This is a genomic window from Rhodoblastus sp. 17X3 (assembly GCF_030056575.1).
GTDB lineage: Bacteria > Pseudomonadota > Alphaproteobacteria > Rhizobiales > Beijerinckiaceae > Rhodoblastus.
Window position 1 is genome coordinate 110,909 of sequence record NZ_JASHHX010000009.1, and the last position, 42,275, is coordinate 153,183.

General features: G+C 65.2%; 38 protein-coding genes and 1 tRNA gene (1 of these 39 cut by a window edge). 21 read left to right on the forward strand and 18 right to left on the reverse strand.

All coding sequences use genetic code 11. From position 1 onward, the window contains the following. Positions 1-367: the beginning of a universal stress protein gene (locus QM467_RS10655; RefSeq protein WP_283366297.1), read on the reverse strand. The gene continues 455 nt to the left of window position 1, outside the view; only the first 367 of its 822 coding nucleotides appear in the window; the start codon lies at positions 365-367; its stop codon lies beyond the left edge, outside the window. A gap of 36 nt (positions 368-403) precedes the next feature. Further along, on the reverse strand, positions 404-1,048 hold the full coding sequence (locus QM467_RS10660; protein ID WP_283366298.1) for an MBL fold metallo-hydrolase: 645 nt from the start codon (positions 1,046-1,048) through the stop codon (positions 404-406). 277 nt (positions 1,049-1,325) lie between these two features. Here QM467_RS10660 and QM467_RS10665 point away from each other — a divergent pair, with 277 nt between their 5' ends. Next, the gene (locus tag QM467_RS10665; RefSeq protein WP_283366299.1) at positions 1,326-2,600 is read left to right on the forward strand and encodes a polyhydroxyalkanoate depolymerase; all 1,275 of its coding nucleotides are present in this window, start codon (positions 1,326-1,328) and stop codon (positions 2,598-2,600) included. 18 nt (positions 2,601-2,618) lie between these two features. On the opposite strand, the gene QM467_RS10670 is transcribed toward QM467_RS10665, so the two are convergent. Then, on the reverse strand, positions 2,619-6,167 hold the full coding sequence (locus QM467_RS10670; protein ID WP_283366300.1) for a hybrid sensor histidine kinase/response regulator: 3,549 nt from the start codon (positions 6,165-6,167) through the stop codon (positions 2,619-2,621). A 128-nt stretch (positions 6,168-6,295) separates the two neighbouring features. Between QM467_RS10670 and mscL the strand changes: the two genes are divergently transcribed. Beyond that, positions 6,296-6,742 carry a large conductance mechanosensitive channel protein MscL gene (gene mscL / locus QM467_RS10675; protein ID WP_283366301.1) on the forward strand — a complete coding sequence of 149 codons (447 nt, stop codon included), beginning with the start codon at positions 6,296-6,298 and terminating at the stop codon, positions 6,740-6,742. Between the two features lie 6 nt (positions 6,743-6,748). Here the strand turns inward: mscL and QM467_RS10680 are convergent, their stop codons facing one another. Beyond that, positions 6,749-7,816, reverse strand: a complete 1,068-nt coding sequence (locus tag QM467_RS10680) for an alpha/beta fold hydrolase (protein ID WP_283366302.1) — start codon at positions 7,814-7,816, stop codon at positions 6,749-6,751. 279 nt (positions 7,817-8,095) lie between these two features. Between QM467_RS10680 and QM467_RS10685 the strand changes: the two genes are divergently transcribed. From QM467_RS10685 to tam, 5 genes are all read left to right on the forward strand, one after another. Continuing rightward, positions 8,096-9,319, forward strand: a complete 1,224-nt coding sequence (locus QM467_RS10685) for an ABC transporter substrate-binding protein (RefSeq protein ID WP_446737762.1) — start codon at positions 8,096-8,098, stop codon at positions 9,317-9,319. Continuing rightward, positions 9,304-10,287, forward strand: coding sequence for a PQQ-dependent catabolism-associated beta-propeller protein (locus QM467_RS10690; RefSeq protein WP_283366304.1), 984 nt, complete (start codon positions 9,304-9,306; stop codon positions 10,285-10,287). The genes QM467_RS10685 and QM467_RS10690 overlap by 16 nt, the downstream gene beginning before the upstream one ends. Next, positions 10,284-11,054 (forward strand): ABC transporter ATP-binding protein, encoded by a 771-nt coding sequence (locus QM467_RS10695; RefSeq protein ID WP_283366305.1) that lies wholly within the window; start codon positions 10,284-10,286, stop codon positions 11,052-11,054. Before QM467_RS10690 ends, QM467_RS10695 begins: the two co-directional genes overlap by 4 nt. Further along, entirely contained in the window at positions 11,051-11,896 is an 846-nt protein-coding gene (locus QM467_RS10700) for an ABC transporter permease (RefSeq protein WP_283366306.1), read from the forward strand. The genes QM467_RS10695 and QM467_RS10700 overlap by 4 nt, the downstream gene beginning before the upstream one ends. 79 nt (positions 11,897-11,975) lie before the next feature. After that, on the forward strand, positions 11,976-12,746 hold the full coding sequence (gene tam / locus QM467_RS10705) for a trans-aconitate 2-methyltransferase (RefSeq protein ID WP_342395121.1): 771 nt from the start codon (positions 11,976-11,978) through the stop codon (positions 12,744-12,746). Positions 12,747-12,760: 14 nt separating this feature from the next. Here tam and QM467_RS10710 read toward each other — a convergent pair whose 3' ends face one another. Further along, a complete protein-coding gene (locus QM467_RS10710; protein WP_283366308.1) occupies positions 12,761-13,765 on the reverse strand; it encodes a catalase family peroxidase in 1,005 nt (334 codons plus the stop codon). Positions 13,766-13,908: 143 nt separating this feature from the next. Between QM467_RS10710 and QM467_RS10715 the strand changes: the two genes are divergently transcribed. The 5 genes from QM467_RS10715 (at position 13,909) to QM467_RS10735 (ending at position 17,698) form a co-directional block, all read left to right on the forward strand. Continuing rightward, positions 13,909-14,859 (forward strand): lytic transglycosylase domain-containing protein, encoded by a 951-nt coding sequence (locus QM467_RS10715; RefSeq protein ID WP_283366309.1) that lies wholly within the window; start codon positions 13,909-13,911, stop codon positions 14,857-14,859. 18 nt (positions 14,860-14,877) lie between these two features. Beyond that, positions 14,878-15,387 (forward strand): DUF2948 family protein, encoded by a 510-nt coding sequence (locus tag QM467_RS10720; RefSeq protein WP_283366310.1) that lies wholly within the window; start codon positions 14,878-14,880, stop codon positions 15,385-15,387. A gap of 73 nt (positions 15,388-15,460) precedes the next feature. Continuing rightward, on the forward strand, positions 15,461-16,756 hold the full coding sequence (gene hisD / locus QM467_RS10725) for a histidinol dehydrogenase (protein ID WP_283366311.1): 1,296 nt from the start codon (positions 15,461-15,463) through the stop codon (positions 16,754-16,756). A gap of 4 nt (positions 16,757-16,760) precedes the next feature. Then, positions 16,761-17,249: a UPF0262 family protein gene (locus tag QM467_RS10730; RefSeq protein WP_283366340.1), complete on the forward strand. Its 489-nt coding sequence runs from the start codon at positions 16,761-16,763 to the stop codon at positions 17,247-17,249. Further along, positions 17,249-17,698 (forward strand): arsenate-mycothiol transferase ArsC, encoded by a 450-nt coding sequence (locus QM467_RS10735; RefSeq protein WP_283366312.1) that lies wholly within the window; start codon positions 17,249-17,251, stop codon positions 17,696-17,698. The genes QM467_RS10730 and QM467_RS10735 overlap by 1 nt, the downstream gene beginning before the upstream one ends. 21 nt (positions 17,699-17,719) lie before the next feature. On the opposite strand, the gene mtnA is transcribed toward QM467_RS10735, so the two are convergent. Both mtnA and QM467_RS10745 read right to left on the reverse strand, forming a co-directional pair. After that, positions 17,720-18,796 (reverse strand): S-methyl-5-thioribose-1-phosphate isomerase, encoded by a 1,077-nt coding sequence (gene mtnA, locus QM467_RS10740; RefSeq protein WP_283366313.1) that lies wholly within the window; start codon positions 18,794-18,796, stop codon positions 17,720-17,722. Continuing rightward, a complete protein-coding gene (locus QM467_RS10745) occupies positions 18,790-19,617 on the reverse strand; it encodes a class II glutamine amidotransferase (protein WP_283366314.1) in 828 nt (275 codons plus the stop codon). The genes mtnA and QM467_RS10745 overlap by 7 nt, the downstream gene beginning before the upstream one ends. A gap of 174 nt (positions 19,618-19,791) precedes the next feature. Here QM467_RS10745 and QM467_RS10750 point away from each other — a divergent pair, with 174 nt between their 5' ends. Continuing rightward, positions 19,792-20,070 (forward strand): hypothetical protein, encoded by a 279-nt coding sequence (locus QM467_RS10750; RefSeq protein WP_283366315.1) that lies wholly within the window; start codon positions 19,792-19,794, stop codon positions 20,068-20,070. Positions 20,071-20,440: 370 nt separating this feature from the next. On the opposite strand, the gene QM467_RS10755 is transcribed toward QM467_RS10750, so the two are convergent. The 3 genes from QM467_RS10755 to QM467_RS10765 form a co-directional block, all read right to left on the reverse strand. Then, a tRNA-His gene (locus QM467_RS10755) sits at positions 20,441-20,517 on the reverse strand. 127 nt (positions 20,518-20,644) lie between these two features. Then, complete coding sequence (locus tag QM467_RS10760; protein WP_283366316.1) at positions 20,645-21,091, reverse strand: phasin family protein; 447 nt, start codon at positions 21,089-21,091, stop codon at positions 20,645-20,647. Then, positions 21,091-21,462, reverse strand: a complete 372-nt coding sequence (locus tag QM467_RS10765; RefSeq protein WP_283366317.1) for a phasin — start codon at positions 21,460-21,462, stop codon at positions 21,091-21,093. The genes QM467_RS10760 and QM467_RS10765 overlap by 1 nt, the downstream gene beginning before the upstream one ends. Positions 21,463-21,769: 307 nt before the next feature. Here QM467_RS10765 and QM467_RS10770 point away from each other — a divergent pair, with 307 nt between their 5' ends. Continuing rightward, on the forward strand, positions 21,770-24,664 hold the full coding sequence (locus QM467_RS10770; RefSeq protein WP_283366318.1) for an ATP-binding protein: 2,895 nt from the start codon (positions 21,770-21,772) through the stop codon (positions 24,662-24,664). Between the two features lie 9 nt (positions 24,665-24,673). Continuing rightward, entirely contained in the window at positions 24,674-24,952 is a 279-nt protein-coding gene (locus tag QM467_RS10775; protein ID WP_283366319.1) for a hypothetical protein, read from the forward strand. Positions 24,953-24,957: 5 nt separating this feature from the next. On the opposite strand, the gene QM467_RS10780 is transcribed toward QM467_RS10775, so the two are convergent. Beyond that, the gene (locus tag QM467_RS10780) at positions 24,958-25,818 is read right to left on the reverse strand and encodes an outer membrane protein (protein WP_283366320.1); all 861 of its coding nucleotides are present in this window, start codon (positions 25,816-25,818) and stop codon (positions 24,958-24,960) included. A gap of 226 nt (positions 25,819-26,044) precedes the next feature. After that, entirely contained in the window at positions 26,045-26,938 is an 894-nt protein-coding gene (locus QM467_RS10785) for an outer membrane protein (protein WP_283366321.1), read from the reverse strand. Between the two features lie 441 nt (positions 26,939-27,379). Here QM467_RS10785 and QM467_RS10790 point away from each other — a divergent pair, with 441 nt between their 5' ends. Both QM467_RS10790 and QM467_RS10795 read left to right on the forward strand, forming a co-directional pair. Next, positions 27,380-28,675, forward strand: coding sequence for an adenylosuccinate synthase (locus QM467_RS10790; RefSeq protein ID WP_283366322.1), 1,296 nt, complete (start codon positions 27,380-27,382; stop codon positions 28,673-28,675). Between the two features lie 132 nt (positions 28,676-28,807). Then, positions 28,808-30,076, forward strand: coding sequence for a procyclic acidic repetitive family protein (locus tag QM467_RS10795; RefSeq protein ID WP_283366323.1), 1,269 nt, complete (start codon positions 28,808-28,810; stop codon positions 30,074-30,076). Positions 30,077-30,160: 84 nt separating this feature from the next. Here the strand turns inward: QM467_RS10795 and rpoH are convergent, their stop codons facing one another. Next, a complete protein-coding gene (gene rpoH / locus QM467_RS10800) occupies positions 30,161-31,093 on the reverse strand; it encodes an RNA polymerase sigma factor RpoH (protein ID WP_283366324.1) in 933 nt (310 codons plus the stop codon). A 250-nt stretch (positions 31,094-31,343) separates the two neighbouring features. On the opposite strand from rpoH, the gene QM467_RS10805 reads away from it, so the two are divergent. After that, complete coding sequence (locus QM467_RS10805; protein WP_283366325.1) at positions 31,344-32,543, forward strand: amino acid aminotransferase; 1,200 nt, start codon at positions 31,344-31,346, stop codon at positions 32,541-32,543. Between the two features lie 89 nt (positions 32,544-32,632). Here QM467_RS10805 and QM467_RS10810 read toward each other — a convergent pair whose 3' ends face one another. Continuing rightward, complete coding sequence (locus tag QM467_RS10810) at positions 32,633-33,415, reverse strand: class I SAM-dependent methyltransferase (protein WP_283366326.1); 783 nt, start codon at positions 33,413-33,415, stop codon at positions 32,633-32,635. Between the two features lie 174 nt (positions 33,416-33,589). Here QM467_RS10810 and QM467_RS10815 point away from each other — a divergent pair, with 174 nt between their 5' ends. Continuing rightward, on the forward strand, positions 33,590-34,828 hold the full coding sequence (locus tag QM467_RS10815; RefSeq protein ID WP_283366327.1) for a glycosyltransferase family 4 protein: 1,239 nt from the start codon (positions 33,590-33,592) through the stop codon (positions 34,826-34,828). Positions 34,829-34,870: 42 nt separating this feature from the next. Here QM467_RS10815 and QM467_RS10820 read toward each other — a convergent pair whose 3' ends face one another. From QM467_RS10820 to QM467_RS10835, 4 genes are all read right to left on the reverse strand, one after another. Then, positions 34,871-35,416 carry a phosphatase PAP2 family protein gene (locus tag QM467_RS10820; RefSeq protein WP_283366328.1) on the reverse strand — a complete coding sequence of 182 codons (546 nt, stop codon included), beginning with the start codon at positions 35,414-35,416 and terminating at the stop codon, positions 34,871-34,873. A 395-nt stretch (positions 35,417-35,811) separates the two neighbouring features. Further along, positions 35,812-37,431: a hypothetical protein gene (locus QM467_RS10825; RefSeq protein WP_283366329.1), complete on the reverse strand. Its 1,620-nt coding sequence runs from the start codon at positions 37,429-37,431 to the stop codon at positions 35,812-35,814. A 96-nt stretch (positions 37,432-37,527) separates the two neighbouring features. Further along, the gene (locus QM467_RS10830; protein ID WP_283366330.1) at positions 37,528-37,893 is read right to left on the reverse strand and encodes a hypothetical protein; all 366 of its coding nucleotides are present in this window, start codon (positions 37,891-37,893) and stop codon (positions 37,528-37,530) included. 219 nt (positions 37,894-38,112) lie between these two features. Beyond that, positions 38,113-39,744 carry a mucoidy inhibitor MuiA family protein gene (locus QM467_RS10835; protein ID WP_283366331.1) on the reverse strand — a complete coding sequence of 544 codons (1,632 nt, stop codon included), beginning with the start codon at positions 39,742-39,744 and terminating at the stop codon, positions 38,113-38,115. Positions 39,745-39,949: 205 nt separating this feature from the next. Between QM467_RS10835 and QM467_RS10840 the strand changes: the two genes are divergently transcribed. Next, positions 39,950-40,888 carry a DMT family transporter gene (locus QM467_RS10840; protein ID WP_283366332.1) on the forward strand — a complete coding sequence of 313 codons (939 nt, stop codon included), beginning with the start codon at positions 39,950-39,952 and terminating at the stop codon, positions 40,886-40,888. Next, on the forward strand, positions 40,875-42,050 hold the full coding sequence (locus QM467_RS10845; protein ID WP_283366333.1) for a lytic murein transglycosylase: 1,176 nt from the start codon (positions 40,875-40,877) through the stop codon (positions 42,048-42,050). Before QM467_RS10840 ends, QM467_RS10845 begins: the two co-directional genes overlap by 14 nt. Positions 42,051-42,275 lie beyond the last annotated feature (225 nt).

A 42,275-nucleotide genomic window follows, 5' to 3' on the forward strand; every position in this document is an offset into this window, starting at 1 on the left:
CGGCGAAGTCTGGCGGGGTCAGGGGATCGTCCGAGCGGCGCTGGCCGAGCACGATCAGGTCGAAATGGCGCGAGAAGTCTGTCGCCAGCTTGACGACCTCGCCCTCGTCGCCCCGGTTGAGGTCCTGCCATTCGGCATCGAGGCCCGCGGTTGCGGCGGTGAAGGCGGCGCGGCTGGCCCTGGCGGCCTCGGCATAGTCATGCGGCGGCCATTCGGCGACCAGGCCGATCTGGTGCGCGGGCGCAACCTGGGCGAACAGGCCGGTCAGTTTCGCGCCTTGCGCGCGGGCGATGTCTGCGGCGAGCCTGAGCCGCGCGGCGGAGCGCTCGCCGCCGTCGAGGTGAACGAGAAGATTGCAAAGAGGCATGGGAGATTTCTTTCCGCCCGGCGCGCAGCCGCGATATCAGGCCAGTTGTTGAAGAAATGGATTGTTCAGCCTTTCGGCCCCGATGGTGCTCAGCGGGCCGTGGCCGCTGATGAAGGTCATGGCGTCGTCGAGGGTCAGCAATTTCGTCTTGATCGACTTCATGAGGGTGGCGTGGTCGCCGCCGGGCAGATCGGTGCGGCCGATCGAGCCTTCGAACAATACGTCGCCGACGAGGCAGAACTGCATGGGTTCATTGATGAAGACGACGCTGCCCGGCGTATGGCCCGGGCAAAAACGCACGTCGAGGCTCGCTTCGCCGAAGGCCACCGTGTCGCCTTCCTCGAGCCAGCGATCCGGCGCCACATTGCGGCAGGCGAAGCCGAAGCGCGCGGAAGCGGCCTCCAGGCTGTCGAGCAGGAACTTGTCGGCGACATGCGGCCCCTCGATCGGGACGCCCAGGATTTCCCGCAACTCTGCCGCGCCGCCGGCGTGATCTGCGTGGCCGTGGGTGAGGAAAATCTTCTCGACCTGCGCGCCGGTCTGTTCGATGGCGCGCCGGATCAGCGGGACGTCGCCGCCCGGATCGACCACCGCAGCTTTCTTGGTCGCCTCGCAGATCAGGATCGTGCAGTTCTGTTGGAACGGCGTAACCGGAACGATGGCGACCTTCACTTGCGACATAAATATCTCCCTCGGCCGCCATAATAGCGGCAGCCGCGCGCGGGGGCCAGAGCATTGCTTCACGTCGGGCGGCGCGAACCTAGATCGGCGCCAGCGCAAATTGTTTTCGATCCGCAAACAATAGGTTTTTCGTCCTCATCCTAAAGCATTAAGAGAGGTGAATTTGCTACAGAGCCGGCTTTCTTCTACACTTCACGGTTCGCATTCCGGGTAACCGGCGATGCTGTTCATCCGGCCGCCGAATGGAGCCGGCGTCCGAGGGGAGAGGGATGGCAAGATGAACCGGCATGCGTATCATTTCTTTGAGATGGCTCAATTAGCCATGGCTCCGGCGCGCGCGCTTTCGGATTTTACCCGGATCGCGTTCAAACATCCGGTCAATCCGTTCTCCTACACGGCCATCGGGCGCAATCTCGCGGCCTCGGCGGAATTGTTCGAGCGCATGACGCGTCGCTACGGCAAGCCCGCCTTCGGCATCGACAAGACGGTCGTCGGCGGTCAGGAGGTCGCGGTCGAGCAGGAAATTGTCTGGATGCGGCCCTTCTGCCAGATGGTGCATTTCAAGCGCCATCTGCCGCTGAACGCCCCGCACCAGTCGCGCCTGCTGATCGTTGCGCCGATGTCGGGCCATTATGCGACGCTGCTTCGCGGCACGGTCGAAACCTTCCTGCAGACCCACGACGTCTACATCACCGATTGGGTCGATGCGCGCATGGTGCCGCTCAGCCTCGGGCGCTTCGATCTCGACGATTATATCGACTACGTCATCGAAATGTCCGAGTTCCTCAGCAAGTCCGGTCATTCGCCGGTCCATCTGCTCGCGGTCTGCCAGCCCTCCGTTCCCGTGCTGGCGGCGATGGCGCGGATGGAGGCCGAGAATAATCCGCATGTCCCCGCCTCGATGACCCTCAAGGGCGGCCCGATCGATACGCGCCGCAGCCCGACGGGTGTGAACAAGCTTGCAGAGAAGCGCGGGCCGCAATGGTTCCGCAGCAATTGCATCCATGTCGCGCCCTTCCCCTATCCGGGCGTCGGCCGCGACGTCTATCCGGGCTTCCTGCAATTGTCCGGATTCATGGCGATGAATTTCGACCGCCACGTCAACGCGCATTATGAAATGTTCAATCATCTCGTTCAGGGCGACGGCGATTCTGCGGAAAAGCACCGCGAATTCTATGACGAATATCTCGCGGTGATGGACCTGACCGCGGAATTCTACCTCCAGACCATCGACACGGTTTTCGTGCATCATTCCCTGCCCAAGGGGGAGATGATGCACCGTGAACACCCGGTCGAGCCCGCCGCCATCCGTCGCGTCGGCCTCATGACTGTCGAAGGCGAAAAGGACGATATTTCGGGCGTCGGCCAGACCGAGGCGGCGCAGGATCTCTGCGTCAACATTCCCGATGACATGCGCGTGCATTACGTGCAGAAGGACGTCGGCCATTACGGCGTGTTCAACGGCTCGCGCTTTCGCAAGGAAATCGCGCCGCGCGTCTGCGCCTTCCACGCCCGGGTCGAAGCGGTTCTGGAAGCGAAGAAGTCATCCTGATCGGGCCTGCGGCGGCGCTCAGTCCTGCGCGGCGGGCGCCGCCGCAGCGCGCCATTGCGCGAGCAGGGCGCGCAAGATCGCCGGCTTGAGCGGCTTGTTGAGAACCATCAGGTCCTTCGCGGTCGCGCGCTCCCGCATATCGTCAGAGCGGTCGGCGGTGATCAGCGCCGCCGGAACGCCCGGTCCGAACTTCCAGCGCAACGCGACGATGGCGTCCACGCCGTCGCCCTCGTCGAGGTGGAAATCCGCGAGAATGGCGTCGGGCGCGCGTTTCTGGCGCGCGAGCTCCGCCAGCGCTTCGCGGTGGTTTCCCGCGACGATCGGCGCACAGCCCCAGGCCGAAAGCAGCGAGCGCATTCCGTCGGCGATCAGCTTGTCATTGTCGATCGCCACCACGGTCATGTTGATGAGCGGCGACTGGCGCGTGGCGGTCGCGGGCTGCGCATCGCGGCTGGCGACTCGCGGCGGCGGCGCCGCAATCGTGGCCGTGACAGCGAAGACCGACCCCTTTTCCGGCGCGGAACGCAACGTGATCTGGTGGCCGAGCACGCGGGCCATGCGCTCGACGATCGACAGGCCGAGGCCGAGGCCCGGCTCGGAGCCGGCCGTCTCCAGCCGCTCGAATTCCCGGAACACGCGTTTCTGCTTTTCGGCGGCGATGCCCATGCCGGTGTCCCATACCTCCAGCCGGACCTTGCCGCGCAAATGCCGCGCGCCGACCAGAACGCGGCCCTCGCGGGTATATTTGATGGCGTTCGAAATCAGGTTCTGCAGCAGGCGGCGCAGGAGGCGGGGATCGGAGCGCACGGCGAGCGAGCAGCGCGCGAAGGTCAGCTTGAGGCCCTTCTTCTCCGCCAGCGGCGCGAATTCGATCCTGAGCTGGCGGAAGAGATCGTCCACGCGGAAATTGCTCAACTCCACTTTCATCGCGCCGGCGTCGAGGCGCGACATTTCAAGCAAAGCGGAGAAAATATCCTCGACCGCTTCAAGCGCGGAATCCACATTTCGCGCGAGCGCCCCGGTTTCTCCGGCCGGGGCGCCGGCCGCCGCGCGCTGCATCATGGTGGCGGAATAGAGCCGCGCGGCGTTGAGCGGCTGCAGGATGTCGTGGCCGGCGGCTGCGAGAAAGCGGGTCTTGGAAATATTGGCCTCTTCAGCCTCCGCCTTGGCGCGCGCCAGTTCGCCATTAAGCCGCGTGAGCTGCTCAGTGCGTTCGCGCACGCGCCGCTCCAGCGATTCGTTGGCGGCCTCCAGCGCCTGTTCGGCGGCGAACTGATCGGTGACGTCGGTATAGGTGACGACGAGGCCGCCGTCGGGCATGCGGGCCGAGCGCGTCTCGATGACTCTGCCTGAGGTCGCCAGCGGCACGCGGAACGGTTCGGTATTGGTGAGGCGCTCAAGCCGCCCGGCGACGAGTTCGTCGATTGGGCCGTCGCCATAGAGGCCGCGCTCGGCGTTGAAGCGCAGGATGTCGTCGATCGCGACGCCGGTGCGCGTGAAATTCCCCGGCAGATCGAACATGTCGCGGAATTCGCGATTCCAGCAGGTCATGCGGAGATCGGGATCGAAGACGGAGATGCCCTGGCGCGCGAAATCCAGCGCATGTTGCAGAATGTCGCGGTTGTAGAGCAGGGCCGCGGAGGCGTCATCCACCAGCCGCAGCGCCGCCGCGCTCGAAACATTGCGACGCCGCAGCAGCAGGGAAAGCACGAGCCGCGACGACGCCGCGCCGATGGCCGAGGCCAGCAGATGCTCTGACAGGCGAAGCAGGTGGATATCGGCTTCCGCCCGCGGGTCATAGGCTTGGCCGCGGCCGATGCAGAAATTCTCGAACGCCTCGCGCGTGCGCTGCGCGCCGAGATAGCGCGCGACGGTGGCCTCGACTTCGGCGGCGGTGACGCTGGTGCGCCAGAGCCGGAAAGCCTGCGCCATGGGCGCGGCGTTCTTGCTGACGAAAATATCCGCCTGCAGGCGCTCGATCGGCGTCGGCCGGCGCACGAGCGAGAAAGCGACATAGGCGAGGCTGTTGCCCAGCAGGCTCCAGAACACGCCGCGCACCAGCGATGACATCTGCAGGTTGAAAATATCCGGCGAGGGCAGGTCGGGCCGGGGCGGGAACTGCGCGGCGGCGATGATCCGCTGCATCACCCCGGCGTCGAGCGAGGGCGCGAGCAGCATGAAGGCCCAGATGGTCACGCCGGTGATCAGGCCGGCGATGGCGCCGAGCGCCGTGCCGCGCCGCCAGACCAGGGCGCCGACGAAGGCGGGGCCGAATTGCGCGACGCAGGCGAAGGAGAGAATGCCGATCGAGGCGAGCAGCGTCTCGCCGGTCAGACGGTAATAGCCGAAGGCGAGCAGGAGGACGACGAGAATGGCGGCGCGCCGCACGCGCAGGATGCGGCGGCCCGCTTCGCCTTCCGCGACCAGTCGCGCCCGGCCGTTGCGCCAGCGTCCGAACCGCAGCAGCAGCGGCAGGACGAGATTGTTCGACACCATGATCGAAAGCGCGACCGATTCGACGACGACCATGGCGGTCGCCGCGGAAAGGCCGCCGAGCATGGCGATAAGCGTGATCGGGCCGTTCTCCGCGTCGATCGGCAGCGCCATGACGCTGACGTCGCGGTCCAGCACGTCGGGAAACAGGATCAGGCCGGCGATGGCGAGGGGGACGACGAAGAAGTTGATCGCCAGCAGATAGAGCGGAAAGACCACCGCGGCGGAGGGGATGTCGCTCTCGTCGCGGTTTTCCACGACGGCGACATGGAATTGCCGGGGCAACAGCATCATCGCGCCGCTGGAAAGCAGCGTCAGGGTGACCCAGACCGAGAGATCGGGCGGCGCGGCGAGCACGGCGCGGATGTGGGGGCTGGCCGCCGCGCGCTGGAACAGATCGCCCAGACCATCGAACATCCACCAGACGACGAAAGCGCCGACGACGAGAAAGGCGAGCAGCTTGGCGACCGATTCCGCGGCGATGGTGACCATCAGGCCGTTCTGATGTTCGCCGGCGTCCACGCGCCGCGTGCCGAACGCCATGGCGAAAAGCGCGAGCAGGAGCGCCACGCCAAAGGCGAACCTGTCCGGCCACGCCGATGGCGGGGGCGGATCGAAGGGCGCGGCATGGCCGAGGCCGATGACGAGCGTCGCCGAAATGGCCTTGAGCTGCAAGGCGATATAGGGGATGAGCCCGACGACCGCGATGATCGCCGCGACGGCGGCGACGGCCTCCGACTTGCCATAGCGCGCGGCGAGGAAATCGGCGATGGAGGTGATGTTCTGCGCGCGGGAGATCCGCGCCACGCGCGCGACCACCGGCCAGCCAAAGCCGAACACCAGCATGGGGCCAATATAGATTGGCAGGAAATCGAGACCGTTGGACGAGGCGAGCCCGACCGAGCCGAAAAAGGTCCATGAAGTCGTATAGACGCACAGGCCGAGCGCATAGACGATGCGGCGCTGCGTCCTGCCCGAGAAGCGCCGCGCGTGACGGTCGGCATAGACCGCCAGCGCCAGCAGGCCGAGAAAATAGAGCAACGTCAGGGAAATATTGATCCAGCTCGGCGGCATGAGGCTCCTATCGCCGTTCCGTTTTGGCGACTTTCATCGTTTTTTCCCCGCATTGACCATAAGCGCGGGCTCGGCTTACCCTTGCCGAAGCGCCGATCTGGCGCGCCGGACAGGGGGATTGTATCGGCATGTTTGAAGAATTCAAAAAATTCGCCATGCGCGGCAATGCGCTCGACCTTGCCGTCGGCGTCGTCATCGGCGCGGCGTTCGGCAAGATCGTCAGTTCGCTGGTGGACGACCTGATCATGCCGATCATCGGCGCGATCACTCCCGGCAATCTCGATTTCTCCAATTATTATATCGCGCTCAGCACCAATATCGCCAATCATCCGGCCTATGCCGACGCCAAGAAGGTCGGCGCGGCCTTCGGCTATGGCGCGTTCCTGACCGCGCTGCTGAATTTTCTGATCGTCGCCTTCGCCTTGTTCATCCTTATTCGCGCCGTCAACAAGATTGCAGCGACCAAGGCGGAAGCGCCCGCCGAGCCGGCCCCGCCGCCGCGCGAGGAAGTCCTGCTCGAAGAAATTCGCGACTTGCTCGCCAAGGATATGATCGCCAAGGACGCAAAGCGCTGAGGCGGCTCAGGGAGCGCCGAGCCAGGCGACGACATCCGGCCAGAGCCCTTCGAGCGCGCGGCGCCCGATAAAAAGATGGAGATGGCCGCCTGGGACGACGGCCTCGCGAATCGCCCGCGACGGCGTTCCGACCAGACGGGCGCAGGCGAGAGTCTGCTCCGGCGCGGCCACTTCGTCGTCTCGCGCGGCGATCAGGTAGAGCGGGCGGCGAAAGTCGTGAAGGTCGATCCTCTTGCCGAGGGCGACGAATTCGCCCCGCGCGAGCTGGTTCGCCTTGTAGAGCTTTTCGACCACTTCGAGATAATAGGCGCCCGGCAGGTCGAGCGGGCTCTCGCTCCAGTCCCGAAACAGGTCCGCCTGGGAGGCGAATCGCTCGGAATCGAGCGGGAGATCGCTCTGCAGCAGGTCGTGAATCTGCTCCGGGCTGTCGGCCATCAGGCCCCAGAATTGCTGGGCGTGCGATCCGCGCGCAAGGCCTTCGCCGAGCCGCAGCAGTTCCTGGAAGGTTTGGACCGGGGTCGAGCGGGCCAGGGCGGAAAGGGGCGAATCGACGATATGGGTGTCGACCGGCGCGGCCGCGACGACCAGCTTGCCCGCCTTGGCGGGAAAGCGCGCCGCGTAGATCAGGCTCAGCCAGCCGCCCTGGCACAAGCCCACAAAATCGCAGCGGGTCCCGATCTCGTCGACCATGACATTGAGGTCGGAGAGATAATCGTCGATGTGGCGGAAGACCTGTGTCTTTCCCGCCGATAGCCACTCGACGAGATAGACCGGACCGCCGCCGGCGAGCAGGCTCGCGACGAGGCTGTGGCTTTCGCAGAGATCGGCGATGCGCGCGTCATGCAGGGCGAAGGGCGCGCAGACGAGAACAGGGCGCGGCCCATGCCGCTTCTGTGGAGGACCGAACCGGCGCAGGCGCGCAGTGTCCAGTTGCAGGACGATCTCGTTCGGCGTCGCCCAGACCGCCTCGGGCTGCGGCTTTGGCTCCGGTTGCGGATCGAAAGCGCCCAGCATGCCGCGTGCGAAAATGGCGCCCGCCTCCGCCGCGAAAACGCCCGGCCAGAGCAGGTTCATCCATTCCGTCCCAAGATCGGTTTTGCGCGGCATAGCCGCAATGTGACATGAAAAAGAGCGAATGTGACACTCTTATATTCTTGCGGCGGGAATCGCGATCCGCTTTGCAATTGACATAAGGCGCCGGGAAGCCGGTGTTGCGGCCGAGGCGCGCGAGCGGCTAAATTCGCCGCGCGGAACAAAAGACTGCATAATGGCCGCGCGGGACAGGGAGACGCCTTGGACATGAAATATTGCCGGCCCCGGCCCCGGGGAGCCTCGCTGCTGCGATCCGGCGCCCTGGGGGGCGTCCTGCTTTCGCTGGCGCTGTCGTCCGCCGCATGGGCCGGCGCGGAGACGGCTGTCCCGCCAGCTGCGCCGCAAGCCGAACCCGCCGAACCCGCCATGCAGAAGATCGTCATCGGCTATTTGCGCCGGGCGGAAAAAGGCTCGGCGGTCTCGCGGCTGGAACTGCCACCGGAAAACGACGGCGAGGCCGGCGCGCTGGCGGGAATCGACGACGACAACGCCTCAGGCGAATTCCTCGGCCAGAACTTCAGTCTCGTGACGCGCCGGCTGAAGCCGGGCGAGGACGCGGCGCAAGCCCTGGCGGAACTGGCCGGGCAGGGCGTGAAATTCGTGATCGCCGACCTTCCGGCCGGCGCGCTCGTCAACGCCGCCGATCTTCCCGCGGCGGCGAATCTTCTGATCTTCAATGTCGGCGCGCCGGACGACATTCTGCGCGAGGAGTTCTGCCGCGCCAATGTCATCCATGTCGCGCCGACGCGCTCGATGCTCGCCGATGGGCTGGCGCAATATCTGATCTGGAAGCAATGGCGCAAATGGTTCTTCGTCGTCGGTTCGCATCCCGAGGACAAGCTCTGGGCTGACGCCCTGAAACGCGCGGGCGCGCGCTTTGGCGCCAAATTCGTCGAGGAGCGGGTGTTCGAGGATCGCGGCGGCGCGCGCCGCTCCGACAGCGGCGTCGCACTGGTGCAGAAGCAGATCCCGACCTTTACCCAGGGCGTCGCCGCCTATGACGTGCTGATCGCCGCCGACGAAAACGCGGTCTTTGCGGATTACCTGCCGTTTCGCACCTGGGACCCGCGCCCGGTGGCCGGTTCGGCGGGCCTTGTCTCGGCGTCCTGGGACGCCTCGAACGAACAATGGGGCGCGACGCAATTGCAGCAGCGGTTCGAACGCAAATTCGGCCGCGCGATGACCCCGCTCGACATGAATTCATGGACGGCGGCGCGGATGGTCGGCGAGGCGGCGGCCCATGATGCGGCGGGCGACGCCGCCGCGATGAAGGCCTATTTCCTGTCGAAGGATTTCGCGCTCGCCGCCTTCAAGGGCCAGAAGCTCACCCTGCGCGACTGGAACCTGCAATTGCGCCAGCCCATCCTGCTGTCGGACGGGCGCAATGTCGTTGCGACCTCGCCGCAGGAAGGCTTCATGCACCAGTTCTCGGAGCTGGACACATTGGGCTACGATCGACCGGAGTCGAAATGCCGCTTCAAATGAAATCCCTCGCGCTGGCTCTGGTCATCTCGGGCGCTGTGGCGCCCGCTTGCGCCTTTGACGCCTTCGTCACCAATGAAAAGGGCAACAGCGTCTCGGTCATCGACACCGAAACGCTGACGATGAAAAAGACCATTCCGGTCAGCCAGAGGCCGCGTGGAATCGTCGCCAGCCCCGATAATAAAAGGATCTATGTCGCGCTCGGCGATTCCGACGCCATCGCGGTGATCGACCCGCAGACATTCGCCGTGGTCGAGGATTTTCCGGCGGGGCGCGATCCGGAGCGGATCGACATTTCGCCCGATGGCAAGACCCTCTATGTCACCAATGAGGACAGCAATTTTCTGACCTTTTTCGACGCCGCGACCAAGGAGCGCCTCGGCGGCGTGCGCGTCGGCGTGGAGCCGGAGGGGCTGGCGGTGAGCCCCGACGGCAAGCTCATCGTCGCCACCACCGAGACGACGAACATGGCGCATTTCGTCGACGCCGCGAAGCGAAAGACCCTCGCCAATGTGCTGGTGGACGCGCGGCCGCGCATGGCCGCGTTCACACCCGACGGCGCTGAGGTCTGGGTTTCGGCGGAGATCGGCGGCGATGTGGTCGTCGTCGATTCCGCCACCTTCAAGATCAAGGATCGCGTGAAATTCGAGGTGCCGGGCCTGCGCTCGGAAAATGTCCAGCCCGTGGGAATCAATATTTCGCGCGACGGCAAGCTCGCCTTCGTCTCGCTCGGGCCGGCCAACCGCATCGCCGTGGTGGACGTGAAGACGCGGCAGGTGGTGAAATATCTGCTCGTCGGGCAGCGTGTCTGGCACGCCGCCTTCACGCCCGACGAGAAATATCTGCTGACGACCAATGGCGTCTCCAATGACGTGTCGGTGATCGACGTCGCGGCCCAAAAGGTGGTTAAATCCATCCAGGTCGGCGAATCGCCCTGGGATCTGGTCATTCCCGGCGCGCCCGAACCATGAGCGCAGCAAAGATGAGCGAACAGGTCCCCGCGCTGGAATTGCGCCATGTCAGCCATCATTACGGCGCGCGGCAGGCGCTGGACGACGTCAGTTTCACTGTCGCGCCCGGCTCCTTCTGCGTGTTGCTCGGCCTCAATGGCGCGGGCAAGAGCACGTTGTTCTCGCTCATCACCCGGCTGTTCGCCTTGCAAAAGGGCGAAATCCGTCTGCTCGGCCTCGACCTGATGCGCCATCCCGGCGCGGCTCTGGCGGAACTCGGCGTGGTGTTCCAGTCGCGCACGCTCGACCTTGATCTGTCGGTGGCGCAGAATTTCTACTATCACGCCGCGCTTCACGGCATCGGCCGGAAGGAGGCGGATCAGCGCACGGCTGAGCTTCTGAAGGCGGTGGGCCTCGCCGATCGCGCCAAGGACAAGGTGCGCAACCTGTCCGGTGGACAGATGCGCCGCGTCGAAATCGCCCGCGCCTTGCTGCATCGCCCGCGCCTGCTGGTGCTGGACGAGCCGACGGTGGGCCTCGACATCGGCGCCCGCGCCGATATTCTCCTGCTGGTGCGCGGGCTGATCGCGCGCGAAGGCATGAGCGTATTGTGGGCGACGCATCTGACCGACGAAATCGAGCCGGGGGATTCCGTGGTCGTGCTGCACAAGGGCCAATTGCGCGCCGAGGGCAAGGTCACGGACCTGCTGCTGAAAACCGGCGCCGGCGACATGAGGTCGGCCTTCGTCGCCCTGATCGCCGAGAATGAAACACGGGGAGCCGCATGAGCATCGAAGCCGCCGCGCCCCGCCGCCTCACGCCCGCCGCTTTTTTCATTTGCCTCAAGGGCATTTGCTGGCGCGAGGGCCTTCGCTTCCTGCACCAGCGCGAGCGCTTCATCTCCGCTCTGGTGCGCCCGCTGGTCTGGCTGTTCATTTTCGCCGCCGGCTTCCGGCAGGTGCTGGGCGTCTCGATCATTCCGCCCTATGACACCTATGTCCTCTATGACGTCTATATCACGCCCGGCCTGATGGCGATGATCCAGCTTTTCAACGGCATGCAGTCGTCGCTGTCGATGGTCTATGACCGCGAGATGGGCAATATGCGGGTACTGCTGCTCAGCCCCTTCCCGCGCTCCTTCCTGCTGTTCGGCAAGCTCATCGCCGGCACGCTGGTCTCGGTGCTGCAGGTCTACGCCTATCTCGTCATCGCCTGGTTCTGGGACATTCAGCCGCCGCCGCTGGGCTATCTCACCGTGCTGCCGGCGCTGATCCTGGTCGGGCTGATGCTCGGCGCGCTCGGCATGCTGCTGTCTTCACTCATCAAGCAGCTGGAGAATTTCTCGGGCATCATGAATTTCGTCATCTTCCCGATGTTCTTCGCCTCTTCCGCGCTTTATCCGCTGTGGCGGGTGCAGGAGGGCAGCCCGGCGCTTTATTATGTCTGCCAGATCAACCCTTTCACCCATGCGGTCGAGCTGATCCGTTTCGCGCTCTATGGCCAGATGAACTGGCTCGCCTTCGCGGTCACCGCGGGATGCGCCCTCGTCTTCATGTCCGCCGCCATCCTCGCCTATGACCCGTCACGCGGATTGATGGCGCTGCGCGGGGCGCCAGGCGCGGGAGCGTGAAAACAGCTGGCGCTTGAGAGGGGATTTTAATCTACTAAATTAGTAGACAAATATCGGGCGACGGCGTTAATTTCCCATGATGACCGATTGGGATTGCGAACTTTACCTGAAATTCGAACGCGAGCGGGCGCAGGCGGCGCGCGACCTGATCGCGCGCATTCCCCCCTTGGCGCCGCGCAAAATTGTCGATCTCGGCTGCGGCCCGGGCAATAGCGCCTCCATGCTGACGCTGCATTTTCGCGGCGCGGATATTCTGGGAGTCGATACCTCCGGCAACATGCTGGCGGCGGCGCGGGAGCGCCTGCCCGTCGCGCGCTTCATTCAGCAGGATCTGAAGGATTGGGAGGCCGAGGAACAGGTCGATCTCATTTTCTCCAACGCCGCGCTGCATTTTGCGCCGGATCATCACAAGCTGCTGGCCCGGCTGATGTCCTTTCTGAATCCGGGCGGCGTGCTCGCCGTGCAGATGCCCAACGTGCTGCAGGACGCCGCCCATGCCCTGATGCGCATGGTGGCGGTGGACGGGCCTTGGGCGGATCGTCTGGCGCGGGTGGCGAAAACGCGGGCGATCATCGGCTCGCTCGACGATTATTACAGCTGGACCGCGCCGCACTGCCAGACGGTCGACCTCTGGCAGACGACCTATGTTCATCCCCTCGACGGCCATGACGCCGTCGTGGACTGGTTCGTCGGCTCGGCCTTGCGGCCCTTCCTCAATGAACTCCAGGAAGACGAAATTCCCGCCTTTCTCGCGCAATATCGCCGCGAGCTGGAAATGGCCTATACACCCCAATCGGACGGGCGCGTGCTGCTGCTCTATCCGCGCCTGTTCTTCGTCGCCCGGAAATAGCTTTCGCGCCTCGTCTATTTGCTCTTTTCCTCAAGCCTCCGGCCGAGCGAGACGGCATAGGCGGGCGACCTGTAGGCGAGAATGGGGTCCGGCGAGGCCTCGATTCCCGGGGCGAGAAGATTGGGGTCGAACATCACGTCCTCGCAGGTTCCGGCCGAGGCTTCACCCGCCTTGACCAGCGTCAGCACGCCCGCCTTGATCTCGCGGCGTTCCGCCGGCCAGAGCAGAGTCGGATTGTCGATCGGATCGCCGGCCTCGCCGAGCGTCACGATCATGTCCCATTCGACCGGCCCGGTTTTCAGGCGCTCGGCCAGCTTGGCCTCCAGGAAGTCGGGCGGCGAAGCCTTCATTTCGTCGGCGGTGAGCGCCTTGGCGCCGTCGCGCGGCTCGAAGCGCCACTTCACCCAGTTTGGCCGCCCTGCGGCGTCGACGAATTTGAAGGCGTGGATGCTGAAATAAGGGGTCTCCGCATAGGAGGGCGGCGGGTTATGACCCTTCAGCCAGTCGGTGAGAGGTTTGGCGTCGGGATGGTCGGCGAAATAGGCCTTCAGCTTGTCCGGATCAGGCTTTCCCGTCGCCGGGTCGGGCGCGCTGACGACCTGCCGCTCAAAAAAGCTGCGCACTGTCGCGGCCGCGAAAACCGGCGCATTCAGCATGACCATGTCCTGCAGCGCGCCGCCCGGAAGAGTGATTTGCACGGCAAGGCCGCGCGGCGACGGCGCGGCGTCGCTCGCAGCCGGATTGGGGCCGGCGATGGAAAAGCGGAACAGGACAGACTCGGAAGCGCCGGAAAAGAGCGGGGAGCTCGACAGCGCCGCCGCCTCCGGGCTTCCCTTGAACGCGCCCTCGCCGCAAAAGCCCTTGCCGTGATTGCGGCGCAGGCCCTTGTGGAGGCCGGTGATATTCTGGATGGCGTCAACCATCTGGTCGGGCGAGGGGTCGTCCTCTGCGAAGGCGGAGGGCGCGGCCGCGCCCAACAGGGCCGCGATGCAGAACAGACGCAAGGGCAATCGAATCATCGTTACCTCCCCGGATAGTTGCCGGATTCGCTGAGACTCAAGGTAACAGATTTGCGTGACGGGCGGCAGACAGGAGCGCGCCGCGCCGTTCGGTCGCAACGGGCCGCCTTGCCAAAGCCATTATTTCGCGGCAAAGACGCCTTATGACGCAACGACTGCCGCGACTGATCCTCTTCGCCGCCCTTGCCTTGCAAGGAGCCAGCCCCGTGCGCGCCGCGCCGCCGAAGCACCCGCCCGCGCCTCCCGTGCGGCCGGCATTCCCCGACGATCCGCCGCCGGATGCGCAGGCCGACGGAGCCCCGCAGCAATACGCGCCGCAGCAGGCGGCGCAATATGCGCCGAACCCGACGGTCTCGGAGGGTCCGTTCGGCGCACTGTTCGCGCCGTCGCAACAGGCTTTCGCCCAGCCGTCCCAGTCGGCCTTCGCCCCGCCGCAGCCGCAAGAAGCCAGATCCATGCCGGCGCAGCCCGCGCCGTCCCAGCCCCAGCCTGTGCAGACCGCATCGGTTCAGACGGCGTCCTTGCGGACCCAGCCGCTGGACGCCGCGCCCGCGGATTACGCGCAAGGGGCTGGGGGCGCGCCCGTGGACCTTCGCCGGGATCGGGACGATGAGGTCGCCGGCTTCTCCATCGCGGAAAAGGCCGGGTTGGCCGACATGACGCGCAAATATGCGCGCCAGCACGGCATTCCGCTGGCGCTGCTCCATCGCGTCATCATGCGCGAGAGCAAATATTGCCCGCGTCTGGTTCACCGGAGCTATTTTGGCCTGATGCAGATCACGCCGGCGACGGCGCGCTCGATGGGCTATCACGGCGCGCCCAAGGGCCTGCTCGATCCCGAGACCAATCTGGCCTATGCCGCGCCTTATCTCGCCAATGCCTGGGCTCTTGCCGACGGCGACATGGACCGCGCGGTGCGCCTTTACGCGTCGGGCTATTATTACACCGCCAAGAGCAAGAAAATGCTCAGCCAGATGCGCGACGCCAGCTCGCCGCCGGTCAAGCCGCCTGTGCAGAGCATCGCCGCCGCGCCGCCGCCGCCCCGGCAGCCGGGAAATATCTTCGAGGCGATGTTCAGCTCGCCCAACCAATAGGCCGCCGAGGCGCCCGTCATGACGCAGGACAAGGACAGCGGGGCGCCGGCGGGACGCGATCTCCGTCTCATGGCCTGCGATTCCGAGGATCTCGCGGTGCTTGCCGCCCATGTCCAGGACGCCATCCTGCGCGTCGGCGACATGATCTACCTGCCGCGCGAAAGGCGCTTCGTCCTGTCGATGAAACGCTTCGACTGGCTTGGCGCGGTCGAGGGCGCGCCGCAGAGAACGCAGGCGGGCCTGCATTTCGAACATGTGCGCAAGGCCTCGCTACAGGGGTTCCGGCAGGACCGGCCCGATGACATTCTTTATCTGCTGAGTCTTGAATTCATCCCCGGCGACGCGCCCTCCGGCAGCGTGAAACTGGTCTTTTCCGGCGGCTGCGCCGTTCGCCTCGAGGTCGAATGCCTTGAGGCCCGCATGGCCGATCTCGGCCCGCGCTGGCGCGCCCGCCACGCGCCGGGGCATGGCGAGGAAGGCGGCGGCGGCAAAAGCGGCAAGAGCGGCTCTGATCCCGGCGGCGCTTGACAAAAAGAAGCCGCCGCCTACAAACCGCTCCCCTGTCCTCCAAACCGCTCCCCTGTCTTCCAGGAGAAATCCGATGCCGTTCCGGCTCGCCGCCGCCGCCGCCGATTTCGGCGGAAAATTCGAAAAGCTTCTGCACATGAAGCGCGAGACGGCGGAAGACGTCGATGCGATCGTCCGCGACATCATTGCGGATGTCATCGCTCGGGGCGACGCGGCCCTGATCGACTATTCGCGCCGTTTCGACCGCATCGAGCTGACCCCGGAAACGTTGCGCATCTCGCGCGCGGAAATCGAGGCCTCCGTCGCCGCCTGCCCCAGGGAGCAGATCGCCGCTCTCGAACTTGCGCGCGACCGTATCGTCGCCTTCCATGAAAGGCAGCGCCCGAGCGACCTGCGCTTTACCGACGGTGCGGGCGTGGAGCTCGGCTGGCGCTGGAGCGCCGTCGAATCCGCCGGCCTCTATGTGCCGGGCGGCACGGCCTCCTATCCCTCCTCGGTGCTGATGAACGCAATTCCGGCGAAGGTGGCGGGCGTCGAGCGCCTGGTCATGGTCGCGCCGGCGCCCGACGGCAAATTGTCGCCGCTGGTGCTGGCGGCGGCCCATATCGCCGGCGTGGACGAAGTCTATCGCATCGGCGGCGCGCAGGCCGTCGCGGCGCTGGCCTATGGCACCAAGACCATCGCGCCGGTCGCCAAGATCGTCGGCCCGGGCAACGCCTTCGTCGCCGCCGCCAAGCGCCGCGTGTTCGGCCAGTGCGGCATCGATATGATCGCCGGCCCGTCGGAAGTGCTCATCCTCGCCGACAAGACCGCCAATCCGGAATGGATCGCCATCGACCTGCTGGCCCAGGCCGAGCATGATACGGCGGCGCAGAGCATCCTGATCACCGACGACAGCGCGCTGGCCGACGCGGTCGAGGCGGCGGTCGCCGCGCGGCTCGAAACCCTGCCGCGCCGGTCCATCGCCGAAAAAAGCTGGACCGAGCTCGGCGCGATCATCGTGGTGGACAAGCTGTCCCAGGCGCTGCCGCTCGCCGACCGCATCGCCGCCGAACATCTCGAAATCATGGCGGTCAACGCCGAGGAGCTCCAAGCGGGCGTGCGCAACGCCGGCGCCATTTTCATCGGCGCCTATACGCCCGAAGCGATCGGCGATTATGTCGGCGGCTCCAACCACGTCTTGCCGACGGCGCGATCCGCGCGCTTCTCGTCCGGCCTCAATGTGCTGGACTTCATGAAGCGCACCTCGCTGCTGAAATGCTCGCCGGAGAGCCTGCGCGCCATCGGCCCCTCGGCGGTCGTGCTCGGCCGGGCGGAGCGTCTCGACGCCCACGCCTTGTCCGTGGCTCTGAGACTTGAGCAGGCATGAGACCATGCAGCATCTCGACAGCCTGCGCCGCAACCGGCTGATCAACATCACGCTCGACGAGGCGTCGATCGGCCGCGGCAGTCCCGACCAGGAACACGAGCGGGCGATCGCGATCTATGACCTGATCGAGGAAAACGCCTTCGCCTTGCCGGGCCACGCCAGTGGGCCTTACCAGCTTCATATCGGGCTGCACGAGTCCAAGCTCGCGCTGAACATTCTCGATGAGGCGGGCGAGCCGATCATCGCCCATATCCTGTCGCTCACGCCCTTCCGCCGCATCCTCAAGGATTATTTCATGATCTGCGAGAGCTATTTCGCGGCCATCCGCACCGCGAGCCCCTCGCAGATCGAGGCGATCGATATGGGCCGGCGCGGGCTGCACAACGAGGGCGCGCAACTGCTGGCCGAACGGCTGCGCGGCAAGATCGAATGCGATTTCGACACCTCGCGGCGCATCTTCACGCTCGTCACCGCGCTGCATTGGAAAGGCTGATGCCGACGGCTTCGCGTCCCGGCGCGGTGCTGTTCGCCTGCACCATGAACAGCGTGCGTTCGCCCATGGCGGAGGGTCTCGCGCGCCTGCTGTTCGGCCCGAGCCTCAAGGTCGCTTCCGCCGGCGTGCGCGCCCTGGACATGGATGGCTTCGCGCTCTGCGTGATGGCCGAGGCGGGGATGGACATGATGCGCCATGTCGCCCGGACCTTCGACGAGGTCGATCTGGCGCAATATGAACTGATCGTGACGCTGTCGCCCGAGGCGCATCATTGCATGCTGGAACTGACGCGCGACCTCGACATTCCAGTGGAATATTGGGCGACCGAGGACGTCACCCATATTGACGCCGCGCGCGACCAGAAGCTCGAAGCCTATCGCAGCGTCCGCGACGCCCTGATGCAGCGGATCAAGGACCGTTTTGGATGGCGGCCGATGGGAGAGGCATAGGATGGGGCGAGGCGTAGAGCGTCACGCCAGCGCCGCCAACGCCTCCGTGCTGGCCTCGAACACGCCCTTTTCCGTGATGATGCCGCTGACCAGCCGGGCCGGGGTGACGTCGAAGCCCGGATTGCGCGCTGGCGTGTCCTTCGGCGCGATGCGCACGGAGATCACTTCGCCATTGGGCGCGAGGCCCGGCATGAAGGTGACTTCCTCGGGCGCGCGCTCCTCGATGGGGATGAGGCGGCCCTCCGCCAGCGCGGGATCGAAGGTCGAGACCGGCGCGGCGACATAGAAGGGCAGGCCGCAATCGCGCGCCGCTAGCGCCTTGAGGTAGGTGCCGATCTTGTTGCAGGCGTCGCCATTGGCGGCGATGCGGTCGGCGCCGACAATGGCCATGTCGATCTCGCCGCGCTGCATCAGATGGCCGCCGGCGTTGTCGACGATCAGCGTGTGCGGGACCTTCTGCTGGCCCAGTTCGAAAGCGGTGAGCGAGGCGCCCTGGTTGCGCGGCCGCGTCTCGTCCACGAAGACATGCAGCGGAATGCCCGCGCCTTGAGCCTTGTAGATCGGCGCCGTGGCGGTGCCCCAATCGACCGTGGCGAGCCAGCCGGCGTTGCAATGGGTGAGGATGCGCACCGGCTGGCCGCCGCGCTTTTCCGCCATGGCGCGAATGAGGGTCAGGCCATGTTCGCCGATCGCCTCATTGCAGGCGATGTCCTTCTCCGCGAGGTGCTTGGCGAAGGCGAAGGCTGCGTCGCGGCGCATCTCCTCCGGCATGGGTTCGAGAAACTTTGTCATGCGCGCCAGCGCCCAGGCGAGGTTGACGGCGGTCGGTCGGGTCGCGCGCAGAACCTCCGCCGCATGGCGCATCGCGGAATCGGATTGATCGGCGCGCAGGGCCAGCGCCATGCCATAGGCGGCGGTGACGCCGATCAAAGGCGCGCCGCGCACCAGCATGTCCTTGATGGCGCGGGCGGCGTCGTCAAGATCGCGCAGCAGCACATTGGCCACGGCATGGGGCAGGCGGGTCTGGTCGAGAATGAAGACGCCCTCGCCATTAGGGTCGGGCCAGATGGCGGTGCGTTTTTCGCCGTCGATCAGCATGGAACGGTCCTTTTGGCGCGCGCGGGCTTTTCGCCGCCCGGCGGCTCGATGAAGAGGGTTGCGGCGACCTGGCCCTCGCGCAAGGCGAGCAGCGTGCCCGGCTTGATCGCGGTCCAGCTTTCGTCGCTGGTCAAAGGCCCGGTGGCGACCACGGTGACGCAATCGTTCGGCCCGGTCTCCTCGGCGAAATTCACCTTGCGATCCTCGTCGATCAGGGTCGCTTCGCCGAAGGGCGCCCGGCGCGTGAGGCAGGCGAGCCGCTTGCCACAGAAGGCGTAAAGCGTGCGGCTGTCGCTGAGCAGCATATTGAACACGCCGAGCCGCGCCAGTTTCGTGCTCAGCTGAAGGATTTCGCGGTCGAGCTGCGGCGGCGGGGGCAGGGACTCGAACCGCGTCCGCAATTGGTCGAGCATCCAGCAGAAGGCGTGTTCGCTGTCCGTGGTTCCAACCGGGCCATAGAAATCGAGCCGCAGGGTCTTGACCCCGCGCAATTGGCCATTGTGGGCGAAGGTCCAGACGCGGCCCCACAGCTCGCGGGAAAAGGGATGGGTGTTGGCGAGGGTGACGCGTCCGCGATTGGCCTGCCGGATATGGGCGATGACCGTGCGGCTCTTGATCGGATGCGAGCCGACGAATCGCGCGATGTCGGAACTCGCGGCGGGTTCGGGATCGTGGAAGGCGCGCGCCGACCGGCCTTCGTAAAAGGCGATGCCCCAGCCGTCGCGGTGTGGGCCCGCGCCGCCTCCGCGCCGGGCGAGGCCGGCGAAGGAAAAGCGAATGTCGGTCGGGACATTCGCGCTCATACCGAGAAGCTCACACATTGGGGGCCGGCGCTAGAAAAGTCAGCTAAACCGGCATAGCCAAGGATTTTGCGCGCGCCAAGGTTTTTTCCGTGCCGCAAGGGTTTTTCGGCGCCGCAAGAGGTTTTTGCGCTGGCCGGAGAGCAACCCGATCAGCTCCTCGTCGTTATCTGGCCGGATTCGCGATCTGCCGTAATGTCGACGAAACTAGTGATAATGATGACGGTGGCTGCGGTGATGGCGCTGCGGAGCGCCCACCACGCCTTTGACGCCGCCAACAACGCCCCCGGTGACTCCACCGACAACGCCGCCAACTGCGGCGCCAACCGGGCCAGCCGCGCGCCCACCTTCGGCGGCGCCTCGCTGGCCGCCTTGAATAACGCCCTGAGCCTGGGCGCCGAGAGGCATCGAAAGAGCGGCGAGAATGAAAGCGGCTTTGATCAAGCGGGTTTTCATAAGAAAACTCCTTTTTAAATCCGGTCCTCGACCAAAATATGAATATTTACTATCGATTAATAACCCCCTCGGTTGCTGCCGGTTCCGTGAGCGCCCGGAAAACGGCTAGAGGAAATTGGCGGCATGGCGAGGGATCAGTTCATTTAAAGAATGCCGCTCATAGCGCCGCGCCGGATCGAGGCCCATCGCGCCGCTCTTCACGCATTGCAGCAAAATACCGCCGCCGTCGGAGCGGCGATCGCCAGGTTGACATGGTTCGCATGGCGCGAAGCGGTCACGGGCGCGCCAGATATCCGCCGGCCGAATGATCCGCGGAATTATCGCCGAACAGTCTGCCATACCGTTGGAAATCAACGATCTTGCCGACGATGATGAGGGTAATTTGAAATGGTACCGCCACCCCGGCTCGAACGGGGGACCTCTAGATCCACAATCTAGCGCTCTAACCAACTGAGCTATGGCGGCCGATTTGTCGGCGGAACCTAAAGCGGAGAGCGCGCGATTGCAAGAGCATCGCGCGCTCAAAATTCGAGCCTGTGGATTGGCCGGTCCGTAACGTCGATCGGCGAAGCGCGGGGCTTCGCCGAAAGGGTCAGTTGGACTTGAAGGCCTTGTCCAGATGCTCCTTGAGCGGGCCGGCCGCATCGGCGGCGACCTGCTGCGCAAGAGCGGTGAGCTCCTTGGCCTGCGCGGTCAGAGTCTCATATTGCTTGCGCAAATGTTCGCTCTGCAAGGAGATGGCCTCGCTCACGCTGCGGACGCCGGCGAGGGCCTGCACATATTCCACCGAAGCGGCGGCGTTGGCCTGATAGGCCTCGACCGCCTTGGCGGAAAAAGCCTGCAGGCTCTTGCTGGCGGCGGTGAACGAGGTTTCCAGCGAGGCCACGGTCTCGGCTGCCGCCTGCTTGGCGGCCGTCTGGACCTTCTTGACCTCGGCCACAGCCGCTGCGGGAGCGGCGGCCGCTTCCGTTACGACCTTGGCGACCGGCGCTTCGGCGGCCGGCGCAGCCGTTTTGGTTTTGCGCGGACCGCTCGCCATTACTTGGCTTCCGTCGAGGTCGCGACAACCTTCTTCACGGCTTCGCCGAGAACCTTGGCCTGCTCCTGAACGGCCGAAACCTGGGTCTTCAGGAATTCGGACTGGATCGCGAGAATTTCCTTGGGGTCCTTCGCCTTGACGAGCTTTTCGGCGAGGTCGAAAGCGGCCTTGACGTTGGCTTCCGCGAAGCCGATCGCCTTGGAGCTGACTTCCTTGGCGCTGCTGGAAACGGTTTCCGCAACGGCTTCGGACTGGGCGGACGCCTTCTGGGCGGCGGCGACGAAGCTGTCAAAGGCCTTGCGGGCCTGGTCGACGGTCTTTTCCGCGAATTCGCGAACTTCGGCAGGAATTTCGAGGTTGAGGTTGCTCATGGATCATCCCTTGCGTTGAGCGGCCGGGCTGTTGTCGAAAATTCCCGCGCCCGCGCCAAATTGGTATTGCGCTTTGCTTTATAGCCAACAATTTGTTGCGCCGCAATAGGACTTTGTGCGGCGCAACAAAACGTTTCTCACACCCGCAGCCAAGCGTTGTTAATCATAAGGGCAGTTCGCTGGGAATGAAATGGATCAAATATGGATTCGGGGCTGCCGACGTGGTTAGCTTTTCATTAAGGTAACCACGATTCCGGCCGCAGAGTCGCGCGGCCGCGCCAGACGCTCCAGAGGAGCCAGTTGACGCATGGCTGACAATATCGCGAACGGGCGACAAAGCGCGGAAGTCGCGGCGGCTCTGGCCGATCCGGCAGTCGCCTCGCTGGCGCGCGCCGGCGCTCCGGTCCTCGTCGCCGGGGGCGACCCCGCGCGCGTGATCTACGCCAATGATTCGGCGCTCGCCCTGTTCGGCGCGAGCGACTGCGGAGCCTTGACGCCAAAGCTGTTCGGTTCCGATCTGCCGGGTTCGCTGCGCCTTGCCGAACTCGCGCGCAGCATCCTGCCCGGCGCCGCCGCGCGGCTGGAGCGGCTGTCGTTCATTGGCGCGGATCTGCCGGGCGCGATCACCGCCCTGTGCCGGCGCACGGCGGGCGATCCCTCGCTTTTCGTTCTCGCCGGCCTCGGCCTGCGTGCTGGCCGCCTCCGCGCGCGGCCCGCCGCCGCGCCGCAGGCTGCCGCTTCCCACGCCGAGCCGCACCCCGCCGTTTCCGACGAGACGGTTGCGGTTGACGGCCTCGGCGCGATCCGCGCGCAGTTGCAGACACGGTTTCCTGGCCTTGCGCCCGCGCGTTTCCTGTGGCGGACCGATTCCCGGAACATCGTGCTTCAGGTGACGCCGCCGCTGGCCGAGATCGTCGGCCCGGGCTGCGCCGATCTGGTCGGCCGCGATCTGATCGAGGCGGCGGAGACGCTGGGTTTCGACCCGAGCGGCGAACTTGCCGAGGCTTTGCGCGCGCAGGCGACTTTCAGCCGCGTCGATGTCGATTGGCCGATCGCCGGGGCCTCCGCCGCCGCGCCCGTGACGCTCGGCGCCTTGCCCGTGTTCGATCATGGCGCGCATTTCGAAGGCTGGCGCGGCTTTGGCGTCATCCATCTCGATCGCCTGCGGCAAGCGCCCTTCGTCGCCGGCCTGTTCCAGGCGCAGGATGCGTCCGCGCCGGACGAGCCGCCCGCAAGGGAAGAGCCGGCGAGCGGCGACTCGTTCCTGTCCGAGCATCCGCCCTCCAAGGCTGAGCCGACTGAAACCGCGCCTTCCGAGCCTGCGCCTTCCGAGCCTGCGCCCGCCGAAATGGCGCCCATCGGGATATGGCCGCCGGAATTTTCCGGCGTCGTGGTGCCCTTGCGCCCCCTGGCGCACGGCCGGCCCGTGACGAGCGGCGAGCCGGCGGAATATTCCGGGGGAGCGGAGCCGAACGGCGCATCTGCTCGTGACGGCGAGGATGCGGAATCGTCGCTGGTCACGCTGGCGCCGCACGAGCGTTCGGCCTTTCGCGAAATCGCCCGCGCGCTTGGCGCGCGCGGTCCTTTGGAAGCCGGAGATGAGGCCCCCGTCGCCCCGCCTGCTTCTCCGCCCGCTACTCCGTCCGCTTCTTGGCCCGCAGAGCCGCAGGAAACCGTCGAGCCGCCGGCTTCGCCTGAGGCCGTCGAAGTCCGGCCCGCGGAAAAATTCGATGCGCTATTCGCGGAGGCCCTGCCGGTGGGCCTCGTCGCCAGCCGCGGCGCGACCCTGCTCTACGCCAATCGCCTGGCGCTCGACTGGCTCGGCTATGCCGATCTCGCCGCCTTCAGCGCGGCGGGAGGGCTTCGGGCCTCCAGCCGGTTCGTCGCCGCCGAGCTGGCGCCGGGACAGAAACGCACGCTGCTCCTGCGCGGCGCGAATGGCGAGGCCATATCCGCCGACGCCCATTGCGCGCGCGTCGACTGGGACGGCGGCCCGGCCGATCTCGTGACCTTGATCCGCCCATCGGCGACCGCGCTGGAGCAGCGGGTCGGCGTGATCGAGGCGAGCCTGCGCCAGCGCGAATCGGAGATCGACGAGATCCAGTCCATGGTGGATGCGGCCGCCGACGGCGTGGTCCTCATCAACGCCGATGGGGCGATTCTCGGTCTCGACCGCGCTGCGGAGGCCTTGCTGGATTATGACCGCAATCAGGTCGCCGGCGAGAATTTCACCATTCTGCTCGCCCGCGAATCCCATGTGTCGGCGCTCGAATATTTCACCCGCGCCAAGGCCGGGGCGGAAAAGCGCGGGCGCGAGGCGATCGGGCGCACGCGGCAGGGCGCGACGACGCCCCTGCATCTGACTATCGGCCGGCTAGGCAAGACGGTGGAAGGCAAATATTGCCTGATCCTGCGCGACATGAGCCATTGGCGCCAGTCCGAGCGCGCGATGGACGAAGCGCGCGCGCGGGCCGAGCGCGACAGCCAGGCCAAGTCCGAATTCCTCGCCAAGGTCAGCCACGAGATCCGCACCCCGCTCAACGCCATTCTCGGCTTCGCCGAGGTGATCATGGACGAGCGCTTCGGGCCGGTCGGCAATGAACGCTACAAGGATTATCTGCGCGACATCCATTCCTCCGGCGCCCATGTCATGAGTCTGGTCAACGACCTGCTCGACCTGTCCAAGATCGAGGCGGGCAAGCTGGACCTGTCCGTCGTGGCGGTGGACGCCAACCGCGTCGTGGCGGAATGCGTGTCGCTGATCCAGCCTCAGGCCAATCGCGAAAAGGTCATCACCCGGCTCGCCTTGGCGACGCGGCTGCCGCCGATTCACGCTGACGAGCGCTCCCTGCGCCAGATCGTGCTGAACCTGCTGGCCAACGCCGTGCGCTACAACGAGCCGGGCGGGCAGGTCATCGTCTCGACCGCGCTCAGCGATTCCGGCCATGCCGTGCTGCGCGTCAAGGATACCGGAATCGGCATGACGGAAAGCGAATTGGGCGCCGCGCTCGAACCTTTTCGCCAGGTCGCGCCGTCGCGCGGCGGCACCGGCCTTGGCCTGCCGCTGACCAAGGCTTTGGCCGAAGCCAATGGCGCCGGCTTCTCCATCAAGAGCCGCAAGAATGAAGGCACTCTGGTCGAGGTCGTTTTTCCGCTCGCGCCGGGCGCGGAGCAGGTCTCGGCCGGCGGGGGCAAGCGTTAGGAGGGGCCTATGGACGCGTCAATGCGCGAACGCCTGAGTCTGGCCGGCCTGACCGCCGCCGACATCGCCTGGTTCGAGTCGTTCGGCTGCGATGACGCCCGTGTGCCCAAGCCGCGCGCGGGGGAGATCCCGGATTACCGGCGCCGCGAGGCGGCGCTCAACGCCAGCGTCGCCGCGCTCAGTTTCGCCGAACGGGGCGAGTCAAGCGAAGGCCGCCTTGCGGCGGCCATCGGAGCTTTGATCGCCGACGCCGAGGACGAAGCCGAGGGCGCCGATTCGGATGAGTGAGGGCCTCAGCCGTCCGGCGTGATGCGAATGCCCGCCCGGAACTGCTGCGAGGTCATCTTCGGCCCAAGATCGAGGAAGCGATAGCCGACGTCGAACTTCAGCAGGCTGGAAATGTCGTAGGAGAAGCCCGCCATCAGCGCATAGGCGAAATTATAGTTGGTGACGTTCGGACCGGAGTTGTTCGCATAGCCGAGATGGAAGCAGGGCACGCCGCCAATTCCGGTATTGCCGCCGCAATAGCTGTTGCCGTCGCCGTAGAGAGTCCCGTTTATGAAGCGATAGGTGACGTTGGCTTGCGAATGGACATAGGCGAGGCCGGCGCCGACGCCGACATAAGGCGTGAGCCCATACCAGTGGCCGAGATCGAGATAGGCGTTCAGCAGATAGACGTTGGCGGTGACCTTCGCCCAGGGATTGGCCGTGCAGCTGATGCTGTCGATATTGCCCGGGGTGGTCGGGTTGACCTGAACGGGGCAGCCAGGCGGATAGAGTCCACCGAAGGAGGAGGCGGGATAGCCGACGCCGCCGATGCCCGATCCGGGCAGGACGATCATGTTCTTCTTCTCGACCGGCGTCATGTAGTCGAACGTGGCGTCGACGCGGAAGAAGGGATTGAACTGATAGCCGGCGCCGATTGTCGCGCCGAAATTCGTGTTCGAGAGCGTCCCGAAAATGTTCGAATTGTAGCTCGCGTCATAGACGTTGGCGTCTGCGCGCAGATACCAGCCGGAGCCCAGCTCGACGATGGGGGAAGATTCTGGCTGGTAGACCGGGGGCAGGCTGAGATCGGCTGCTTCGGCGGCCAGCGTTCCGCCGGCGGTCCAGGCCATGAGCGCGGCGGCGGCCGCATGAATGGTCCTACGCATGTCTTTCCTCTTCGACAGCCACTGCGCGACGCTGCGCCAATCATGGAAAGACTGTGAAGGAAGAGGGTTAATCGCGACTTAACCTTAACGCCGTCTTTGCGAGAAAATTTTGAAAACGCCGTCGTTTTTTCTTTTGCGGCGCAGCAAAGCGCGAAAACGCGCCGCCAAATAGCAAAAAGGCCTTCCGCGAGAGCGCGGAAGGCCAAACTTGGGAAGTGCGCGCCGCTCAGTAGCGGGTTTGCAGGACCGGGACCGGCGCCACGACGGGGGTGAACCAGCGCAGGCCGAACAGCAGGTCGTTCGACGCCATGTTGAAGCTCTGGATCTCGCCATGGCAGCTGCCGGCGACCGTGTAGTTGCAGCCGATTGCGCCAGTCTTGAAGGCGCCCATGTTCACGTAGCGATAGGCGACGTCGAGCTTGAGGTTGGGCGCGATGGCGTAGGCCACGCCGCCGGTGAGCGACCAGGCGAAGTTCGTGCCGCTGTAGTTGGGCGCGAAGCCGAAGGCGCCGGCGGTCGGGTAGAGGCCGAGGTCCTTGACGCCGCTCGTCTGATAGACGGCCAGGCCGATGCCGCCGCCGACATAAGGGGTGAAGCCGTACCAGCTGCCGACGTCGATATAGCCGTTGGCGAGGAACAGGCCGGTCTTCACGTTGCCGCTATACTGGTCGCCGCAGACCAGGCCGGAGCCGGGAAAACAGCCGGAGGCGTTGGTGAGCGCGGTGCCCCATTGATAGGTCACGCTGGAAGCATAGCTGGCCGAGCCGCGATATTCGGCGGTGAGGTCGGCGCGGAACCACTGGTTGAACTGCCAGCCGAGGCCGAGGCTCAGGATGTAATTGTCGCCGACGCTGACCGGGCCGTCCACGGCGCCGAGGCTCGCCAGCGTGCTGCCGTCGGTGAAGGTCGAGCGCAGGTTGGAGGCGGACACGGCGGCGACGCCGATGTCGCTGCGCATGTAGAATCCGACCGGCTCGTCGACCATGCCGCGCAGGGGCGGCGGCTCCAGTTGGGGCGGCGGCGGCAACAGATCCGCAGCGAAGGCCGCCGGGAAGGGAGCCAGCGGAATGGCGGCCAGAGCGACGGCGCTCGCGAGAGTGAGGGCTTTCAAGCTGCCCATGACAAAATCCCTTCGTGTGCCGGGCGCGCGTGGCCCGAATGCGTGTTCACCGAGGGAAGTTTTGCCAGCAAAGTTTTAAATAGGTCTTAACCCTAATATTTAACCGCGTTTTTTGCCGGTTTTCCGGGATGCGGGCTCGTGCGGAGGGAGCGGAAACGCTTTACTTCATCGCGTTGATCCGGTAGGCGGTCTTTCGCGATCGCCCCGGCCCAGCGCTGGGGTTTTTGCGTTGCGTTGCGCAGCGCGCGCGAAATTCAAGCGAAGCGGTTGGCGAACGCCAGAGCGCAGCGCACGAAATCAAGCGAAGCGGTTGGCGAACGCCAGAGCGCAGCGCACGAAATCAAGCGGAGCGGTTGGCGAACGCCAGAGCGCAGCTTAAAAGAGACAAGCGAAGCGGCTGGCGTAGCCAGGGCGCAGCTTAAGAGAGACAGAGCCGGGACTATGGCGAATGTGGTGGTGGTCGGCGCCCAGTGGGGCGACGAGGGCAAGGGCAAGATCGTGGACTGGCTGTCGGTCTCGGCCGATGTGGTGGTGCGCTATCAGGGCGGGCACAACGCCGGCCATACGCTGGTCATCGACGGCGTCACCTACAAGCTGTCCCTGTTGCCGTCCGGCATCGTCCGTCCGGGCAAGCTCTCGATCATCGGCAATGGCGTCGTGGTCGATCCCCGGCACCTCGTCAAGGAAATCGCCGATCTGCGCGCCAAGGGCGTCAAGATCTCGCGCGAAAACCTCCGCATCGCCGAAAACGCGCCGCTGATCCTGTCGCTGCATGGCGAACTCGACGCCCTGCGTGAAAATTCCGCCGCCGCCGACGCCAAGATCGGCACGACCAAGCGCGGCATCGGCCCCGCCTATGAGGACAAGGTTGGCCGCCGCGCCATCCGCGTGATGGATCTCGCCGATCTCACGACGCTCGACGGCAAGATCGCGCGCCTGCTCACGCATCACAACGCGCTGCGCCGGGGCCTCGGCCTCGAAGAGATCAAGGCCGAGACGATCCGCGCCGAGCTGGAAGAAGTGGCGCCGCAGATCCTGCCCTATATGGACCGGACCTGGGCCCTGCTCGACGATCTGCGCCGGGCGGGCAAGAGGATTCTTTTCGAGGGCGCGCAGGGCGCGCTGCTCGATATCGACCACGGCACCTATCCCTTCGTCACCTCGTCCAACACGGTCGCGTCCAACGCGGCGACGGGCGCTGGCCTTGGGCCGAAGGCGATCGGCTATGTGCTGGGCATCGCCAAGGCCTATACGACCCGCGTGGGCGAGGGGCCTTTCCCGACCGAACTGCACGACGAGACTGGCCGGGCCATCGGCGAAAAGGGCCGGGAATTCGGCACCGTCACCGGGCGCGCGCGGCGCTGCGGCTGGTTCGATGCGGTTCTGGTGCGCCAGACCGTCAAGACCTCGGGCATTGACGGCATCGCCTTGACCAAGCTCGACATTCTCGACGGCTTCGAACAGCTCAAGGTCTGCGTCGGCTACAAGCTCGATGGCGAGACGATCGACTACCTGCCGGCCTCGCAGGCGGCGCAGGCGCGGGTCGAGCCGATCTACGAGACCATCGAAGGCTGGCGCGAGCCCACCGGCGGCGCGCGCTCCTGGGCGCAATTGCCGGCGCAGGCGATCAAATATGTGCGCAGGGTCGAGGAATTGATTCAGGCGCCGGTCGCCTTGCTCTCGACAAGTCCCGAGCGCGAAGACACTATTTTGATGCATAATCCGTTTCAGGATTGACGTCGGCGGGGGGCGCCTCTCCCCCGTCCGGGCCCGCTGCGGGCGAAAGGGAGCCTGGGGAGAACAGCCCCGCGCTTGCAGCGCCGCGAGCTCGCGCCGTCGTCAGGCCTGAAGATAAGACAAAGGCGCGAAATGGCTGATTATTATCCGCTGCTGGCCAAAGCAATTTCCGGCCTGAAGGACTCGACGCCGGAAGCCAGGACCGCGATCTACGACCGCGCCCGCAAGGCTTTGCTGGGTCAATTGCGCGGCATGCAGCCGCCGGCGCCGGATCACGCGATCGAACGCGAGGCCAATGCGCTGGAGGAGGCGATCGCGCGCCTCGAGCTGGAGCAGGCCGTCGCGGCGCCGCCGCCGGAAGCGGAGCCGCCGCTGGCGTTCGAGGCCACGCCTCAGCCCGAGGCCGAGCTCAAGCCTGAGCCCGCGCCGGAGGACGAGCCCCGGATCGAGCCGGAATCAGAGGCCGAGCCTGGGCCGTCGGCCGAAGGCGAGGAAAGGCCTGATGAGCCGCCGCCGATCGCCAAATTTCCCGACGAAGCCGGGCTGGCCGACGAGGACGACGCCCTCCCGCGTGAGGCGTTGCGTCCCGCCGCGCCCAAGCCAAAACTTAATCAGGCCGGCGGATTGCGCCGCTTCGCGATCATCGCCGGCGCCTTGGCCGCAGTGGTCGCGCTGGTCGGCGTCGCAGCCTGGAAATTGCGCGACAGGCCGGAAGACCTCGCCAAGCTGGCGCCTGCGCCCGAGGCGACCGAGCAGAAATCCGGCGGCAAGATCGGCCAGCGGGTTGGTGAGGACGCCGGTTCGGCGCCGCGGCCTGCCCCTGCTGCTCCGCCGGCGGGCGCAGCGTCCAACATTCCGATCGCCTATCGCGCGGCGATTCTGCTTCAGGCTCCTTCCGAGCCGGGCGGCGTGAAAACCTATGTCGGGACGGTGGTCTGGCGGCGCGACGCGGCGAACCGCGGCCCCAACCAGCAATTGTCCAGCGCGATACGCGCCGAAATCGACATTCCGGAGGCCGGCCTCAAGAGCTCGTTGACCATCGAGAAAAATTACGACGCCGCGCTTTCGGCGAGCCACACGCTGACCGTCCGCTTCGATCCTGCGGCCGACTCGACGGTCGGCAGCGTCCGCGCCATCAATGTGCCGGAAATGCGCCGCGACGACGCTCCGCGGGGCGCGGCGTTGCAGGGCATGCAGGTCGATATTGCGCCGAACGTCTTCCTCGTCGGGCTTTATTCCTCCGCCGAGGCCCAGAATGTCGACATGATCCGCAACCTGAACTGGTTCGACATTCCGATGAACCTCACCAATGGCAAGATCGCCAAGGTCACCTTCGAGAAAGGCGTCGGAGGGTCGCAAATCGTCAACGACGTCTTCAACGAATGGAAGACGCAGCCCTGAAAGCCGGCCGCCCGCGCTGGAAAATAAAAAGCCGCCCCGAGAGGCGGCTTTTCTCATTCTTGTCGTCTGTTCCGTGCGGAGCGTTCAGACCCGGGCCGGCGCCGGAGCGGGGGTCGGCGGCGGAGGCGTCAGGCGAAGCGCGCGCGGGGCGGCTTCGACCCGGGCGACGCCTTCGCGGGCCGCCTGCTGCACCTTCTCGAAGGCGCGCACCTCGATCTGCCGCACGCGCTCGCGCGAAATGCCGAATTCGGTGGAGAGATCCTCCAGCGTCATCGGATCCTCGGACAGGCGGCGTGCTTCAAAGATGCGGCGCTCGCGCTCGTTGAGGACGCCCAGCGCCAGAGCGAGGGCGGCGCGGCGATTGGCCGATTCTTCCGATTCGGCCAGGATGCTCTCCTGGCTGGAGCTTTCGTCGACCAGCCAATCCTGCCATTCGCCGTCGCCATCTTCGCGCAGCGGCGAGTTCAGCGAGGCGTCGCCGCTCAGGCGGCGGTTCATTTCCTGCACTTCCTGCTGGCTCACGCCGAGCTTGGTGGCGATGGCCGCGGCGTTCTCCGGGCGGAGGTCGCCGTCCTCGAAGGCGGAGATCTGGCTCTTGGCCTTGCGCAGGTTGAAGAACAGTTTTTTCTGGTTCGCGGTGGTGCCCAGTTTCACAAGGCTCCACGAACGAAGGATATACTCTTGAATCGAGGCGCGGATCCACCACATCGCATAGGTGGCCAGGCGGAAGCCCTTTTCCGGCTCGAACCGCTTCACCGCCTGCATCAGGCCGATGTTGCCCTCGGAGATCACTTCGCCGATCGGCAGGCCATAGCCCCGATAGCCCATGGCGATCTTTGCCACGAGCCGGAGATGGGAGGTGACGAGACGATGCGCGGCGTCCGAGTCGGAATGTTCGCGCCAGCGTTTGGCGAGAACATATTCTTCCTGCGGCTCCAGCATCGGGAAGCGCCGGATTTCATCAAGATAGCGGGACAGGCCGTTATCGCCTGCGAAAATTGGTAACGCAGCAGCCATCAAACCCTCCTTAGCCGAACGCCCAAACGCGGCGCGTTCGAGATGGCCGCATAAGCCGGCCATCGGCAGGAACATATAGGGACCAGAAACCGTGGCTGAAAGAGGGCGAAGCTCTTAACGCCAGATTACAATTGCGTAACCCGGCGCGCTTCCGCTTGTTCCCTTTCCGCATCGACGGAAATGCAACTGGCCTTTCATCCCCAAAATGCGCTAACAAGCGGCCAATCGCAAAACAAAGCCGAGCGCATCCATGCAAGACAGCCTTTTCGCAAATGTCCAGGAGCTTCCCCGCGATCCGATCCTGGGGCTCACAGAAGCCTTCGTTGCCGACAAGGCGCCCCACCGCGTCAATCTTGGCGTCGGCGTCTATCAGGACGAGAACGGCAAGGTCCCATTGCTGGCTTGCGTGAAGCAGGCGGAAGAAGCCCTGCTCTCCAAGACCGCGCCGCACACCTATGTTCCGATCGATGGTCTGCCGGCCTATGACTCGGCCGTGGCGCAGATGGTTTTCTCGGATTCGGCGGATCTCGCCAAGGTCGCGACGATCCAGGCGCTCGGCGGCACTGGCGCGCTGAAGCTCGGCGCGGAGCTGCTGCGCGTCATTTCGCCGAACGCCAAGGTGTGGATCAGCGATCCGAGCTGGGAAAATCATCGCGCCCTCTTCAGCGCCGCCGGCTTCGCGGTTGAAACCTATCCCTATTACGGCGCCGACGGCGAACTGGATTTCGCCGGCCTCGTCAAGACGCTCGCGGCAATCCCCGCGGGCGACATCGTGCTGCTGCACGCCTGCTGCCATAACCCGACGGGCCTCGACCTGTCGCACGACCAATGGCGCCAGATCGCGAAGATCGTGCGCGAGCGCGGCCTGACGCCCTTCCTCGACACGGCTTACATGGGCTTTGCCGAAGGGCTGGAGGCGGACGCCTTCTCCGTGCGGCTGTTCGCGTCGGACGGCGGGCCTTTGTTCGTCTCGTTCTCGTTCTCGAAGTCGTTGTCGCTCTATGGCGAACGCGTCGGCGCGCTCAGCGTGCTCACCGCCAGCGCGGCCGAGCGCGCGCGCGTGCTCAGCCAGCTCAAGCGCATCGCCCGCATCACCTATTCCTCGCCTCCCGGCCATGGCGCGGCTTCGGCGGCCCTTGTGCTGGCCGATCCGGCCCTGCGCAAGCAGTGGGACGATGAGCTGGGCGGCATGCGCGAGCGCATCAAGAAGATGCGCAAGCTGCTGGCCGAAAAACTCTCCGAGCGCCTGCCGGGCCGCGATTTCTCCTATATCGTCCGCCAGAACGGCATGTTCTCCTATTCGCGCCTGACCGCCGCGCAGGCCATCGCGCTGCGCGAAAAATATGCGGTCTATGCGCTGGACAGCGGCCGCATCTGCGTCGCGGCGCTGAATGAGAAGAACATCGACTATGTCAGCGAATGCGTCGCCAAGGTGATGACGGAAGTCTGATCCGAAAGGCGTTTCAGCCTTTTTTGCCTCGCCCGGATTTCGGGCGAGGTTTTTTGCGACCGCTTGCGGCGGATGTGGCGACAGCGCGGCTATTTGGTCGCGATCACATAGGCGAAGCTTGAGACGGCACGCCAGTCCCGGCGTTCCGCCAGTCGATTGAAGGCAGCGTCGATCTGTCTGACGCCCGGAAACTTCGAGAAATAGGCGTAGCCCCAGAACGGCAGGATGACGGCGTCGGAAAACCCCGCCTGGCGCAGCATGGGCGTCATCCGGGCTTCGCTGCTGAAGCAATAATTATAATAGGCGGGAAATTTTGGATCGCCGCCGTCTTGCTTTCGCTCGGGAAAGATAGATTCCAGCAGAAAGCGCGACAGCTTTTCCGGCATCAGGCTGTTCAGCACATAGGGCGCAGCGTAAAGCGTGGGGAAAAACGCCAAGGCGACGCCTTCCGGCGCCAGAACGGCGTTGATATTGCGCCACATCGCCGCGACATCCGGCACATGCTCCATGACCATCCGGCAATAGACGAGATCATATTTGCCGCGTCCCAGAATATCCGGCGCCTGTGGCGACGCGATATCGCAGACCACCTTGCCGTAACCGGATGGCGCAAGCGAAAGTTCATGCGCGGAAATATCGTTGAGCGTAATATCCAGGCCGAGCTCGGCGGACTCACCGGGTTGAAACAGAGGGTCGCGGCCAGCGCCGATTTCGAGGTGGCGGCGCAGTCCCCGAGCGCGCGACAGCTCGATCACCGTCGGCTTGTAGTTCTCCCAGCACCAGTTCCAATGCGACGGATAACCCAGATCCGCGACGATTTTGCGGATGTCGAAGGTGCGGGACGACGGGTTTTGAAGAAGTGCGTCTGTCATCGCGACTCCGGCGAGAGGTCCGCCAACAGCTTAGCGGATCCCGTTTAATGCTTCCTTGCCGCGGCCGACCGGCGCGGACCGGATCGCCGCCGCGCCGCGCGCTTCAAGGAAGAGTAAAAAGTTTGGGCGCTAGAGTGCCGGACGGAACAATGCGCCAGGAAGGTCTCGCAGCGAATGAGCGAAAAGCTCCATATCGTGATCGTCATCGATCACGCCTCGATCACGGGCGGTCAGGCGAAGGTCGCGTTGCAGAGCGCCATCGGCCTCAAGCAGGCGGGTTATGAGCCGGTCATATTCGCTTCGGCCGGGCCAGTAGATCCGCGCCTGACGGAAGCGGGCGTCGAAACCGTCTGCCTTGGTCAATATGATCTGGTCGGCAATCCGTCCAAGGCGGCTGGAGCGATTCAGGGGATCTGGAATTTCGCCGCCGCGCGCGAGATGAAAAAGCTGCTGGCGCGGCTGCCGCGCGATCGGACGATCGTTCACGTCCATGGTTGGGCCAAGGCCATGTCGGGCGCCTTTGCGCCCGCGGTCCGCGCGGCTGGCGTTCCCGCGCTCTACACCTTCCACGAATATTTTCTGTTCTGCCCGAATGGCGGTTTCTACGATTATTCAAAAAACTGCGTCTGCCATCTGGAGCCGCTATCCACCGCCTGCTGGACGACCAATTGCGACAACCGCAATTATCAAAGCAAGCTCTGGCGCTGCTTCCGGCACTTGGGAATGAACGACGCGGCGCGGATGCCGGCGCTTTTTTCGGACTATATCGTCATATCGGATTTTCAGTCGGCGATCGTGTCGCCGCGCCTGCCGAAAGGCGCGCGAATGCATCGCATCTCCAATCCGATCGATGCGGAGGACCTTGGACGCAAGTCCGATCCCGCCAAGGGCGATTTTCTTTTCGTCGGACGGCTGTCGCCGGAAAAAGGGCCGTTCTTTTTCGCCGAGGCGGCGCGCAAGGCCGGGGTGACGCCGGTCTTTGCCGGAGATGGCCCGTCCACCGGCGAACTTCGCGCGCGTTACCCGGAGGCGAAGCTTCTGGGCTGGCGATCGCCGGCGCAGGTCAAGCAATTGATGCGCGGCGCCCGCGCGCTGGTGTTCCCCTCGCTCTGGTATGAAGGCCAGCCCTTGACCGTTCTGGAAGCGAAAGCGACAGGCCTGCCGATCATCGTGTCCGATGTCTGCGCAGGACGCGATGAAGTGGCGGATGGCGAAACCGGCTTCTGGTTCAAGAGCCAGGACGCCGACGATCTGGCGATCAAGCTCGAACAGCTCAAAGACGATGATCTGATCACCAAAATGTCGAACGCATCCTATGACCGGTTTTGGTCGGACGCGCCGACCATGGCGCGGCATATCGAGCGCATCGGCGCGGTCTATCAAGATATGATGGCGCGCCGCGCCGCTTCTTGACGCGGAAGGCGAGGCTGGCCCGGGCCGCCCGCCGGCGCGGCCCTACCAGATCGCGATCAGGCCCAGCGCGATCGGATAGCCGAGGCCAAATCCCAGCAAGCCGCCGGCGATCACGTCGCTCGGGTAATGGTGGGCGGTCGCGACCCGGGACCAGGCGAGGCAGAGCAGCATCAGCGCCGCCGGAATGGCGAAGGACGGCCAGAGCATGACGATGGGCGTCAGCACGGCGGTCATGGTCATGGTGTGGCCGCTGGGAAAGGAATGTTCGTCGAGCGTGGCCAGCAGCGACGACAGCTCCGGGTCGATGAGGAAGGGGCGCCGGCGACGGTAGCGTCTCTTCAGCAGCGGATAGAGGCTGTGCGTCACGCCAGCGTTGATGCAAGCGAAGAGAATCAGTTTGTAGCCGGACAGGCCCCAGCAGGCCAGGATCACGATGGCCAGCGGGATGTAGACCCAGCCATTGCCAAGCTTGCTGATTCCGATCGCGCAAAGCCGCCCGACCGAGGAATGCGCCGTGCGGGAGAGGATTCGCACCAGTTCCAGATCGGCCTCCTGAAGCGTCTGGAGCCAAAGCGAGGGTTTTCGCAAGAGACTCCAAATGCGGACGGATCGGCGGGGAGCAAAGGATTCCAAAATGATGGGGCTCGCCGGTTCCTGCTGCTGGCGTCCGCACGGCGCATCATTGACCGAATTCGTGCAGGTCCCGATGGGCGGCTCTGCGGTCATGCGGCGCTGAATGGTCGATTTCCTTGTCATCGGACCCATAATAGGCTCGGTTGAAGCTCAAATATAGCACTCAAACCGATTGCGGGCGCCGTCCTCAATCGGGACGCGCCCCAACGCTCGAAGCGCTAAGCGTCCATATTGGCGGAATTGCGGCTTTGCCTTACGCCTCGACCGCCAAAAGAAGAGCCTCCGCCCGATGGGAGCGAAGGCTGATCGTTTCTCGCAATCGGGAACTGCGATCAAAGACGTTCTCGGCGTCAGAGATTCTTGGCGTTGCCCTTGAGGATCTTGTAGCGCTTGCCGTCGCCGTCCACGTCGAAGAAGGTGGCGACATTTCCCGCGACCTCGACCGTGTAGCAGGTTTCTTCCTTCTCGCCGGCGAAGATGAAGCAGGCCTTGTCGCCCCGCACCGCCCATTTGCCGGTCGCGACTTCGTCGTCGTCAAGCTGCTTTACGGCGCCGTCGGCGGCGTAGAACTCGCTGAGCGGGGAGCCCTCCGAATCCTTGCCCGTGATTGTGTTGCCGACAAGCGCGCTCCAGGCCGCGAGGCCGGTCAATTTCCTTGTCTCCGCGGGCGCCTGGGCGTCGGGCGCGGGCGGCGTCGGCGTGGCGAGGACCGCGAGGGCGGGGGCCGTTCCTTCGGCGACGGCGGTGACGTCGAAGCGGCCCAGAGCCTGTTGCGGCGCTTCCAGCCCCGCCATCTCCGCGAATTTCGGCGCGGGCGCTTTCGCATTCAGGCTCAGCGTCAGGCTCTTGCCATTGGCGATGAAATTGAGGAGGCCTTGCGAGATGGTCGCGGCGGCGGGGATGTCCGGCATCATCAGCGGACCCTGCGCCACAAGGGCGCTCCATTCCGTCTTGACGGCGACGGGCGTCTTGCTCCCCGAAAGAGCTGCGATCGCGACGGCCTTGTCGAACGCGCCGGAGTTGACGATGCGGAGTTCGAGCGACTGGAGCGCCGCCGCTTCCATGGCGGCGCTCTTGGCTTTGGCGTCGCCGCCGAAAGCCGCCTTGTCGAGGCCAGACACCCGGCCGCGCAGACCGAAGGAGCCGATATTGACCGCCTCGATCCGATAATTGTCGAGCGAGAAGGTCTGCATCGCCGGATCATAGGTTCCGTCGATTTTCAGCGAGGCGTCGATCTTGTCATAGCCCAGCGCGGTCAGCATGGCGCCGCCCTGCGAAGACTTGGGCAGGGAAAGGCTCAGGCCACTGAGGGCGAAGCTGCTCTTGAGCGGCGAGTCGCCGTCGAAACTCTGGTCCGCCGTCGCCGAATTGAGGCGCAGGCGGATCAGATTGCCGCCGTCGGCGGTAGCGGGCGTATCCTTGTCTGGAATGCTCAGGTCGAAGCCGCTCCAGGCCACATGAGCGACGCGGAGCGCGGCGTTCTTCGCCTCGCGGGTGCGGATCGCGTCGGCCAGATGCTGGATCTGTACGCCGTCCACCGTCACGGCCTGGCTTTTGAAGACGAGTTTGCCGCCTGTTTCGACGGGAAGATCGGCTTCCGCCCCGCCGAGCGCCAGATGCGCGACGGCGCCCTGGTCGATTCCTTCGGCCTTGAAGTCGTGAAAGACGATCGCGCCGGGCTTGTCCGATGTCGCCGTCGCCTCGGGAATGGAAATGCGGGCGGCCTTAAGCTTGCCGATCAGGGCGGCGGCTTCGTCATTGGTCGCCGCGCCGGAAAAAAGCTTCGCCGCTTCTTCCTGCGTCAGGTTGGTGTCGACGATTTCTATATGTTTGAATGTGATTTTCGATTTTTCGCCGGTCGGAAGCGCGACATTGTCGAGCGAAATATCGGCGGCGCTCGCGAGGCTGGGCGCAAGCGCGGGCAGCACGAAAAGACTGGCGAGCAGGGAAAAACGGCAAAGCGTGGTCATCGATGGTCCTTGGCGGGAGGGCCGGCCGGGAAGGCGGGACTGCAACCTAAGGACGAAAGGTTGACGCCTTGCGAACACCCGCCGCGCCCTCCCGCCTCAGTGGAGAGGCTTGCTATGCGGCCGTGCTTGTCCGGTCTCGCTCGTCACACGTTTGACGATGGCGATGATCGCCGCCGGATTGGTGGGCTTGGTCATGAAAATGGCGGGGGGCAGGGCGCGCAGGCTGTCCAGCCGGGCGGACAGGAGGACGAGCTTGATTTTCGGCCATTGTCTTGAAACGACCTGCGCCAACTCGAGTTCGTCGCGTTGTTCGGCGAGGTTGATGAACAAAACGGAAATATCGCCGGAGGTTTGCAGAATTTCGACGGCGTCCTCAGCGGATTCAATCGCAAATGCATCGCAGCCAAACTGCCTGAAAGTGGCAATGACAAAAGCAGAAATCTCGGGTTCGTCTTCGACCACGAGTGCAACCGGCATTTTTGTCTCCCGTTGGCGAACCAGCCCGCTTGTTGAATGCCGTTTACAATGTCGCCCTGATCCAGAAAGCATTGATGGCGCGTCGCGATTTGGAAAACTGTGTCCTGACATCTGACAAGGCTAGCATGAACTCCTTCAAGCGAATCGGCCCTTTTGGGAGGGGCGTTCCTACGTCTTAATCGGTACCTGCGGCGCCGCTTCCGCTCAAGGAACGACAACCTCGCGGTCGGCGGGCCATTTCATGCGGTAGGCGAGGCGGATTTCCTTGTTTTCATTGGGGCCGAGGGCGAAGCGCCAGCGCAGCAGTCCGCGTTTGCCGTCAGGATCTTTGTCGTCGGGCGGCGTTGTCTGCGGCAAGGTCTCGACGACGATCGCCGAATTCTCGGAGAAAGGCGTCTGGTCGGTGACGACGGCGTTGATCGGGAAGTCGTGCAGATTGCGCACAATCGTCTTGAATTCGCGCGTTTCGAACTTGGTCTGGCCGAACCAGCCGGGCTCGTTTTCCTTACGCTTGACCGGCGCGCGCTGGACAATGACGCGCTCGTCCGCGCCAAAGCCGAGATCGCTCGCCTCATGCGGAGCGATCAACGGAAGCCGCTCCTGCCCGATGAGGGCGCCGTCGCGATAGATCGCCGCCGGGCCGGGCAGCAGCGGCGCCTCCTCGCCATTGACGTAATGGACCGAGAGAAAGGCGCGCGGGTCGAGCGCGGGCGTCATCCGCCAGGACAATTCGGCCTGCGGGCTCTGCGAGGCCAGCGCGATATTTTTCGCGGAGCCGTCGGCGGCGAGGCTGACTCGGCCCGGCGCGACAAAGCTCGCCTGATAGGCTCCAAATTCCACCTGCGCCTGCCGCGTCTCCGCCTTGGCGAGCATCGGCGCGGGCGCCGGCGCGGCGGGGGGCGGCAGGGCGTCGCCGGTCGCCGCGCCTCTTGCCTCCGCCGCGACGGGACGCGCAACCGGCGGCTCGTAAAAGGCGATGATCTGCGGGACGGCTTCGGGCGCGGCGACCGCGCCGGTCGCGCGGAAGGCGGCGAGCGTCAAGGCGACGTCGGTCCAGTCTTCTCCGGTGGCCTGCGTCACGACCGCGCGGCGCTTGAGTTCGAGCTGGGGCTTGCCGCCCTTGTCGCTGGTGGTGAGATGGGCTTCGTAAGCGGGCGTCCAGCGCGCCCCTGCGACGCGATAGGTCACGGCGAGGCGGAATTTGCCGCCGGCCGCCGCCTCGATGTCCACCGCGACGTCGCGCGCCGCGCCCTTGGGTGCCGGCGCTGGGCGGGCGGCCTCCAGCGCCCTGATGCGGACGTCGATCTCCTCGCCCGCCGCGCGCGCCTCGCGCAAAGCCTCGCCATTCCTGGCCAGCGCCGCGCCAACAGCATCCCAGGCCGCGCTCCAGTCCTCGGGCTTGAGGCCTTTTTCACCCTGTTTGTCTGGCCCGGACTGGGCGTAGAGCTGGGTCATCGCCTGTTTCGCCGCGAGCGCGTCGATTCTGACCTGCGCGGCCGCGCGCTCGGCGCGCAGAGCCTTGATTTGCGCGTCGAACGCGCTCTCGCCGGTCGCGGCGGGCGCCTTGCGGACATCGACGGCGCCCAGAACAAGGCGCGCCTCTCCCTCGCCGCCGATTCGCAGCGTCGCGGGATCGAGCCCGCCCGGCAGGCCCTGAAAAACGAGCCGGCTTTCGCCCGCCGGCAGGGCAATTTCCGCGACGCGGGTCACGACCGCCGCATCAGGATAAAGCGTGACCGAATCGATGCGCGAGGCGGCGTCGATTTCGGCGCCGAGGGCCGGCGCGGCCACAGCAAGGGCGACAAAGGAAAGAGCGGTCGGCAGAACAGGGCGCATGGGGACTCGGAAAGGTGAGCGAAGCAGGCCGCATGATGTGTGGGCGATTGCGTATTTTTTTCGACCGAGTTCAGGCTCTTTTTCCGCAAGCGCGCTTTCCGCGATTGCCAAGGGCGCCTTCCGCGATTGCAAGCCGCTTCCGCTGGACCGAAAGGCGAATCTTGGCCAAGGTCCACGCCCGATCCTCTATTGGAAAGAGTGAGAATTGCGCGCTTTTTTCGGCCGGGCCGCGCGGAGCCTGAATGAGCGCGCGGTCCTTCTGCTCGTGCTGACCTCGGCGATGTGGGGCGCCAATGGCGTCGTGAGCCGCGCGGCCGTCGGCGCCGTCGCGCCCATGACCCTGGTCGCCCTGCGCTGGCTGTTCGTCTGCGCAGTGCTGCTGCCGATCGTCCGCGCGCCTTTTCTGACCAATCTCCCCGAGCTGCGGCGGAACTGGCGCTTTCTCGCCGCCATGGCGCTATGCGGCTTTACCGGCTTCAACGTGCTGTTCTATCTCGCCGGCTACTGGACCAGCGCGGTTAACATCACGCTGTTGCAAGGCGCGATCCCGCCCATGGTCTTCGCCGGGGCGGCGCTGTTCAAAGGCGAATCCGTCACCCCGCGCCAGGTTGCCGGCATGGCCGTTTCCTTCCTGGGCGTCGGCCTGATCGCCACGCGCGGCGACCTCGCCCATCTCGGCGACCTGTCGTTCAATCTCGGCGACCTGATGATGCTCGCGGCCTGCGCGCTTTACGCCGGCTACACCATCGCCTTGCGCGGGCGCCCGCATCTGCCGCCCCTGGTCTTCTTCGCCGGCATGGCGGTCGCGGCCTTCGCGGCCTCCTTGCCCTTTCTGGCGGCGGAAATGGCGATGGGGCGCGCCTATTGGCCGAGCGGCAAGGGTTTCGCGCTCGTGCTCTTCGTCGCGCTGGCGCCCTCGCTGCTGAGCCAGCTGTTCTTCATGCGGGCGGTGGAGCTGATCGGACCGGGCCGCGCCGGGATCTTCTCCAATCTCACGCCGCTGTTCGGCGCCTTTTTCGCGATTGTTTTGCTCGGCGAGCCGTTTCACCTTTATCATGCCGGGGCCATGGCGCTGGGTCTTGCCGGCATCGCTTTGGCTGAATCGGCCAAGCGGCGAAAGGTCGCCAAAAATGAACCGTCGTGAATTTCTCGTCCTCGCGGCCAGCCTCGCCTCGGCTCCGGCTCTCGGGCAGAGCGCGGGCGATTTCGGCTCTTTCGTGGAAAGCCTGCGCGCCCCGGCGCGGGCCGCGGGCGTACCGGCAGAGATTTTCGATTCGGTCGCGTCCGGGCTGACGCTCGATCCATCGCTCGCCGGCAAGCGCGCCGCGCAGGGCGAATTCGTGCGGCCGCTGAAAACCTATGTCGAAGAGGCGGCCTCGCCCGCGCGCGCCGCCAAAGGCAAGGCGATGCGCGACAAATTCGCCGGGCCGCTGCGGCAGATCGCGGCGCAATATGGCGCGCCGCCAGAAATGATTCTCGCCCTCTGGGGCATGGAGAGCGATTATGGCGCCTCGCGCGGCGACCGCGATATCTTGCGCTCGCTCGCCACGCTCGCCTTCCTGCATCCGGACAATCCGGTCTATGGCCAGGAATTCGTCGCCGGTCTGGTTCTGATGCAGCGGGGCATTTCACGCGAAAAATTGCGCGGCTCCTGGGCGGGCGCGATGGGCGATCCGCAATTCATGCCCTCGGCTTTTCTGAAATACGCTCGTAGCTTTGACGGACGGGCAACCCCGGACATCTGGTCGAGCGGGCCGGATTCACTGGCCTCGATCGCCAATTTCCTGAAGGAGTCGGGCTGGCGCGCTGGATTGCCGCCATTGATCGAGGCGCGGATTCCCGCCGGCTTCGACTATGCGACGCTGCGCGCGGATTTTTCCGCTTTCGCCCGAGCCGGTCTCGCCCCGGTCGATGGCGGCGCGTTTCCTCCGTCCGGCGAGGCCATGCTGTTTTTCCCGGCCGGCGCGCCAGGGCCGGCCTTTCTGCTCAGCGAGAATTTCTTCGTGCTGAAGGCCTATAATTTCTCGGATTCTTACGCTTTTGCCGGTTCGGTCCTTGCTGACCGGATCGCCGGGCGTCCGATTTTGCGCGAAAAATGGCCGAATGAGGCGCTGCCCCTCGATCAGGCCGAGCGCGAGGCGATCCAGCGCGGCCTGACCGCGCGCGGCTTGTATGACGGGAAGATCGACGGGCGTTTCGGGCCGGTGACGCGGCTCGCCATCCACGCCTTCCAGCGCAAGGCAGGCGTCGCCAAGGCCGACGGCTATCCGTCGCGGGCGGTGCTGCAGCTGCTGAACGCGCGATAAGCGTGACGCGGCCTGCTCAGCCATGCGTTTCATGGCCGGACGGTAGCGCGGCCTGCTCAGCCGCGCGTTTCATGGCCGGACGGTAGCGCGGCTTACTCAGCCGCGCGTTTCATGGCCGGATAAGTGCAATGCGCGTCATTGGCGAAGGGCGACTCGACGTCGCGGACCTCCGCGAAGGGAATGCGCAGCGTCGACCAGACATCGACCATAGCCTCGACCAGATGC

Coding starts and splice junctions, on each gene's coding strand:
- QM467_RS10660 (WP_283366298.1), bottom strand. CDS start 1,048: ATGTCGCAAGTGAAGGTCGCCATCGTTCCGGTTACGCCGTTCCAACAG.
- QM467_RS10665 (WP_283366299.1), top strand. CDS start 1,326: ATGAACCGGCATGCGTATCATTTCTTTGAGATGGCTCAATTAGCCATG.
- QM467_RS10670 (WP_283366300.1), bottom strand. CDS start 6,167: ATGCCGCCGAGCTGGATCAATATTTCCCTGACGTTGCTCTATTTTCTC.
- mscL (WP_283366301.1), top strand. CDS start 6,296: ATGTTTGAAGAATTCAAAAAATTCGCCATGCGCGGCAATGCGCTCGAC.
- QM467_RS10680 (WP_283366302.1), bottom strand. CDS start 7,816: ATGAACCTGCTCTGGCCGGGCGTTTTCGCGGCGGAGGCGGGCGCCATT.
- QM467_RS10690 (WP_283366304.1), top strand. CDS start 9,304: ATGCCGCTTCAAATGAAATCCCTCGCGCTGGCTCTGGTCATCTCGGGC.
- QM467_RS10695 (WP_283366305.1), top strand. CDS start 10,284: ATGAGCGCAGCAAAGATGAGCGAACAGGTCCCCGCGCTGGAATTGCGC.
- QM467_RS10700 (WP_283366306.1), top strand. CDS start 11,051: ATGAGCATCGAAGCCGCCGCGCCCCGCCGCCTCACGCCCGCCGCTTTT.
- tam (WP_342395121.1), top strand. CDS start 11,976: ATGACCGATTGGGATTGCGAACTTTACCTGAAATTCGAACGCGAGCGG.
- QM467_RS10710 (WP_283366308.1), bottom strand. CDS start 13,765: ATGATTCGATTGCCCTTGCGTCTGTTCTGCATCGCGGCCCTGTTGGGC.
- QM467_RS10715 (WP_283366309.1), top strand. CDS start 13,909: ATGACGCAACGACTGCCGCGACTGATCCTCTTCGCCGCCCTTGCCTTG.
- QM467_RS10720 (WP_283366310.1), top strand. CDS start 14,878: ATGACGCAGGACAAGGACAGCGGGGCGCCGGCGGGACGCGATCTCCGT.
- hisD (WP_283366311.1), top strand. CDS start 15,461: ATGCCGTTCCGGCTCGCCGCCGCCGCCGCCGATTTCGGCGGAAAATTC.
- QM467_RS10730 (WP_283366340.1), top strand. CDS start 16,761: ATGCAGCATCTCGACAGCCTGCGCCGCAACCGGCTGATCAACATCACG.
- QM467_RS10735 (WP_283366312.1), top strand. CDS start 17,249: ATGCCGACGGCTTCGCGTCCCGGCGCGGTGCTGTTCGCCTGCACCATG.
- mtnA (WP_283366313.1), bottom strand. CDS start 18,796: ATGCTGATCGACGGCGAAAAACGCACCGCCATCTGGCCCGACCCTAAT.
- QM467_RS10745 (WP_283366314.1), bottom strand. CDS start 19,617: ATGTGTGAGCTTCTCGGTATGAGCGCGAATGTCCCGACCGACATTCGC.
- QM467_RS10750 (WP_283366315.1), top strand. CDS start 19,792: ATGTCGACGAAACTAGTGATAATGATGACGGTGGCTGCGGTGATGGCG.
- QM467_RS10760 (WP_283366316.1), bottom strand. CDS start 21,091: ATGGCGAGCGGTCCGCGCAAAACCAAAACGGCTGCGCCGGCCGCCGAA.
- QM467_RS10765 (WP_283366317.1), bottom strand. CDS start 21,462: ATGAGCAACCTCAACCTCGAAATTCCTGCCGAAGTTCGCGAATTCGCG.
- QM467_RS10770 (WP_283366318.1), top strand. CDS start 21,770: ATGGCTGACAATATCGCGAACGGGCGACAAAGCGCGGAAGTCGCGGCG.
- QM467_RS10775 (WP_283366319.1), top strand. CDS start 24,674: ATGGACGCGTCAATGCGCGAACGCCTGAGTCTGGCCGGCCTGACCGCC.
- QM467_RS10780 (WP_283366320.1), bottom strand. CDS start 25,818: ATGCGTAGGACCATTCATGCGGCCGCCGCCGCGCTCATGGCCTGGACC.
- QM467_RS10785 (WP_283366321.1), bottom strand. CDS start 26,938: ATGGGCAGCTTGAAAGCCCTCACTCTCGCGAGCGCCGTCGCTCTGGCC.
- QM467_RS10790 (WP_283366322.1), top strand. CDS start 27,380: ATGGCGAATGTGGTGGTGGTCGGCGCCCAGTGGGGCGACGAGGGCAAG.
- QM467_RS10795 (WP_283366323.1), top strand. CDS start 28,808: ATGGCTGATTATTATCCGCTGCTGGCCAAAGCAATTTCCGGCCTGAAG.
- rpoH (WP_283366324.1), bottom strand. CDS start 31,093: ATGGCTGCTGCGTTACCAATTTTCGCAGGCGATAACGGCCTGTCCCGC.
- QM467_RS10805 (WP_283366325.1), top strand. CDS start 31,344: ATGCAAGACAGCCTTTTCGCAAATGTCCAGGAGCTTCCCCGCGATCCG.
- QM467_RS10810 (WP_283366326.1), bottom strand. CDS start 33,415: ATGACAGACGCACTTCTTCAAAACCCGTCGTCCCGCACCTTCGACATC.
- QM467_RS10815 (WP_283366327.1), top strand. CDS start 33,590: ATGAGCGAAAAGCTCCATATCGTGATCGTCATCGATCACGCCTCGATC.
- QM467_RS10825 (WP_283366329.1), bottom strand. CDS start 37,431: ATGACCACGCTTTGCCGTTTTTCCCTGCTCGCCAGTCTTTTCGTGCTG.
- QM467_RS10835 (WP_283366331.1), bottom strand. CDS start 39,744: ATGCGCCCTGTTCTGCCGACCGCTCTTTCCTTTGTCGCCCTTGCTGTG.
- QM467_RS10845 (WP_283366333.1), top strand. CDS start 40,875: ATGAACCGTCGTGAATTTCTCGTCCTCGCGGCCAGCCTCGCCTCGGCT.